This is a genomic window from Priestia koreensis (assembly GCF_001274935.1).
Classification (GTDB): domain Bacteria; phylum Bacillota; class Bacilli; order Bacillales; family Bacillaceae_H; genus Bacillus_AG; species Bacillus_AG koreensis.
The window spans coordinates 518,209-575,879 of sequence record NZ_LILC01000002.1; the positions used below are offsets into that span (position 1 = coordinate 518,209).

Consider the following 57,671-nt stretch of genomic DNA (forward strand, 5'->3'; position numbering starts at 1 on the left):
TTTCATTAGCGTTTTATTTTGGATGAATGATCAGCCTGTTCCTGGGATTGTCCATTTGAATGAGCATATTCCGACACTAACTTATAAACCAATTAATGTGTGGGAACGTCTTGCGTTCGTGCTGCAACGTCCGAATCTGCATCACAGCTATAGTCAGCTTTCAGAACTGTACACTGAAATTGAAAAAATCTATTATAAAAAGTCAATTATGAACATAAAAAAATGAACCGTGCGCATCGCACGGTTCATTTTTTTTATGGTGTTGGAGAACTTTCAGGTTGATCTGTTGAGTCTCCATTACCTGGGTTTTTGCCTGGATTACTTGGTTGACCTTGACCAGGAGGCGTTGTTCCTGGAGTTGTTGGCTGTCCTGGCTGGCTTTGACCAGGAGGTGTTGTTCCCGGATTTGTTGGTTGAGTAGGCTGCTGGTTATTGCCACCGCCTGTATCACCATTTCCACCGTTGTCTCCACCTGTATTACCGCCATTATTTCCACCATTATTACCGCCGCTGTTTCCATTGTCATTTCCGGATCCGTTTCCGTTTCCATTTCCGTTATTGTCTCCCGGTTTCTGGCCGTTATCTTGACCGTTGTTTCCGTTATTGTCTCCCGGGTTTGTCTGCCCGTTATCCTCACTACCTTGATCTTCATTCGGATCAGGGGCATTTGGATCTGTTCCTGGATCTTGATTTTCATCTGTTTGACCCGGATCCTCTGCCGGCTGTTCTTCTTCGCCACCAGGAATGCTTACACTTGCATAGGATGGGGCGCTACGAACGCCGTCGTTTACGGCTACGACTTTAAACTTATAGCGAGATCCTGGGTTTGGGTTCGGCAGCGCAACGTTTAACTGATTGGTTGTTGTGAGCTGCTGAGCACCACTACCATCTACTGAAACGCTCACTTCAAAGGATGTTTTACTCATATCCTCATCTGGATACGACCAGTTTAGGTAAATGTGATTTGTTACAGAATCATAATTAGCAGAAAGACCCTGAGGTTTTTTTGCACTAGTTGCTTTGAATTTTTTCGATACTTTTGTTGGCTCAGTACCTTTTACAAAGTATTCATAACCAATTTTATCTTTTGGTGTATAAGCACTTGGCTTACGTGTAGGGAACGAATCTTTTTCAATCGCTACTTTTTCTACACTATCAGGCTGCTTAAACTCACCCGTTTTCTTACCTTCTGAAACATGACCTACGACCTTTTTAAAGATTTCTTTTGCGAAGTTTTTCTCAGTCGGACTTAAAATATAGTTTTTACTGTTTGTTTTTTCATACCCTGTCCAAACAGCTGCCGTATATTTAGGGGTATAACCTGCAAACCAAATATCTGGTACCCCATTAGAAGGAATATCATAGCGATCTCGAACTTCTTTCGGGAAGTTTGTTGTTCCTGTTTTACCAGCTACAGGAAGACCTGCAATTGCGGCCTTTTTACCTGTTCCATCTTCAACAACGGAGCGCATCATTTCTGTCAAAATGAATGATGTATAGTCTTTCATCGCTACTTTTGGTTTTGGACTTAAGTCCATCTCTGTTCCGTCAGGGAAGACAACCTTTGTCACAGTATGAGGTTTGTTATAAATCCCTTCGTTACCGAAGGCACTATAAGCACCTGCAAGTTGCATTGGCGTAATCCCATGCTCAAATCCTCCAATAGAGTAGGATTCTGGAATGCTTTTTTCAAGTGGAATGCCAAGACCTGTTGCAAATTCACGCGCTTTATCCGCTCCAGCTGCTTGGAATGCTTTAAGAGCTGGGATGTTACGAGAGTCTGCTAGAGCCTGACGGATGGTCATCCATCCTTTGTACCCACCCTCAAAGTTTTTAATTGGTGTACCGTTCGTATACGAATAGCCTTCTTCATCGTTAATTGGTTCAGCTGTAGACCACTTTAATTTATCTACAGCAGGGCCGTAGTCTAAAATTGGTTTGATCGTCGAACCCGGCTGTCTAGGGAAGTCTGTTGCAAAGTTGAGCCCGCGGGCTACGCGATTTCTTCCTCCGCCAATGGCCTGAACTTCGCCTGTTTTTGTGTCTAATAACACCATTCCGACTTGGAAGTCTTTATTCGGGTATTGAACAATCTCATCCGTATTCATGGCACGGTCCATATAATCCTGTGCATCTGGATCAAGCGTTGTATGAATTTCTAAACCAGCTGAGAAAATGTCAGCACCGGTTTTTTCTTTGATTTCCTTAATCACTTGGTCTACAAATACCGTGTACTTGTCTTCTGTTTTGTCTTGTTTCACAAGACCTTCTGTAATCGGCACCTGTTGGGCCTTTTTAGAATCTTCTTTCGAAATAAATCCGTGTTTCGCCATTAGCATTAACACCGTATCACGGCGATTCTTCGCACGATCTGGGTTAACGTAAGGGTTATACGTTGTTGGTGCTTTTGGCAATCCAGCAAGCATTGCCGCTTGCTCAATTTTTAAGTCTTTCAAATCTTTCACGCCATAGAAGTGATCGGCGGCTTCTTTAATTCCGTAAACTGGTGCAGAGCCTGATGCAAAATAAATTTTGTTTAAGTACATTTCCAAAATTTTATTTTTGGAGTACTTTTGCTCCAGTTTGAACGATAGCCACATTTCTTGTACTTTACGCTTAACGGTTTTCTCAGGTGATAACACCGAGTTTTTCACAACCTGCTGCGTAATGGTACTTGCTCCTTCAGAACCAAACCCGTCTTTAAAGTTTGCTAGTACAGCGCCTCCTAGACGATAGAAGTCTACGCCGTGATGCTTGTAAAAGCGAGCATCTTCCGTCGCAAGAAATGCGTTTTTTACAGATTCAGGAATTTCATCATAATTCGCATATGTACGTCTATTAATTCCAAGTTCTGCAATCTTGTTGCCATTTTTGTCATAAATTTTAGAAGAAAGGGGATCTTTCAGCATTGCATCATCAATTTTCGGTGCATCACTAATCATTGCAAAGAAAGTTGCTGCTCCTGCAATGACGCCGATAATACCGAGTAAAAGGATCGCGACAATGATTTTGCGAAAAATACCTCCACGCTTCTTTTTATTAGGTTTTCCACTGCCGGATGGTTTTTGTTTTCCTTTTCCTTCAGTAGATTTCTTTCTTCGTTCTTCACGAGAAGTATAATTCTCAGACATAAATACTCCTGCCTTTCAAGAAGTGATAAGAGAATGATAAAAACAAAACATATATATCATACTCTTAAAAATACAATTTATCTATTATTTTTATATAATCAATCCGTGGATGAAAGCCGTATCGAATGAGGAATCCCTTTTCTTCAACGTCTTTTTTGGGAATTGATTTTCGTCCGTCTTGTTTCATTTTTTCCCAATATGGAAACAAGTCTTCAGCTTTTAATAGATAAATTTCTTCTGCAGCAGTGAACATAAGGATGACAAATGCAATGCCTTGTTGTTTCACTACCTGTTTCATATGGTGGATTTGATGCTCATGAAAATTTTGCAACGGAAAAGAGGTTTTATTCTTCGTTTCCTTTGCTTCAAAATCAAGATATTTCCCTCGATATACTCCGTTGTAATCGGTTGTAGAAGCTTGTTTAAAGTAGGCTTCTTTGATAACTGCCGCACTTCGTTTTGGGTAATCCACGTTAACAATTTGAACGGGAGTTGGTTTTTTATGTACAACGGCAATATCATGTGATAAATAATATTGATTTGATTCGTTCAAATCTTCTTCAAGCGTCATTCCACGGTTGCTATAGGTTGATTCCTTAACGGTTCGCGCTTTTTCCTTAGGCGAAGCAGGTGTATAAACCTTCCCATTAGGATACCTGATCATCCACAGTCAACCTCCTTCATAAGTGCATCAGAAACATATACTATATCATAACAAAAAACGGACGACTATGGATAATTTAATTATAGCATTCGTACGGTGAGCCGTTTTCTGACCGCTCTGAGACAACATCATTGTTTAAAATATGACCGCTCTCTTCTCATATTTTAAACAAAATGGAAAACAATATAAGCAACTCCCTATAGCTTTTGAAACAAAAGCCATGCTTATTCTAATACGGTGTTTTAATGAAAGCAATAGTATCTATAAAACTCACCTCTATAGAAGGGCGGAGGAAGGTCTTTAATTAGTTATATACGCCTATTCCTTAGCAAGAAATCCTAACGTGGCACTTCAATAGCAACATTATGTTGTATATCACACCCAATAGAAGGATGTGAAGACTTATCGATCGGTTACTTTCATCTATCAAGCAACAAACGTCTTTCTTTAATATGGACAATATTTCCCGGACAGAAGCATATGCAAACTACTATAACAAGCACCGAGAAATTAAGTGGTCGTTTTTAGCCAGTATGGTGTCTCGAAATGCTGGATGGAACATGTGCGATTTGGAAGGGGAATGGATGAGTCAAGCGATTAACCAGAAACAACGAGGCATTCTGTTTCAAACATATGAGCGTGCAAATTGGCTTATCTTTCAAGATGCCTATCCGCAGCTTTTATTGTATGAAGCATCTCTGCAACATCAAACGCCGCTTTTTCATCTTCTTTCACATTTCGGTGTTTCTAGGTTCATGCAGGAACAATGGGAGGAGTTCTGGGAAACAAGGAATGAGAAGATGCTGATGCATGCGTTAATTGTGAACGAACAGAACATCATTCAAAAGCCTGTCATGAAACATCCTTTCTATCAAAAGAAAGTATTCAAATCGTTTGTGTTTCAATTTCAAGACTGGTTGCATTTTAGTTCGGTTCTTTTCCCTACTCTAGAAGGTGAGTTATACGGGTGCTCCGTTCATCATTTTTGGAACGTATCTAAGCGCATTGAGCTCGGGAAAAAGCTAGCACAGCTTCTCTTTGATCCTATGCTATATCCTTTATTTTGGAAGTTTTCACAAAAGACTGCTCATACGGGATCTAGACATGATTATGAGCAGTATTTTCACTCATGGAAAAGACCAACGACGCCAATCCTTCGCATAACGTATCCCATTGTCCATCATCATCAGTCTGAAACAAATGAATGGCTCGTGCGGAAATCGAAAGTGACCCGTTGGATGACGGCTCCAGTGGTATTGAAACAAACCCATTTGACGAGCTGGTATCAGAAAAAAGAGATTGAGCTTCATATGTTAATCTTGGCCGAGCAGTGGTGGAGGAAGAGATAACGAAAAACCTCAACGCGATAAAGTTGAGGTTTTTTAATGTGTGATTTTGTTGCTTAATGGTTACGTAGATGGACGGTTAGGGCCGTTTAACTTCTTGTCCACAAAACCTTTACTCCCTGGTTCAACTTGTGATGTTGTTTTATTTTGCTGATTTTTTTGGTTTGTTTGAGATTGTTTTGACATGTTCAACACCTCCTGATGTTAGTTTTTGCATAGCCGTTCTTTTCATGCACGAAAGTGAAAAATGCTGTCGAAATCTCTTATAGAATAGAGAAAACCACTTTCTTTGCCGAAATAGTTCTAGTTTTGTCAGATGCGAAGGTGTTTGAATTTGAAAAGAGAATATACTTAAAACAAAATCATTTGTGAAATTGAAGGACATGGAGGGATCAAGATGAAAAAGAAATTTGTGAAGAAAGATGAGGTTCTCTCATTATTAGATGATCTATTCCAGCAAATTGAAGCCGTTGAACGTCATATTCCACTTCAAATAAATGAACATCGATATGCAACAGAGCAGCATTTTCAGGAGAAAGCAAATCACATTTCTCACTGTTTGTACGACCTTAATAAAGTGACAGACGAAACGAGTGAACCTGAAGGGTATGTGTGGGAAGCTAAGCGTCTGCTGCTTCGCACCGTGTAATGTTCAATTTCTTTTATTCATGGTACACTGTCATCTAGAGGTGAAGGAACAGATGGCAGATGTAATTCAAACGTTAACAAGCTATTTGCATAAAGAAAACGAAAAGGCACTGCGAAGACTCGAGGAACGGCTTCAAGAAGAAGGGTACGAACCTAATTTTTTCGGAGAAGTAAAACCATACGTGGATGAATTTTATCCGAAGAAAGACGAGTGGCAGGAGCTGTGCAAAGAGTGGATCAAAGAAGAGAAGCCGAAATATATTGCTCCAAATCAAATTGATTCCACCGAAGAAAACTTGAACAATGTGGTGTTACAATCGTTTTATACCGATACAAAAGTGAAGCGCTTTAAGCAAATGTATCAAGCGAATAAATACGTGCTAGAATCCATTTTAACATACAAGGAAAAAGGCAATGAGTCCATTTAATGGTTCATTGCCTTTTTGACGTTATTTTTTCGTTTTTTTGACGGATACCGGGCGATCTCCTTCAGCTGCTACGGGTTCAATCGCAAATTCAACCGTTTCGTGTGTTTTTGCTTCAACCGCTTTTCCAGACTCCGGAAGTTGATGGTCGTGCCCTTTTGTTTTGTGATTAAAATGTTTTCCTCGGCTCATAAGGGTTCCTCCTTTGATTGAATAAGTACCCTTATAATATGAGAAAAGCGAGAAGAAAATATGGCTGGGAAATAAAAAAAGAGAACGTGCCAAAGCTGGAAAAGGTTGGGCCGTTCTCAAAAAAAGTTAATTTTCAAATAAAAAATCAGGTTTTTGAGCACCATGATGCTCAAGTTCGCGAGAAAGTTCCTTGTACTCAGTAATCGTAATTTCTCCTTTTAAGTACTTTTGTTGGGCAAAATCCAGTAATTCATTATGCTGTGGTTCATACTGTTTATGGTTTTTAAAGTGTTCACGAAGTGCTGTAACTTCCATGACAATCCCTCCTAGTACCTTTTTTCCATCGTAACATGAATTTTAAAAATAGACCGAATTCCAAAAATTTAAACTTTCGACAGAATTCAACAACTTTTTTGAGTAGGCGTTTATACACCTTCTTTTTATTTTCTCATACACTAGGAGTAAAATGGACTGAAAAAGGAAAGGAGGTTACGGTAATGAATGGCCCTTATTATTCATCAGAATCAGCGCATCCACGCTTTGATTTATCCACGGCTTTTCCTCATTCACCGTATATGCAGCCGACCTACAATAACCAGCCTATGCCGATGATGGGGTTTCCTACTTACATGGGTATGGGGATGCCCCCAATGGGAAACGGTATGAATCCAGGTGCTCCAATCATGCAAAGTCCACCTGCCAACGGAGGAGCTAATAATCAATCGTTTCCGGTCATGTATCCAACACCTTATCCAAAGTACAATACGCAAAATAAAGCCCAGCCTTCCATTATGTCACAGTTTAAAACGGCAGACGGGAATTATGACATTAATAAAGTAATGAGTACAGCAGGTCAGATGGTTGGAGCGATGAATCAATTGACATCTGTAGTGAAGGGAATTTCAGGAGTGTTTAAAATATAAAAATCATGCAAGAGGGCACCGTTTATGGGGGTGTCCTTTTGCATGTTATATAGAATAAATAGCCGCATTTAAAAGGATAATGTCGTGGTGAATCGATTTTTTTAGGTATGGTTCACTACAGCTTTTGTATTCGCGCATTAAACGATCTCGCTCTTTAATGAACAGCAAAATTTCATCTATGTGAATCATATGGAAAACTCCTCAGTGAAGTATTTTGTTACCTTATAGTACTTTAGACGTATTTCCCCTTTTTGAAACATCTTTTTTCCTCCAAAACGTGTTTTATTTTCTTTTTTCATCTACTAACAGCGTTCAGTAGATGGAATTTTCCGAATGTGTCCAAGCTAATTGATAAATTGTATGAATTTTTTTGTAAAACATTCCGTTTTTGACTGTATTTAAACGTAAGATGAATAAATTTATATATGTGCCAAATTAAAAGTTAAGTGGGAAAAATATGTTTAGTTAGCACAAGGGAAGGGAAAGTAAATTTAAGGAAAGATACGTTTAGATGCGCATTTTTTTTACGAGAAGGAGTCAAACACTTACTATGTATAGGTCATAAGCTAGCCGTTGAACTACTTGGTGTGTTCAATAAACAAGTGTTTTATACGAAGGGCGAAAGAATCTCCACAGTAAAAAATAGAGAACAGGAAGTGAAGTATGTGATTAGTTTTGTAAATGTCGAAAAAGTATATCCCGACGGAACAAGAGCAGTTAAAAGTCTTGACATGACCATTAACGAAGGCGAGTTTTTTGTTTTGATCGGGCCGAGCGGATGTGGAAAGACGACCACTTTGAAAATGATTAATCGTCTGAACGAAACCTCAGATGGAAAAATTTTAATTAGGGATAAAAGCATCCATGATTATAATATCCATGAATTACGCCGCAATATTGGGTACGTCCTCCAACAAATCGCTTTATTTCCGCACATGACGATTGAAGAAAACATCTCAATTGTTCCCGAGTTAAAAGGCTGGGATAAGAAAAAAGTAAAAGCACGTGTTACGGAACTATTAGAACTAGTAGGTCTAGATCCAGAGCAATATCGAAACAGAAAGCCCTCAGAGTTATCAGGAGGTCAACAGCAGCGTATCGGTGTGGCAAGGGCCCTTGCTGCCGATCCACCGGTTATTTTAATGGATGAGCCATTTAGTGCACTGGATCCCATTAGCCGTGAACAGCTCCAAAAGGATATCGTGGCGCTTCAAGCAAAGATTAAAAAAACGATCGTATTCGTCACCCACGATATGAACGAAGCGCTAACGCTTGGTGACCGCGTCTGTTTGATGAAAGACGGGCATGTGGTGCAAATTGGTACACCGGAAGAGTTAGTAAATGATCCAGCAAATGATTTTGTGGAATCATTTTTAGGAAACCGCCAAAACGTATGGGCAACGAATGTCATAGAAGTAGTGAAAAAGTTCCGTGATCGTATGCAAACAATACCTGAAGCTACGACAGCTGAAATAAAATCCAATGCAACCATTGAAGAAGCCTATGAGCTTTTACACCATCATTCGGCTCTTCGCGTACTGCGTCGAAATGAAGAAATTGGTATCGTGACAAGCAGTATGATCCTCGAATTTTTATATGATCATTCAAAAGAGGGAGGGTTTATTGGATCGTGAATACATTTGTGAATTACTTTAACGAACGAGGTCCTGACTTAGGAAAGGCCCTATTAGAACATATTCAAATTTCACTTGTGGCTTTGTTTTTCGCTGTTATCATTTCGGTACCGCTAGGGATTTATTTAACAAGACATAAAAGAATTGCGGAACCCATTATTGGGATTACGGCCATTATGCAAACGATTCCGTCACTTGCTTTACTGGGATTACTCATACCACTTGTAGGAATTGGGAAAGGGAACGCTATTATTGCCCTAACGCTTTATGCGCTTCTACCCATCTTACGTAATACATATACAGGCATTACAGAGGTAGATCCATCGCTATGTGAAGCCTCACGAGCACTGGGAATGACGACGAGACAGCAGCTGACAAAGGTTGAGCTTCCGCTCGCGTTACCGATTATTATGGCGGGTATCCGCACAGCGATGGTTCTTATTATTGGAACCGCTACTCTTGCAGCACTTATTGGTGCGGGGGGACTCGGAGATCTTATTCTATTAGGAATTGATCGAAATGATAATTACCTCATCGTGTTTGGAGCCGTTCCTGCTGCACTACTTGCGTTACTCTTTGATTTTCTACTCCGCTTGATCGAGAAATCAACAAAAAATCGATCACCAAAGCGCGCACTCATTTCGGTTATTGTTGCCGCTCTGGTGCTAGGTACACCGTTTGCCTTTTCACAGGCTGCCAAGTCAGATCTTGTGTTCGCAGGTAAGACAGGGTCTGAAGCAGATATCTTGATTAATATGTACAAGCTACTCATTGAGGATGAGACGGACTTAAAAGTAGATTTGAAGCCAGGCTTCGGAGCTACTACGTTTGTATACAGCGCGCTTAAAAGCAAAGAGATCGACTTGTATCCAGAATACTCTGGAACAGTGATTACGAATCTGATTAAGGAAAAACCGACGAGTCATGATCGAAAAGAGGTATTTGAACAAGCTCGTAAGGGTCTCGATAAAAAAGAAGATTTAGCTCTTTTACAACCAATGAATTTCAATAATACGTATGCTCTTGCTGTACCTGAACAATTTGCAAAAGAGAATAATTTAAAGACGATCTCTGATTTGCAACGAGTAAGATCACAGCTAAAGCCTGGCTTTACGCTTGAATTCTCTGATCGAGAAGATGGGTACAAAGGTATTCAAAAAACGTATGGCTTGCAGTTCTCGAATCTAAAAACGATGCAAGCTAAATTACGCTACCGTGCTATTCATAAAGGCGATATTAATCTAGTGGATGCGTATGCGACGGATGGGGAAATGAAGCAATTTAATTTAAAGATTTTAGAAGATGATAAAAGCATGTTTCCACCCTACCAATGTGCACCCCTGTTACGAAAAGAAACGTTGAAAAAATACCCAGAGTTGAAAAAAATCTTAAATAAACTAGGTGGAAAAATTTCAGATGCTGAAATGCAGGAGATGAACTATGCCGTAAATGCAAAAGGCGAATCTCCGAAAAAAGTGGCAGAAGACTTTTTGAAACAAAAAGGTTTGTTAAAATAAGGACGAAAAGAAGAGGTACTCTCATAGTGAGAGCACCTCTTTTTTTGTAGGTTTTTACGATTAGAAACGTAAATAAGTTTGGTTTCCACGACAGTAGTGACGGGCAGAATCACTGTTGCTTGTTCTATAGTAGCATCCGCGATCAGAGCGGCGAGAACGACGATCAGAGCGGCGGTTAGAACGGCGAGAGCGACGATTAGAACGACGGCGAGAACGGCGAGAACGGCGAGAACGGCGATTAGAACGTTGGTTGGAACGACGAGAACGGCGATTAGAACGTTGGCGGGAACGGCGCGTAGAGCGATTAGAACGACGGCTAGAGCGGCGTGTAGAGCGGTTAGAACGGCGCATAGAACGAACATCTGAACAAACAGAACGCTGTACTTGACGACGGCGGCGTCTGCGAGGACGTTGTTGCTCAATAGGTTCTACTTGCGGCTCTTCAGATCTAGATCTACGTCCGCCGCAAAGGCCTCCGCAGAAGTTGAAACAGCCACAAGGGCGTCTTCTAGGTCTAGGCTCTTGACACATAAAGTCGCCTAATCCATTGGAATGTGCATCGTCTGCAGCATTTCTTAAATATTCGTCATGATAACTCACGATAAAAGCTCCTCCTTTTAAAACTTGGCTCAATTTAGAGGATATAGGTGTTTCCTCTACTAGTAATGTACGTAGGTGATGTCCAAGACGATATGGTTGAATGTACTATTTTCAGAAAAATAGATGAACCGCCTGTAGGTTTTTGACATAGGATTTAATATCGTTGAGATGGAGGGTTCATTTATGAGTATGGAAGTTTGTCAGTTGTACATTAACCCCCGAGACATCCGTCTATTAAAGCAAAACGTCTGGTCGGATGATTTGGTCCCAGGGCAGCTGAAATGGAGAAATAAAAAGGTTGAAGTAGACGCCGTGTATAGGGGAGCTCACATAAGAAAGCTAACGAAAAAGTCATATTATATCGCTTACTATAAGCCAAAGCGTTTATTTGGAGAACAAGAGTGGCACTTAAACGCTGAATATGAAGATCCGTCCTTAATGAGAAATAAGTTGTCACTCGATTTTTTTTCATCTATTGGTGTGCTATCGCCTCGTTCAGAGCACGTAGATTTAACGTTGAATGCAAGAAAGCAAGGGGTGTATTTAAGGCTAGAATCGGTAAATGAAGACTTTCTTCTTGCACGAAACTTACCACACGGTTCCATATTTTATGCCGTCGACGCGGACGCTAATTTTTCTTTAATGAGTGAGCTCGATGACGACGTGAAAAAGTCGCTTGACCTTGGGTATGAGACAAAAGTGGAAGTAGAAGGTGATATGGAACGTCTTCAGGAGTTTATCTACAAAACGAACACGCTCAAGCGTGATGAGTTTGAGAATGAGGTAGAAAATTATTTGGATGTGGATCAATACTTAAGATGGCTCACAGGAATCGTCTGTACGCAAAATTATGATGGCTTTGTCCAGAACTATGCTCTCTACTGTCATGGTGAGAGCAAGCGGTTTTACATGATTCCGTGGGACTATGATGCCACGTGGGGACGCGATTTGACCGGAAAAGAAATGGACCCCGATTATGTAAGGGTTGAGGGCTTTAATACGTTGACAGCACGCCTTCTAGACGTCGAGCGATTTCGTAAACAATATGCAGCTATTTTGACAGAGGTGCTACATCATCAGTTCACCGTTCCATATATGGAGGAGAAAGTGCGTTCACTCTATACGAAAATCAAACCGTCCGTTATGAATGACCCATTTTTGAAAGAGCGATTAGATCAGTTTCATAAGGAACCCGATTTTATCCTAGATTTTATTGAGAAAAGACGTCAAGTGCTGCTAAACGAAGTGGGAAATTTACTCTAGCTGTTGCGCGTATGGGCAAGCGCTGAATTTAAAAGAAATAGGCAGATTAATAGAGTCAAAGCTAGTTTGTGATACGTATATATACAGTATAAACAACCTATATGGATGAATATCAAGGAGGAACAAATATGACGTATCATATTACTGGTATTAGCAGCAAAAAAGCGGATAACACCGCTGGTTGTAGTGGGTTTTCTGGATGTGTCAAACCGTTAGTAGGCAAGCAAGTAAAGGTTAACCGTGGGGGTCCTGAATCAAAAGAAGGAACATTAATTGAAGTGAAAAATGATTTCTTTACCCTTGCTCAGGCTGCTAAAAAACCCAATGAAGCACCACAGTTTGTTTATTTCAACAGTGCACACGTGAAAAGCGTGACCGAAGATTCTAAGGAAAATTCAATGCAAGGAATGATTATGGGTCAAAGCGCTTGTTCAAAAGTCGCTAGCTTCAAAGGCGTACTCGCTTCTCTTAAAGGGCAAAACGTACAGCTGAACTATGGACCTGAGTCAAGCAAAGGATTATTAGTGGACGTAGTAGACAATTACGTTGTGCTTTGTACAAAAGAAGATGGCATTGTGTATCTTGAAGTAGAACACATTAAAAGCGTAACACCAATTATCCCGAAACAGCAAGATGGCAATCGCTCTCAACAAGCATCATTCTGTGACAACCCATCTTATATCAAAACGAGCAGCTTTAAAAACCTATTCAAAATTTTGAGTAATCGCTGGGTAGCTCTAAACGTTGGTGGACCAGAAGCAATTGAAGGTGTACTTGTCATCTCTTCTAAGTGCATTGAAATTGTGAATAATACGCAAATCATTCGCATCAACCCTTCTCATGTTCGTAGTATTAGTGAAGGACCACGTAAAGGACTTAAGCAAGCTGAAAAACAAAATCAACAAGAGAATGGCCAAGAAAACCAACAAGCAGAAGGTGCACAGCAACAGCCGCAACAGCCGCAACAGCCGCAACAACAGCAACAGCCGCAACAACAGCAGCGCAGCAATCGCTCTAGAGGGACACAACAAGAGACAGTTGTAAGAACAAGAAGCTATAAATGGAGAGGTTAATCTTTTCCTAAAGGCAAAAAAGGGTGCATTTTTTGCACCCTTATTTTCAACGAAGGAAAGGAGGCAACGCGATGACAAACCCATTAAAAAGCTATATTGATAAAAATGTAAACATTGAAATTACAGGGAAGACATTTTTTATTGGAAAAGTAGTAGACGTAGGACTAGATATCATCGTTCTAAATGATGGTGAAAAATACCTATATATTCCACTTGTACACCTTCATAATATTAATGAAGAAACTAGTGAAGAATTAACAATTTCCGAGCAAGAATCACCTCTTGATGATACGGACACGATTTCATACCGAAAAACGTTGCAGCAGGCAAAAGGGAAGTTTGTTGAAATATTTGTAACAGGAAACAAATCCATTCATGGATATATTACAAGTGTGCTAAACGACTATTTTGTCTTTTACTCCCCAATCTATAAGACACTCTTTATTTCTCTACACCATTTAAAATGGCTTACTCCGTACAATCATAATTTAACACCTTATACACTTAGTAACGAGGAGCTTCCGGTTAACCCTTCTAATATTCCGCTCGCCCGTACGTTTGAAGAACAGCTGAAAAAGATGGAAGGAAAACTTGTTGTATTCGATTTAGGGGATCAATTCAATAAAAGTGGCCTATTAAAAGGGATTTCAAACAATATTATCGAACTTGTGCAGGCAAATGGAAAAACGATTCATTGGAAGAGCTATCATGTAAAAACCATTCATCTACCATAACCAATGAGAGTGATCTCATTGGTTTGTTTAATGCCAGTTTAAATCCTTTACTGGCTAAATGAATGGGAAAATTAAGATTTTTATAAAAATTCATTGACATTATTCTAATTATTCATTAAAGTAAGTATCAACATCTAAATAATATGAAACTGGTAATACTCTTATCCAGAGTGGCGGAGGGACTGGCCCTGTGAAGCCCGGCAACCATCAGATCAGCGTAAACTGATTTGAACGGTGCTAATTCCTGTAGAACAAAGGTATTTGTTCTCACAGATGAGAGTGGTGGGTTTTTAACCGACACTCTTCATCGTGAAGAGTGTCTTTTTATTTAGAGAAAAACGAGAACACGTAAAAGGAGCGATATGTATGCATATTCATACGAAACTAGTGCAAGCCGGAATTCGAAAAGACCCTTCTACTGGGTCACTGACAACCCCGATTTATCAAGCATCAACCTTTCAACATCCTCGCCTAGGAGAAAGCACGGGATACGACTATTCACGAACGGCTAACCCAACTCGCACAGCGCTTGAAGAAGCCATTGCCGTGTTAGAGGAAGGAGAAGTAGGGCTCGCTTTTTCATCAGGAATGGCTGCGATTACGTCACTTCTTTATTTATTTAAAAATGGTGATCACCTTGTGGTTTCAGAAGACTTATACGGCGGAACATATCGCGTATTAAGCGACATTGTTTCGGAGCATGGCATTACCGTTACATATGTGAATACGGCTCATGCTGAAGAGATTGAAGGAGCGGTGCAACCGAACACGAAAGCGTTGTTCATTGAGACGCCGACAAATCCTCTTACGCACGTAACAGATTTAGAGAAAGCGATTGATATTGCAAAGAAATATGATTTATGGACGATTGTAGATAATACGTTCATGTCTCCTTATTTTCAGCGCCCACTCGCATTAGGTGCAGATCTTGTTGTGCATAGTGCAAGCAAATATATTGGTGGTCATAATGACGTGATTGGTGGATTGGTCGTTGCGAGATCGAAGGAATTAGGGGAGAACGTACGATTTTATCAAAATGCAGTAGGAGCTATTTTAGGACCACAGGATTGTTGGCTCTTAATCCGTGGGTTAAAAACATTAGGTCTACGCATGGAACGACATCAAGAAAATGCGCTCAAAATTGCTCAGTGGCTCACAGAGTGCGAGCAGGTCGAAACAGTTTACTATCCGGGACTAGCGGATCACCCTGGTCATGACATTATGAAGCGTCAGGCAACAGGATTCGGTGGCATGATTTCTTTCACCGTAAAGGAAGAGGAACTCGTCCCGTTTCTACTGGAGCATTTAAAAGTCATTACGTTTGCTGAAAGTCTTGGTGGAGTAGAAAGCTTAATTACGTTTCCAGCTCGTCAAACGCACGCCGATATTCCAGAAGAGATCCGTAATAGCATCGGTGTAACCAATTCGTTACTACGACTATCGGTTGGAATTGAACATGTTGATGATTTAATTGAAGATCTAAAGGAGGTATTCCATGAGTTTGCAAAAACAGCCGTCAACCATTGAGTTTGGAACAAAATTGATTCATGCGAAAACAGGAATTGGAGAACATTACGGTGCAGTAAGCGTCCCAATTTACCAAGTTTCTACCTTTAATCAAGAAGCATCAGACAACGATGGGAAATACGATTATTCTCGTTCAGGAAATCCGACTCGTGAAGCGCTTGAAAATACGATTGCACAACTAGAAAATGGCTATGCAGGCTTTGCTTTTTCATCAGGGATGGCCGCTATTTCTTCCGTCTTGTGTCTGTTTAAATCTGGAGATGAGATTGTCGTCTCGGATGATACATACGGGGGGACCTACCGTGTATTAACACAGCTTTTTAATCGTTTTGGTATTAAAGCTGTATTTGCGGATACGACTAATGTAGCAGCTGTTAAGGAAGCCATTACCCCGCAGACAAAAGCCATTTACCTCGAAACACCGTCAAATCCATTTCTCAGCGTAACGGATATTAAAGAAGTAGCCACTGTCGCAGGGGAACAGGAGATTTTAACGATTGTGGATAATACGTTCTTAACGCCCTACCTACAGCAACCACTAGAGCTCGGAGCAGATATTGTCATTCATAGCGCCACAAAATATATTAGCGGTCATAGCGACGTAGTAGGAGGCCTAGTTGTAACAGCAACAGAGCCTTTGGCAAATGAAATTAAATTTATTCAAAATGCATTCGGAGCGATATTAGGACCTCAAGACTGTTGGCTTTTATTAAGAGGGTTAAAAACGCTAAAAGTGCGTCTAGAGCAACAGCAGAAAACCGCTCATCAGCTTGCACAGTGGCTACAAGAGCATGAAGAGGTGGAAGAAACCTTTTATCCAGGCTTAACATCTCATCCTGACTACGAGTTATCCAAACAGCAAACAAGCGGAGCAGGGGGAATGATTTCGTTTAAGCTTAAAACTCCAGAGCATGCGAAGCAATTTTTACAAGACGTTCAGTTTGCTTCTGTCGGAGTTAGTTTAGGTGGGGTGGAAACGATTTTAACGCAGCCAGCGACGATGTCTCATGCAAGCATACCAGAGGCGAAGCGTCTTGAGCGTGGCATTACCGAATCACTCATCCGTATTTCAGTGGGACTTGAGGAATTTACAGATTTGAAGCAGGACTTTGAACAAGCGCTAGAAAAACATCCCCAAACGGCAAAATGATAAAAAGGAAGCAACGGATGCGTTGCTTCCTTTTTAACGATGTAACAGTTCTTCATATAGTGTGTGATGAAGGCGAATTAACGCTAACTGATCTCCCTCTGGAAGGGAAGATTCTAAAATGCGTGTGAGAGCAAAATGGTACTTCATGTGTAGAGGCTTTCGTACACGAGGGTGTGTCATTTCATCCCCTAATTCTTTTTGAATGGCCTCTTTTAGAGTAAACTCAGCTGTTTCAAGTGTAGGAAGAGCGCGGCTACTCCAAAGCGTGCGGTAAGCTGATAGTAGTTGTTCGTAGTTCATTTCCTTCTCCTTCTAGGTTACGGCCTGTCTAAGAAGGTGGAAAACCTTCTCACGTGATCTAGTACATTTTCTCATGAGAAGGTAGTCGTCGTCCATTAGGAATAGTGAAACCAAGCGCGCACAGCAGCACTTATTTTGAGTGTTTGTGGTTGAATAGGAGTAGAAGAAGCGGCAAATCCTTTATAGGAAGCTTGAAAATCCTGCGTATACTGAGAGGATTCTTCAATGATTTTAAATGGAATTCGCTGAAGAGGAACCTGCATCGTCTGTGCCAAGGTAGCTGCTTTTTCCTGGGCGTTTAATAATGCATCCGTTAAGGCTTGCTGGTAGTATTGCTCAGGTTTTTTAACGCTGAATTGAATGTCCTGAGCTAAATTTGCGCCGCCTGTAAGTGCTGTATCATAGACCTGCCCAGCTTGTTTCACATCGCTAACCGTAATTTCAAATAAATGAAGAACTTCATAGCCAATTAGCGTCGAGTGTCCATCGTGGTAATCATAACGTGGATGAACCGAAAAGGATTTCGTTTCAATTTGGCCATTTTGAATGCCAATTTGATGAAGAGCTTGAATCATATCGTTCGATAATTGAGCATTTTTTTTCAGCGCTTCTTGAACAGTTAATTCTTCCGTGCGAACTCCAATCGTTAACGAAATTTGATCTGGCATGACTTCAATCTCTGATTTTCCGTTTACCGTGAGCGCATTGAGATGATCGTGCTCAAGATAATGATCCTGATGGTAGAGCCCATTCATACAATAAACCTCCGTTCGAAATAATCGTATCCCTCATATATATGTTTCAGTTACCGTTCTTAAAACGAAAAAAGAGTAGAGAATGACTCTCTACTCTAAAAATCATTACATAGCTTTGAGTTCTCTTTCTAACGTCGTTTCCATTTCGTCAAACGTGTCTTGTACGTCGGCAGAAGGTTTTTTGGTGAACAAGCTAACTACAATGACAGCGAGGAGGCTTAAGAAGAATCCAGGAATCATTTCATATAGTTTTGGACTTAATCCTGCATTCACCCATATGAGGACGGTCGCAGCGCCAACAATCATTCCTGATAGCGCTCCCCACTTCGTCATACGTTTCCAAAAGAGACTTAGCAAGACAGCGGGTCCAAATGCAGATCCAAATCCAGCCCATGCGTAGCCAACTAAATCTAAAATCGTTTTGCTCGGAGTGAGGGACATTAAAATGCCGATCACAGCGACTACTAAAACAGATAGGCGTCCAAAAAATACAAGTTCTTTATCTGTAGCTTGTCGTCTAAAGAACGTTTTGTAAATATCCTCAGTCAGTCCACTTGAGGTTACGAGTAACTGCGAAGAAATGGTACTCATGATCGCTGCTAAAATAGCAGATAAGAGGAAACCTGTAATTAATGGATGGAATAAAATATGTGAAAACTCAATAAAAATCGTCTCTGGATCTTTTAGTGACATCCCGTTCTGCTTGTAATACGAAATGCCGACAAGCCCGGTTAACATAGCTCCAACGATGGAAACCGCCATCCAACCGATTCCGATACGCCTCGCAGAGCGAATTTCTTTAATGGACGTAATGGCCATAAAGCGCACGATAATGTGAGGCTGACCAAAATACCCAAGTCCCCATGCTAACAGAGAAACAATGCCGATTACGGTCGTGCCTTCAAAGAAGTTTAGCAGCGCTGGGTTGACATCTTTAATGATAGTAAAAGAGGTCTTAACCCCACCAACATCCGTAAACGCGACGATTGGTACAAGGACAAGGGCGACGAACATAATAACTCCTTGCACAAAATCTGTTAAGCTGACGGCTAAAAACCCCCCAAACAAGGTGTAAGCAATAACGACACCGGCCGTTAGTATCATGCCCCATTTATAATCAAGCCCAAAGGAGGACTGAAACAGTCGCCCACCTGATACAAGTCCTGATGAGATATAAAGCGTGAAGAATACGATGATAACAACTGCTGATACAGTACGAAGGATTCGCGAGGTATCATGAAATCGATTTTCGAAATAGTCTGGAATTGTAATCGAGTCATTTGCTACTTCTGTATATGTTCGTAGTCGAGGCGCAATAAGTAAATAATTTAAGTAGGCTCCAATTAGTAACCCAACGGCAATCCACAAACTTGATACACCGTCTTTGAACATGGCGCCTGGTAATCCCATGAGCATCCATCCACTCATATCTGCTGCCCCAGCGGATAATGCTGTAACAGCAGGACCTAATCCGCGTCCCCCGAGCATATAACCTGATACATCGTCTGTGCTTTTTTTATACGCATAAATCCCAATTCCGATCATCCCTAAAAAATAAATGGCTAATGAAATATAAACTCCTATGTCCACCTAATCGCTCCCTTTTTTCTCTTTTTTTAAATTCGAAATAATTTTCAAATTTTTCTGCTTATGGTTATTTAACCTATCAAACAATGAATATCAATTCAACCCAACTAGATGTTCAAAAAGAACAAGCAGGAATTGACAAATGCTATAACCTTGCATATGTAAGCGTTTACTAAAATAAATTAAAGTAAAAATATTTTGAATATTAAAATTATTAATTTCGCCAAATTTTTCTGTTGGTTTTAAATAAAAAGGAGCAGATCACCAGCGTACAAACGGAATAAATTAGGTGTAAGAAAATTGTGTGCGGTTTCATTATGTGGTATATTAGAGGGTGCTTTCACAAAAATTAGACCCTCTCAAACACCCTCATATGACATCTTTTAAGCATGAAAAGTGAAAGGAGAAAATCATGACTATCCAGAAACATCCGGATTATTCCAAAGAAACGGAGCGTCTTTCCTACACAAAAGGATACATGCAGGCCATTATCCAACTAGCAGAACTCAACCAAGGACAGCACAAAACTAATTTAAAAGAAGCAATGGAAGGCATTGGAGACTCTGACAGCAGCTTGAACTACACGAGCTTACTTGCGACGAGCAACTTTTTGAACATTGCTGAAGGAGAGCTGAAGCATTTAAAAGAAGTACTTCCAAGACCTTATTTTGCGCGCATTAATTTCAAAGCAGCCGATAAGCAGGAGGAAGAGATTCTTTATATTGGAAAGATTTCGCTTCATGAGCCTGAAACGCAAGAGCCGATCGTCATTGATTGGCGGTCACCGATTGCCAATGTTTACTACGATGGTCGTATTGGGGATGTATCGTATGAGGCTTACGGAGAAGAGTACGAAGGAAACTTATCGAAGAAGCGCCAATATAAAATCGAAGACGGAAAGCTGCTGGATTTTCGTGATGTGGACTTAACGACAACAGATGAACTGTTACAGGAATCATTAGCAGGAAAAGCTGATCACCGTTTGACAGAGATCGTGTCGACGATTCAAGCGGAACAGAACCAAATTATTCGTGCTGACTTGAACCGTCCGATTATCGTGCAGGGCGCTGCGGGAAGCGGAAAAACGACTATTGCGTTGCATCGTATTTCCTATTTCTTGTATCACTACGCCGATTCGTTCCGACCAGAAGAATTAATGATTATTGCTCCGAACCGAATGTTTATTGATTACATAGGGGACGTACTTCCAGAGCTTGGAGTAAACCGTATTCGCCAAACGACGTATATTGATTATATGCAAGAAGCCATTGGCGAAAAAATGAAGGTTCGTTCTCCACAGGCGAAGTTGATTAAGCTAGTGAACGGTGAATGGGAAGATCCGACCTTTGAAAAATGGGTATCCGGTTTTAAAGGGAGCTTAAAATATAAGAAGTTGCTGGACCGTTACATTAGCAGAATACGCTTAGAGCTTTGTCCGAAAGACGATTTTATGCTTGAAAAATACCGTCTTGTGAACGGGACAAAGCTAAAGCGTTTGTATTTAACGGATTATAATTATCTATCCTTCCAAAAACGCAATGATAAAATTAAGGAAGTATTAAAATCTCACTTACGTCAAAAAAAGAAGATGATTTTAGACAATATCCAAAAAAAATACGATACGATGCTTGAGCAAGCACTATTTCATGTTCAGAACAAAGAAAAGCGAAAACAGCGAGTTGTCGATGTGATGGAATGGAAGGAAGAGCGATTTAATACGCTTCAAAAAGAAGCAAAGACTGCTGTTTCGCGTTATATGAAGCCACTCACGCCGAAGAAAATGTTGACCTATTACAAAGAACTGTTCAATGATGCCAATCTGTTTGCAGAGGTAAGTGAAGACATTTTGTCAACGCAGCAGTCGGAACGATTTAGGCTATATCAGCAGGATCTTCTAGCAGGAAAAGAATTTGAAGTCGAGGATCTAGCGCCTCTTTTCTATATTAAGCATAAAATTAACGGCATACCAAAGGAAAAACGTGCTCGAAATGTGGTAATTGACGAAGCGCAAGATTATAGCCACTTTCAACTTTACGCTCTAAAAGCGGGACTTGAAACAGACATGTTTACTGTCGTGGGTGATTTAGCACAAGGAATTCATTCCTATAGAGGATTAAAAAGCTGGAAGACGGTTACTGAAAAAATTCTTCCGCGGTCTAATTTTATGACCCTTAAAAAAAGCTATCGAACAACCATTGAAATTATGGATTTGGCAAATGCGACATTGCAACTTTTAAAACAGGATTTCCCAACGGTTGAGCCTGTCGTTCGGCATGGACAAAAGCCGTCATTTCAATCATTTGAAGGGGAGGAAGAGTTTGCTGCTTCTGTTTTAAAAAGCGTAGAAGAAAGCAGAGAAAAGGGCTGTGATTTGATCGCGGTGATTGGAAAGAATGACCGCGAGTGTGCCGTGATTTATGAGCTTATGAAAAAGCATAGCACAGAACCTGTACAGCTCCTTTTAGAGCATGAACCGATGAACAAAGGACACCTTTTGATCATGCCATCATATGTTTCAAAGGGATTAGAGTTTGATTCGGTTATTATCGCCTGCTACAACGATTTGTATGAACAAACTGAATTAGATGTGAAGCTTTTATATGTCGCGATGACACGGGCCATGCATGAGCTACATTTAATCAGCCCCGATCGTGAGAAGTTGTTGTTGCATCAATTAAAAGAAGGTATTCTTCGCCCATGAACGAATGCAGGAGGTTTTCCTGCGTTCGTTTTTTTACACTTATAAAATAGTGCTTGTTATTTCATTGTTTATTTGGAATAATTTACTTTTGTAAAAGACGAAATCAAAACAGTGTGAGGAATATTGAATGAAACAATTTTGGGATTTTGGTATGGAGCAAGCCAAATCGTGTATCTTTCCTGTCGTCATCTTTTTATCATTGGCCATTACAAAAGTCATCCACTTGTCTCTTATCGCTCGGTATGACCTTATTTTAATCATCTGCCTTGTTACACAGGTGCTGATGGTCGTAACGAAGCGAGAGACGTGGGATGAAGTCAAGGTTATTTGCGTCTTTCATCTCATTGGATTGGCGCTTGAACTGTACAAAACACACATGGGATCATGGGCATATCCTGAAGAAGCGTGGACAAAAATTTCCGGTGTTCCTTTATATAGCGGCTTTATGTATGCGAGCGTGGCGAGTTACATGTGCCAAGCGTGGCGAAGGTTTGATATAACGCTTGGGAATTGGCCATCTACGTGGGTTGTCTGTGCATTGAGCGCAGGGATTTATTTTAACTTCTATACGGATCACTTTATTTACGATTTTCGCTGGGTATTAAAAGTAGCAACGTTAATCATTTTTCATCGAACGGTTGTGTATTTTACGGTTAATGACCGAACATATAAGATGCCCGTTGCGCTTTCATTTGTCTTAATTGGTTTCTTTATTTGGGTAGCGGAAAACATTGCGACCTTTTTTAGCGCCTGGCAATATCCAAATCAAGAGCAAGGTTGGCACCTCGTTGGGATCGGGAAGATGAGTTCTTGGCTCCTTCTGGTCATTGTAAGCTTCATGATTGTGGCGACACTAAAGCATGTAAAGGGAAAAATGAAACAAGCACCGAAGCTCAAAACAGAAAAAACCTCCTTTTAAAGGGAGGTTTTTTCTGTTCGTGATTAATTATTTGTCGGGAATGAACGTTGGAAGAATTCTGAGATTTCTTTTCCTAAACCAGATACAGGGTTGCCTTTTTCAAGCTGTTTTCCGTAACCTTGCATACGGTCAAACACATCAGGATTAGTTGAAACAAACACATCATTGATGCTGTTGTCTGATTTACGCACTTCTTTGGCAATTTTCTTTTTCACTTCTTTTGTACGATCTTCGTTTACATTGTCTTCTAAAATAGCTGCTACGTATGCATTATGATTGGTTGTAATCACGTTTGCATCTTTAACATCTTTTAATTTTGTAATACGATTTGCTGCCTCATCTGCAACGTCCATGCGATCAGCACGGTTGTTGTTATCATCATTGATATTTGCGTCGTTGTCGACATTACCACTCATATCATTGTCATTATTTTTGTAGCTGACGTTACGCGTGCCGTTATCGTTCATTCCATCGTCTTGACCTTCATTTTTAGATGAACATCCAGTAATTAATGATACAGCTAATGCTCCATATAAAGTTGCTGTTAGTAGCTTTTTCATGTAAACCACACTCCTTTTTATTTTTATAATGCGTTTTATCGTTTGTTTTATTCAAAAACAGCGTGAGTTTTTTGAACCCATTTATAGGAAGGTCAAAAAAGGAATGAAAAATTTTCTTTTTGTATAGAAGGATTGCGCTACTAGCGTAAACATTCTATAATAAGAACAAATGTTCTGTTTGTGGAGGAGCGTATATGAACAATGAAATGAATTTACCAAAACGCATCATTATGTGCATTGATGCACGGAGCTTTTTTGCAACCGTCACGTGTTTGATGAATGATTTGGATCCTCGTCTGACAAAGCTAGCGGTAGTGTCGAATAAAGAGGAGCGGGGCTCTGTCGTTTTATCCGCCACCCCCTTGCTGAAAAAAGTTCACGGCATCCAAACGGGAAGAAGACTATTTGAAATTCCGCACGAGAAAAATATTCATGTTATGAATCCCTCAATGTCAACGTATATACGCGTGTCTAATCACATTACCTCGATTTTACTAAGGTACGTATCTCCTGAAGATTTACATACATATTCAATAGATGAAGCGTTCATTGACTGCACGGCTTCTTTGCATTTATTTGCAAAAGACGCCACTCAATTAGCGTTCATTATTCAGCGAGCGGTGTTCGCTGAGACAGGTGTTGATGTGACCTTTGGAATTGGTCCAAATCCACTTATGGCAAAGCTTGCATTGGATTTTGAAGGGAAAAAGGCACTCAGTGGTATCGCGTCTTGGGATTATGGTGATCTGCCTCAAAAACTATGGCCGATGCGCTCACTGAAAAAAATGTGGGGGATTGGAGAGAGAACGGAGGTAAAGCTTAAGCGCCTTGGCGTCTATACAATTGGAGCCATTGCAGTGTACCCGTTGGCATCGCTTATTCAGCACTTTGGCAAAGAAAAGGGCAGAATGCTTCATGAACATGCAAATGGAATTGATTTTAGTCGAATTAGTGAAACATATCGAGCTGTTCAACCGTCTATTCATAAAAGCCAAATTCTACCTCATGCCTATCAAAGGGTAGAGGACTTGAAAATTTTATTGTTAGAGCAAATTGAAGAGCTTTGCTTTAGGCTTCGAAAACAGCGGAAATGTGTTCGTACCATTCATCTCACGGTTGTGTATCAGCATACATATTCAGAAAAAGGATTTTCCAAGCAACAAACGCTTTCTTTTGATACAAACTTGACGCTTGAAGTGTACGAAGGATTTTTAACGTTGTTTAATCGTTACTATAAGGGAGGACCTGTTAAAAAGTTAGGGACGGCCTTAACTCAGCTAGTAGACGATGATGAAAGACAAATGCATTTATTTTGTGATGAAGGAAAGAGAGAAAATCAAATCAAGCTCGCGCATGCGATGGATGACATTCGGGGGCGCTTCGGAAAAAATAGTTTATTATGGGCCGTAAGCTATATGCCTCATGCTACAGGACGATCTCGAAATGAAAAAATAAGCGGCCACCAATCTTAGTACACATAACGAAACAGTAAGGGGAACGAATAATGAAAAAATGGCAACCTTTTGCATCCATACCAGAACAGTTTCAAGGCATTCGCTCATTAGTTAGTGCACAGTCCAAAATCATAAAGCCCGTGCTAGAACAAGATCAGGAAGACCGGATGAATTATTTATTGAAGACTGCTCTACATAACGATCAGCTTGTATACTTAACATATTATCACGACGGAGAATTACGAACGGAGATGGGGAGAATTAAAAAGGTCATGTTGTATGGGACAACATTACAATTTGTGGATACGTTTAACGAACAACATGAACGACTGCTCACAGACGTCGTGGATGTACAATTAATTTAAGGGAAAAGCAAGAAGGCTTTCCCTTAAATAGAATAGTCGTCGTAATCGTAGCGAAATCCGTCTTGCTTTGCGCTCGTAACAGAAGAGGACATTTTCTTTAACACTTCCTGATATTGTGTAATTTCCTGATAATCCGTTGTTTGGGCAGCGGCAACTTTTAATGCTTGCTCAATAATGGCTTGATCATTTGAAGTAATGTTCATCGTCATCCTCCTTTTTTCGATAGTATTCCAAGATCGATCTCAATTATGAGTGAAACGGTCGATCATCAGTGTGGGTGCCCATAGTAGGACTTTTTCTTTTTTTATGGAAAAAGGTTTTCATTTTCAAAAATATGTGATACTTTAGGGGAGCAATAACGAATTTTATTACGAAACACCATTCTACTAGGGGAGTCTAATAGTGCTTAGACTGAGAGAAGAACGCCCAAAGTTCTTTGACCCTCCGAACCTGATCTGGGTCATACCAGCGTAGGGAAGTAGAGAGTGCAGGCTTTTCTGTGCTTTTTACATAACCAGTCAGGTTCCATGATTTCATGGAACCTTTTTTATTTCGCTGGCTGACCTCCATTTACTAAAAGGAGGAAGCTATTTATGAGTACGCCTGACGTATTTGAGTGGAGTAAGTCATTTTCCAACAGTAAAAAAGTTTATGTTGAAGGGTCATCCCCGACGATTCGGGTGCCGATGCGAGAGATTAAGCTCAGCCCAACTGTAACAACAGAAGGAGAGGTTTCAAATGATCCACTGCGCGTCTATGACACAAGCGGTGCTTATACGGATCCGAATCACAGTATCAATGTGAAGAAGGGACTACCGCCTCTTCGCGAGACGTGGATCACCGAACGGCAGGATACAGAAGCGTATGAAGGTCGTGAAGTAAAACCAGAAGATAATGGATTTAGTAAACGTAGCCATCCTCTTCCTTCTTATGGACGTAAGCCGAAAAAAGCGCTGCAAGGACAAAACGTTACACAAATGCATTATGCCAAAAAAGGGATTGTCACACCTGAAATGGAGTTCGTTGCTATTCGAGAGAATTTGTCTGCTGAATTTGTTCGAGAAGAAATTGCAATGGGTCGCGCCATTTTGCCAGCGAACATTAATCATCCAGAAAGCGAGCCGATGATTATTGGACGAAATTTTCACGTAAAGATTAATGCGAACATTGGAAACTCGGCTGTGACTTCCTCGATTGAAGAAGAGGTAGAGAAAATGGTATGGGCAACGCATTGGGGAGCTGATACGCTCATGGATCTGTCGACGGGGAAGGATATCCATACAACGAGAGAATGGATTATTCGCAACTGCCCCGTTCCGGTTGGAACCGTGCCTATCTATCAAGCGCTTGAAAAAGTAAACGGCATTGCAGAAAATCTAACATGGGAAATTTTTCGCGATACCCTTATTGAACAAGCTGAACAGGGAGTCGACTATTTCACCATTCATGCTGGCGTGTTGCTACGGTACATCCCTCTCACTGTTAAGCGTCTAACGGGAATCGTCTCTCGAGGTGGCTCTATTATGGCACAGTGGTGCTTGGGACATCATGAGGAAAGTTTTCTTTATACACACTTCGAAGAGATTTGCGAGATCCTAAAAGCGTACGATATTTCCATTTCACTTGGAGATGGGCTGCGCCCCGGCTCAATTGCAGATGCGAATGATGAAGCCCAGTTTGCTGAATTAGAAACGCTCGGTGAGCTAACAACGATTGCTTGGAAACATGATGTACAGGTCATGATAGAAGGGCCAGGGCACGTTCCGATGCATAAGATTAAAGAGAACATGGAGAAGCAGCTAGACATTTGTCGGGAAGCCCCATTTTATACGCTTGGACCGCTTACAACTGATATTGCTCCCGGATATGATCATATTACATCAGCTATCGGTGCTGCGATGATTGGCTGGTTCGGTACAGCCATGCTTTGCTATGTAACTCCGAAAGAGCATTTAGGTCTTCCAAATAAAAATGATGTTCGAGAGGGCGTTATTACGTATAAAATCGCGGCCCACGCGGCGGATTTAGCGAAAGGCCATCCAGGAGCACAGTTGCGTGATGATGCGCTGTCTAAAGCACGCTTTGAGTTTCGTTGGCACGATCAGTTTAATTTATCGCTTGATCCGGACCGAGCAAGAAGCTATCATGACGAAACGCTTCCGGCAGAGGGAGCCAAAGTCGCGCATTTTTGCTCTATGTGTGGACCAAAGTTTTGCTCGATGCGGATTTCACATGATTTGCGAAAGAAAGTACAAGAAGAAAAAAGTGAAGATATAGCAGAAGGGTTGAAGCAAAAAGCGGAGGAGTTTGTCGCCAATGGATCAACAATTTATCGATAAAACGATGTCTGTACAAATTCAGCTGCATCAACAGCAAATTCTTCGCCTAAAAAAGGAGGTGATGGAACTACATCATCAGATTGCTAGTATTCAAGCAAATTGTCAGCACGTCTTTCTAGAAACCGATTGTACAAGAAAGTGTTTAAAGTGTGACTATACAGAGTCACTTCATTATTAAAAAAAGTTGGATTGTCCATCCATAGATCGATTTACCAAGAGAGAGCTAATCCGTTAGCTCTCTCTTTTTTGCACATCTTCTTAAGAAGGAGTTTTCGATATAAAAGAAGAACTATAGGTTAAAAAAAGCTATTTAGAAAACAGGGAGAGCTTAAATTCTTTTCTTTTTCCGTAAATCTCTATATAATGCGATCATATTATTTATCCTTTAAAAGTTAGATTGATGTAAATACGGAGTTGGTATGAAATGCAGAAGAGTTTAGATGATTTTATTTATAAAGTTGAACATAAATTACTTCCTTCATTGGATATGAAGAGTCCTCATCCTTACGATCCGATTCAGGTCATTTCCGTTGCGAAAGGATGGAAGTGCCTAGGTGTCGGAAACTATGCGGCCGTGTTCATGAACAATCAGTATCCGGATTGGGTCGTAAAAGTATACGCTAGGGAAGAAGAAGCAGCGGAGTTAGAAGCAGATGTGTACAAGCAAATTGGTCCTCATCCTGCCTACTCAGAGCTTATTTATCAGAGTAAGCACTATCTCATTTTAAAGAGACTAAGAGGAATTACGCTGTATGATGCGCTGCACCGAGCCGTTCGAATTCCGAAGCAAGTGATTGAAGACGTAGAGGAAGCGCTCCAGTATGCAAGGAAAAAGGGCTTAACGCCTTGTGATGTACACGGTAAAAACGTCATGATGGAAAATGGCAGAGGATATGTAGTAGACGTCTCTGATTTTTACCTAGAAAAGGAAGATCGGAAATGGAGAGATTTATCTAAGGCTTATTACAAGCTGTATGTTCCGACGCTCCTCAAGCTTCCAATCCCCATTCCTCATTTTGTTTTGAATCTATCAAGATACGGGTACCGCATCTATCGCAAATGGAAAAAATAACGCTCAATCACCAATGTGGCTGATTGGGCGCTTTGTTTGGAATGAATGATTCTTAAGTCAATATATTTAATTAAGATATCTTGAATTTGTGACATTTATTTGACCAACCGAAATCTGTACTAGCCAAAAAGGCTTGAGAACACGTATTATGGAAGTAACGTATTCTAATAAATTGTCAATTTGAAAAATGAGGTGAACGCATGGCTAAATCGAATAAAAAATCAAACAATCGGCCAAAGCAAACGACAAATGTGAAAACGCCATCGCCAAATACTAAAAAAGGGTCCAAGCAGTCTGATACGTCTTCAACAACCAAAATGATGTTTTGGACGATCGGGATCATTGCCGCGTGTGTACTGATTTTTATCCTGGTTTACAATGGTATGCAAAATAATAATGGTAAGAACGAAGCAACTCCTCAAAAAGCGAACTTCAATTATAGCAATCAACCTTTTGAGGGGAAAGAAACGGCTCCTGTTAGCATTGTAGAGTTCGGCGATTATAAATGCCCAATTTGTAAGCAGGTAAATAGCCAGATTGTGCCAAAGATCAAAAAAGATTTGGTTGATACGGGTAAAGCAAAGCTTTATTTCATGAACTACGCGTTTATTCGCGAAGATTCTGAAACAGCAGCGAAGTTCGCGGAGGGTGTGTACCAAGAGTTAGGAAACGAAAAGTTCTGGAAGTTTCATAACCTTCTATATGAAAAGCAACCTGAAGATACGGCATATGAACAAAAAGAGTTCTTCAGTGATTCCTTTTTAGCGAAAACGTTAGCTACAATCGCAACACCTGACGAAGTAAAAAAAGTTCAAGAAGCAGCGAAAAGTGAGAAAGTAAAAAATGCCTTTGACGAAGACATGGCCTATGTCCAAAAGCTTGGTATTCAAGGAACACCAACTTTCTTTGTGAACGGAAAACCTGTATCTGATTTGAATGATTTGAACAAAATGGTTGAAGATGCGGCAAAGGAGAAAAAATAAGCGATGAATAAGTCATTAGCGTTAGCGTGGCTTACGGCTCTTATTGCCATGCTAGGGAGCTTATTTTTTAGCGAGGTTCGCCACTTTATCCCTTGTACCCTGTGCTGGTATCAGCGAATTCTTATGTACCCACTTGCGTTTATTTTAGGGATTGCCTTTTATAAAAATGATACGCATATTTACCGATATGTCCTGCCCTTATCTGGAATTGGGATTGTGTTATCGAGCTATCATTATGCGTTGCAGAAAATCCCTGCTATGCAGCACGTTCAGATGTGTCAGAGCGGCGTACCGTGTACGGGTGAATACATTAACTGGCTCGGATTTATCACAATTCCGTTCCTAGCTCTTATAGCGTTTGTTATCATCACCATCTGCATGGTGATTCTACGTAAGAAAGCATAAAAAAGCGATGAGTTTTCATCGCTTTTTTATTTTGGAAAGCATGAAATAAGGGGAACATGGAAAAATAAAAAGATTAAAAATTCAGGCTGACAATTTGCTGATTTCTGTTATAGTTAGTAAGGAAGAATGATCGTTATTGATCAGGATACATAAGAAAGTAGGGTATATGATGACAACTTCTAATGGAAACTATCGCACCGAGAGAGACTTTTTAGGAGAAAAAGAAATTCCGTCTGATGTATATTATGGCGTTCAGACGCTACGTGCCGTAGAAAATTTTCCGATTACCGGCTATAAAATTCATGAAGAAATGATTAAAGCACTGGCTATTGTAAAAAAAGCAGCAGCGCTTGCAAATATGGACGTTACGCGCTTATACGATGGGCTCGGAAAGGCTATTGTTCAAGCAGCAGAAGAGATTATTGATGGGAAGTGGCACGATTACTTTATCGTTGATCCGATTCAAGGCGGAGCAGGAACTTCGATGAATATGAATGCGAATGAAGTCATTGCCAACCGAGCATTAGAAATACTGGGTTACAGCAAAGGTGATTACAGCAAGCTCAGCCCAAATAGCCACGTGAACATGTCACAGTCGACAAATGACGTGTTTCCAACGGCAATTCATCTTTCAACGTTGAGTTTGCTAGAAAAGCTTCTTGTGACGATGAAAACGATGCACGGCGTGTTTAAAGAAAAAGCAAAGCAGTTTGACCACGTGATTAAAATGGGACGTACGCACTTACAAGATGCTGTACCAATCCGTCTTGGCCAGGAATTTGAGGCATACAGCCGTGTACTAGAGCGTGATATGAAACGTATTTCGAATACACGCGATCATTTGTATGAAGTGAATATGGGCGCAACGGCCGTTGGAACAGGATTGAACGCAGATCCTCGCTATATTGAAAATGTTGTGAAGCATTTGGCAACGATTAGTGGATTCCCGCTTGTTGGAGCGGAGCACTTAGTTGATGCCACGCAAAACACAGACGCTTATACAGAAGTGTCAGCTGCGTTAAAAGTATGCATGATGAACATGTCTAAGATTGCCAATGACCTTCGTCTAATGGCGTCAGGCCCACGTGCAGGATTAGGTGAAATTAGTCTGCCGGCTCGTCAACCAGGATCATCGATTATGCCAGGAAAAGTAAATCCGGTTATGCCAGAGCTTATTAACCAAGTGGCTTTCCAAGTAATCGGAAACGACCATACGATTTGTCTAGCTTCTGAAGCGGGGCAGCTTGAGCTGAACGTGATGGAGCCTGTCCTTGTATTTAACCTTTTACAATCTATTAGTATTATGAACAATGCATTTGGCGTGTTTACGCATCATTGTTTAGCTGGAATTGAAGCGAATGAACAGCGCTTGAAAGAATATGTAGAAAAAAGCGTGGGAATCATTACAGCTGTGAATCCGCACTTAGGATATGAAGTAGTATCCCGCATTGCGCGTGAAGCGATCTTAAAAGGAAAATCAGTCCGTGAGCTATGTTTACAGTATGATGTGTTAACAGAAGAAGAGCTGGACTTAATTTTAAATCCGTATGAAATGACGAACCCAGGAATTGCGGGGAGCTCATTGTTTGATCGTCAATAAGTGAAAAAAGCATGAAGACTCGATGTCTTCATGCTTTTTTTATTTAGTTGTTAATAAAAAGGTAATTTTGGGTAAAATAATAATATAATAGTATTAGGTATATTGACCTAATTATTATTGTTATATATAATTGTATCATAAAATAACATTTTTTAACAATAAAATAACAAAGCGATAAAGGCAAATTCATCGAAAGGTGAAGACGCAAAGCTACAGGGACTAAAGTCGAAAGATTATGTCAGCCAGTTACCGATTTATCTAATGAAGTAGACAAATTGGTATTTGTCTACTTTTTTTATCGCTGCTGAGCATGTTATTCAATAAGACGACAACTAAAACGATCATGCTAGAGTAGGGGAAATTTTTATGAATGTACTATTTTTTATGCTAGGTATTATTTTTGGAGTTGGGATGCTACAAGCCTATATAAGCGTTACACGAGTGAAAAGAAGGCAAATATTTGCACACAAAAATAAAGTGTTTCAGCTCGTGGAAACATCAAAGGACATCATTTATTCGTATCAGATCAAGCCTATTCTTCAACATCAATATACGAGTCCTTCAGTAGAATATTTTTTAGGAGAGGGCGTTCTGCAAAAGCTACACCAAAATTCACAAACGCCGTATGATTTGATTCATCCTGATGATTACGAAATCATGCAAAAAAAGATGAGTGGCACGATTGATTATAGTCGTCCCATTGTCCAGCGCCTAAAAGACATGGATGGAAATTATAAATGGTTTGAAGAATACGCAACGCCTATTTATGAAAAAGGGGAGCTCGTTGCCGTTCAAGGAATTATGAGAAACATTGATGAAAAAATGCGTCTGCAAAAAAAATTAGAATACCGTCTTACTCACGATCCGTTGACAGACGTGTATAACCGAGATTATTTTGAAGAACGAGTAAGTCACTATAACCATCATTGTGACGAGTCATTGGCGATCATTTTATGTGACCTTGATGATCTGAAATACGTGAACGATTATTATGGTCATAAAAAAGGCGATGACCTTATTAAAAAATTCGCCACTCTCCTAAACGATTATTTCAAAGGATACGGAAGCGTCGCACGAATAGGTGGCGATGAATTTGCCATCGTCATTCCGAACGTTGAGTATGTAACGGTGAAGCGTCTATGTGAGAATATCTACGGTGACATCACCTCCCACAATCAAACGTGTGATGGCCTGCCTATTCACATGTCCGTCGGCTACGCTTACAGCCACAGTTCTTTAGGGAAGATGGATAGCTTATTTATTGAAGCGGATCAAAATATGTATCGTGATAAGAATCGGAAGAAAGAGATGGGGTCTGTGTAGGCGGTTAATTACCAATTTAGCAATATAACCAAATAATTTCAGTAATTATAAAATAAGACGAAAGAAGAGCAGCAACTCACTGCCCTTCTTTCGTTTTACTCTTAGTGCGTACTATTAATTACCTAAAAAAATTTTAGCAATAGGATTATTTATATCTGATTTTTGTAGTGATGATGTTGGTAAAACGGCAGCAGTAGGAATTCTGGGAGTGTCTATTTTAGATGTAGTGGATGTGATTGATGTAAACGGAAATGAAGGAGGGATAGATGCAAATCATTCATCGGAAAATATGGCTGCAGAAACGGATAACGAATACATACAAGAAGATAACCCTAATAGTCACAATGTTCATCCCTATGAACGAACGCTTGCAAGTGGAGAAACAATATGGGTAGACGGAGATGGGAATACGAGTGTAGATCTTACTTCGAAAGAAGGCGGCGGGTGGACTCAATACAATCCGGACTATCGTACCTTAGTGGATAAAGGGTAAACAATTACCTGAGTGTCAGAAATACATAGTTCCACAGAAACAAATGCTTTTTTTCATGAAATCCCATCTTATAATAGTTAGACTTACAGAGAACGAAGTAAAAAGTAGTGAGCGAAATGTGCTCACTACTTTTTGTCATTCTAGGCAAAGCTAGTACTAAAAATGTATTTCCGCATATGGCTAATAGCAATGAGTTCGTAAACTTATTGCTACTAATATACCTGGGACATTTTTTATGTACTGCATAACGTCATTGATCTTTGTTTAATCATCCCAGCGCTTACTACTAATCTTCTCAATAATCTCATGAAGCTCATCTGGCTTATGAAACTCAATCGGTGAAGCGCCTTTTTCAAATAGAATGGATTCTGCTTCAATAACGGCTACGTAGCGACCGTTTACTTTGGCAAGGTGGATATTTTCCCCGAAGTCAGCGAGTAGACCTTTAATTTCCGTTTCGCCAAGCTTCATTTTTAACTCGGCTTCAGGCGTATGTTCGACGATATGAGCGGCTGCTTCAATGACCTGGTGCGTGTCTAATCGCTCCTGAAGCTCACGTTTTTCGCTCGTTGCCCACAGCTCCATATCCGATTCAAACTGCTCAAGCTCGGTGCTTTCTGGCTCAAATACTTCTGCGACGTGTTCTCGTACCATGTCCATTACTTGTGTTTTCATAATTTCTGTCATCGGCTCGTTGTAGTCGACAAATTTTAAGAAGTCCTCAAAGTAGCGAGCGTGTGATGACTGATGAATTTTCAGCTCGCCTTCTTCGACAATGCCTTCTTCAGGCATGTAGGGGTATTGAATGGATTTCATATTTTTCGTCGTAATCGCCATCTCGACGTTGCGAATTAAGCTCGATTCATCCGAAATGGATGCGACCTTTGGTTCGAAATCACACTTCATAATGAATACAAAGGGATCATCAAAGTACTTGCGTAGCTTTGCGGAGGCAACTAAAAAAACGCCGCCACGAACTGCACTAGCATCTAAGTATGTACCAACAAATTGCTCAGAAAGCTCTTCGAATTCGTCTTTCGTTTCCGCATAACGCGCTTTATGAAACAAGTTGTAGTTCGGGTTTGAACCGAGGTCATAGCCTTCCTCTACGACAAAATAGCCAATCTTCGTTGGAACTTGTTCGGCCTTTGGATGACGTTCAACTTTTCGCTTTGATATTTTAGAAAGCTCTCCGTCTAAAAAATCCTTCAAGGCACTGTCTTCATAATCCTCTTGGTCTAACGTTTGAAAGTGCTTGTATTGTTTGCTTGTTTGTTCACCTTTTCCTTCTACTTGAATCACATAGAAGGAGAGGAAATTAAATTCAAAATCCATTTTATCACCCGTTTCTTTATATGCGCTTCCTACAGTATAAAAAGTAGAGGAGTTTTCGTCAATTTCACTCCGTTTAAAAATGAAAAATTTTACAAAGTGCGAACATGATTTTGCGAAGTTAAGGCACACTATAAAAAGCATAAAGGAGTGAGCGTATAGTGGATCTCAAACATTCAAAAAATATGGCTGGATTATCAATTGTCAGCAACACTGTTGTAGTGACATTGAAACTTGTCGTTGGTATTATGACTGGCTCTGTTGCGATTGTCTCAGAAGCCATTCATTCATCACTAGACTTGGTTGCTTCGGTCATCGCATTTATTTCTGTTCGCTTATCGAACAATCCACCAGATGAAAAGCATCCGTACGGCCATGGTAAAATTGAAAATATCTCAGGAACCATTGAGACCATTCTTATTATGGTGGCAGGTATTTGGATTATTCAGGAGTCGATCGCAAAACTTAAGCATCCTGAACCGATTGAGCTACCGATGCTCGGAATAGGAGTTATGCTTTTAGGCGCACTAATTAATTTTATTGTCGGAAAGAAAATTCAAAAGGTAGGAGAAGCCACCAATTCTGTCGCAATGAAATCAAACGGTCTTCATCTATTAACAGACGTATATTCGTCACTTGGTGTGGCCGTCAGCTTACTGCTTGTGACGTTAACGGATTGGCTCATTTTAGATCCATTAATCGGGATTGCAATTGCCATTTATATTATTTGGGAAGCAATCGGTCTTGGAAAAGAATCGTTTCTTCCGCTCGTTGATATTCGCTTATCGGATGAGGAAGAAGAGGGGATCAAGAAGATTATTGAGAAGTATGGAAATCAGTTTATTGAATATCATCACTTTCGCACGAGACGATCAGGTGCGGATGAGCACGTAGACTTTCACCTTGTTTTTCCCATTCAAACATCTTTAGACGAGGCTCATCGTGTTTCGCATGCGATTAAAAATGACATTCAAGAACAGTTTCCAAAATCAGAGGTGCTCATTCATTTAGAGCCTGAAACATCGGCCAAAACTTCTGAAGGATACGTAGTCGAATAGAAAAAAGCTGCTCGGAATACTCCGAGCAGCTTTTTCGTTATGCTTGTGTTAATTGTTCTTCTTGTTTTCGAAGCTCAATGCGGCGAATTTTACCGGATTCAGTCTTCGGTAGGGCCTCGACAAACGATACTTTACGCGGATATTTGTAAGGAGCAGTGACCGCTTTTACATGATCCTGTAATTCCTTTACAAGCTCATCGCTTTCCTTTACATCGTCGCGCAGTACGACAAAGGCTTTTACGACATGTCCACGAATTGGATCAGGGCTTGCTACGACCGCACATTCACGAACAGCAGCGTGCTTGATTAGCGCATCCTCAACTTCGAATGGCCCAATCGTATATCCAGAGCTAATGATAATGTCATCACCGCGGCCTTCAAACCAGTAGTAGCCGTCCGCGTCTTTTGATGCTTTGTCACCAGTCAGGTAGTAGTTTCCGCGAAGCGCTGATTGTGTACGTTCAGGCTCTTTGTAGTACGTTTTGAAAAGTGCAGGGAAATCTTTACGTACTGCGATATCACCCACTTCACCAGCTTTCACAGGCTGTCCATCTTCATCAATAATATCAATGAACGCGTCAATGATTGGTTTCCCCATTGATCCAGGACGCATCGTTGTACCATCAAGGGTACCGATGAGAAGCGTATTTTCTGTTTGACCGTATCCATCACGTACTTGAATGTTAAAGTTGCGTTGAAAGACGTCAATCATTTCGCGATTAAGCGGTTCACCGGCAGATACGGCGCTGCGAAGGTGAGACAGATCGAATGAAGCAAGATCATCAAGCTTCGCGATCAGGCGATATTCTGTTGGTGTACAGCATAGAACGTTAATTTGATGGTCTTGTAAAAGCTGCATGTATTGCTTCGCATCAAAGCGTCCGTTATAGACAAATCCAGTTGAGCCAGTACCTAATACAGAAAGGAATGGACTCCAAATCCATTTTTGCCAGCCAGGACCTGCTGTTGCCCATACCGTATCGTTTTCTTTTATGTTTAGCCATTTTGTTGGGGCGATGCGTAAGTGAGCATATGCCCAACCGTGGCTATGAACAACACCTTTTGGATTTCCTGTTGTACCAGATGTATAGGAAAGAAGAGCCATATCATCTTTATGAGTAATCGGCGCTTCAAATGTCACAGAATGCTGGTCAAGAATCGGTTCTAGACGATCCCATCCCGCTACGTCTTCCCCAAATGTTAGCTTATGCTGTACTGATGGAGTCGGCTCTTTAATAAGGTCTACTTCCTCACAGTAATCATAATAGCTAATGACTGCTTTCGCTTCTGATTGATTTAAGCGGTAGGCGATATCTTTGGCACGCAGCATTTGCGAACCTGGGATAATGACTAACCCTGATTTAAAGGCAGCCAAATAGATCACGTACGATTGAACTAATCGAGGGACAATGACCATCATGCGATCCCCTTTTTTTAGCCCGAGCGCTTTTAATCCGTTTGCTAATTTATTTGCACGATCAATTAGCTCGCGGTAAGTTACTTCTTCGTGATTTCCTTCGTCATCATGCCACTTTAAGGCAATTTTGTCCGAATAGTGTTTCTCTATTTCTTGTGTTAAATTGTATTGCTCTGGGGCAATTAAATCTGTTAACTTCATCGTATTTCCTCCTCAAATTTACGCTGAATTATCTTTTACAAACCGATGAATACGGCTCATCTGAATTCAGTCGTTCATCCTAACCCCACTGTATGACGCTTTCTCTTTTGTTAAAAATCCCACGTAGCTTATCTTACTTCTCTTCTATTATATAACTAAACATTATTACCTGCTACTAATATGTGTTATAAATTATTTTTAATTTTCTATCAATTTCTAATGAAAATAATTTTTATGCAAAAAAGTTTTAAAAACATGTCTAACTTTCTGAAAGTGGGGAAATACACTATCAATAAACCATTTAGAATGAAAAGGGAGAGAATAAAAATGATGGTACTGGACGGATATGAACAAGTGGAGAAGGAACCGTTAGCAGCGATCGACGCTAAGCAGTTAAATATGGAGGCCATGATGTCTGACCTGACAAACCTAGCGCTTTCTGATTTAAAAAATGAGTATGCAAACCATATCGCTTGCTGTGAGCAACGTATTGCACAGACAAAGGAAATGGCAAAGAACGTCTTCTCACCGAGCATCTGCAATCCGCTTATTGAAGAAGCCGAATTTCAAATTAAAAAGTTCCGAAAAAAGATGGCGCTTATTGAATTATTATTAAAATGATTACATAACTAAACAAATGAAGAAGCCTTTTTTACCACTATTTGGTCAAGGAGGCTTCTTTTCGTATGAGTAAAATAAGAAATTACTGAGCAAGTGATGCCTTAGGAGGGAGGTGAGCCTCTAAGTCCTTTTCCAAATCTTTATCCATAATGAATACTTCTATTCGCTCACCTATTTTTGTGCTTGTATCGCTATGGCTTGAAAGCACTTTACAGCCTGTATGCTCTTCGATGACGTCTTCGAAATGCTTGCTGTACATTTCTCGAAGTAGCTGTCTCATCTGCTTGACGAGCTTTCGTCCGTTGTCGTTTTCAACCAAATGTTTTTCTTCCACGGTTAGTACACCCTTAAATCGAGTAATAACCATATCCTGAATAATGTATGTTTTCGCTTCCTGTGGACCACGGCCCATGAGCTCACGCTGTACTTTAATCAAAGATTCACTAATTTCAGCTTCTAATTTTCGTTTTGTTAACGGCACGATCTGTACCCTCCTAAGTTTTGACGATCCATCTGTTTTTGACTTGCAGTGAAGTTGAACTAATAGTAATAGGCGTTTTTAGGATTGTCAATGCCTATTTTTTTGTGTGCGTTTGGAAATGGGTGGAATAAACGAGTAGCAAAAGAAAAAAGAAAAAAATTTCAAAAAGGGTATTTACAAGTTTTGGTCCACGGCGTAAAATAAACCTCGTAATCAATCAATTACATATCGGCCTAGTCTCCTGAGGGAGAACGGAGGAACCAATTTTTTGGGGTTAATTCTACGATTTTGTAGAAGGGATGAGATACTCTTTCGCCATCCTACCCGTCAGCTAACTTCGTCGGCTAAAGCGAAGGAGGTCGTAGACCACCTTGTTCAGGTGTTTTTTTTGTGCGTTTTTTTCGTGCTTAGAAAATACTTGATGTAATTGAGGTCTTTTTATTTTGCCTACAAACCAATCATAACTGAAAAAGTATGGGAGACAGAACGTAGAGGAAGCGTGTGCTTGCTAGACGTTACGTAGACCGATGAGTACTTTTTCTCCACAGAATGATCATGAAGCGTGATCTTGGATGTTTTTATTCAAGTATCTTTCTTTATGGTCTTATGGGGGGAAAGTAAGCATCGGTCTATTTTTTTGTTTTCGGCTTGTTCTATTCATATAGAGAACGGAGAGCGCAGGCAGGACGCATATTCGCTTTTTTGGGAGGCGCAATGAGAAAGGGAGGAAGAAACAATGGATTTTGTAGCACTAGCCATGACGGGGGTCATTTTTCTAGCATTCTACGGATTTATCGCATTTTGTGACAACATCATTAAAGAATAAGGAGGGGACGAAGTGATCGTTCTCATCGTACTAGTCATTGGAGTGGCTGTTTATCTACTTGATGCACTCATTCATCCTGAAAAATATTAACTGACACGTTTCGGAGGAGAAAAATATGGACGTTTTACAAATGGGGATCGTGCTCGTCATCGTTCTATTCCTAGCCATTATAATGGGGCGATATATTTCACAAGCATTTTCACTTGAAGGAACAAGGCTTGATTCCATTTTTGGTGGTGTTGAAAAAGGAGTTTATAAGCTTGGTGGTATTTCAACGGCTGACATGACGTGGAAGCAATATGCGAAAGCATTGCTTTTAAGTAATATCGTCATGTTCGGAATTGGATATCTCATTGTCAGAATGCAAGGGTTCCTACCAGGCAACCCAAGCAATATTGCCGGCATGGACCCACTCTTGTCCTTTAACACAATTTCAAGCTTTTTGACAAATACGAACTTACAGCACTACAGCGGTGAGTCAGGGCTTTCATACTTTTCACAAATGAGCGTCATTATGTATTTGATGTTCACGACGCCAGCAACAGGGCTAGCACTTTGTATCGCATTTTTCCGTGGTTTAACAGGAAAACGCACCATTGGGAATTTTTACGTTGATTTAGTACGTGCGCATACGCGTATTTTAATTCCGCTTTCGGTTATCGTAGGTATTCTACTAATTGCACAAGGAGTGCCACAAACGCTTCATGCGACTGTTCAAGCAACAACGATCGAAGGCATTCAGCAGCAAATTGCTAGAGGACCTGTTGCAGCACTAGAGTCCATCAAACATTTAGGAACGAATGGAGGAGGATTCTTTGGGGTTAACTCGGCTCATCCATTTGAAAATCCGACACCACTAACAAACGTTCTTGAAATCATCTCGATGTTTTTAATTCCAGCGTCGTTGCCATTTGCCTTTGGACATATGGCGAAAAGCCGCAAGCAAGGATGGATTTTCTTTTCAGCTATGGCACTTATGTTTGTTGCCTTTTTAAGTCTAGCGTATATTGCAGAAAGCAACGGCAACCCAGCGCTAGAAAAAATCGGTCTTTCTCAATCAGAAGGTAGCATGGAAGGTAAGGAAGTGCGGTTTGGCATTGCTCAAAGCGCATTGTTTACAACCGTTACAACCGCTGCCACAACAGGAACAGTTAATAATATGCATGATACTCTCACACCGCTTGGTGGCATTGTTCCTCTTGGATTAATGATGCTTAACTGCGTATTTGGCGGTGATGGTGTAGGAACAATTAACATGTTGATGTATGCCATTTTAGCCGTCTTCTTAGCAGGTCTTATGGTAGGGCGCACACCTGAATTTTTAGGAAGAAAAATTGAAGGAAAAGAAATGAAGCTTATTGCGATTACGATTTTGGTTCATCCCATCATTACCTTATTGCCAACAGCATGGGCACTCGTAACAAGTATGGGGTCATCAGCCATTTCAAATGCCGGATTCCACGGTATTTCACAAGTTTTATATGAATTTACATCATCCGCTGCCAATAACGGCTCTGGATTTGAAGGATTAGGGGATAATACACCGTTTTGGAATGTGTCGACGGGAATTGTCATGCTTCTCGGAAGGTATTTATCTATGATCGCGATGATTGCAGTAGCAGGATCATTATTAGCGAAAAAACCAGTTCCAGAAACGCTTGGGACATTTAAAACAGATAATAGCACGTTCATGGTCATTTTGTTATCTACCGTATTAATTGTGGGAGCGTTAACGTTCTTCCCAGTTATTGCCCTTGGTCCTATTGCAGAGTGGCTCACGATTCGCTAGAGAGTGCATGTTTAAGAGTGATATAAAAAAGGAGTCTTTTCGATGAATAGCAATCGCAAAACGCTTAATAATCAAATTATGAAACAGGCAGCTAGTGATGCCTTTAAAAAATTTCATCCACGCATCATGGCTAAAAACCCGGTGATGTTTGTTGTAGAAATTGGGTTTGTCATTACGCTCGTACTCAGTATTTTTCCTACCTTATTCGGTAAGGGAGAAAGTGCCCTCTACAATGCTGGGGTGAGCTTCATTCTGTTTTTAACGATTTTATTTGCCAACTTTGCTGAGGCGCTTGCAGAAGGGCGTGGAAAAGCACAGGCAGATAGTTTAAAGAAAACGAAGCAGGACACAAAAGCAACGCTTCTTTTACCAACCGGGACGACGAAGCTCGTAAGCTCAACGGATCTTCGAAAAGGAGACGTCGTCATTGTAGAAGCCAATGAGTTAATCCCAAGTGATGGGGAAGTGATTCAAGGGGTAGCATCTGTCGATGAATCGGCGATAACAGGTGAATCTGCACCTGTTATTAAAGAATCGGGTGGAGACTTCAGCTCAGTTACTGGTGGAACAAGGGTTGTGAGTGACAGAATTAAGGTGAAGATCACAACGAACTCTGGAGAGTCATTTCTAGACCGAATGATTGGACTAGTGGAAGGAGCAAAACGTCAAAAAACGCCAAATGAAATTGCGTTAAACACGCTTCTTGTTAGCTTAACCCTTATCTTTTTAATCGTCTGTACGACACTTGTTCCGATTTCTTCATATGTAAACGCGACTGTACCGATTGCGACGCTAATTGCGCTGTTAGTCTGTTTGATTCCGACTACGATCGGAGGATTACTATCTGCAATTGGAATCGCAGGGATGGACCGGGTCACACAGTTTAATGTTATTGCGATGTCAGGAAAAGCGGTCGAAGCTGCAGGTGATATTAATACGATTATTCTTGATAAGACCGGAACAATCACGCATGGAAATCGTATGGCAGCTTCTTTTATTATGATAAACAAAGTATCAAAAGAAGAGTTAAATTCCATCGCTCTTCACACGTCTCTTCATGATGAGACGCCTGAAGGTCGATCCATCGTTGAACTTGCGAAAAAGCTTGGGGTACCAAGGGAAGAATTTAAAATAGAAGGATCTCATGGAGTAGAATTTAAAGCAGAAACACGCATGAGCGGAACTGATTTTAACACAGGACGAGTGGTGAGAAAAGGCGCAGTTGAGGCGATTAAGCAGTTTGTATTAGAACAAGGTGGAAGCATACCGAGTGACTTGGATATGCGTACGAAGCAAATTGCGATAGAAGGGGGAACACCACTAGCTGTTTCAGAAGGAAATCGTATCGTCGGGCTCATCTATTTAAAGGATACGGTGAAGCCTGGCATGAAAGAACGTTTTGAAGAGCTACGAAGAATGGGCATTAAGACCGTTATGTGTACAGGTGATAATCCATTAACAGCTGCGACGATCGCAAAAGAAGCTGGGGTGGATGAGTTTATCGCCGAAGCGAAGCCGGAAGATAAGATCGCTGTTATCAAAAAAGAACAGTCTGAAGGAAAGCTAGTAGCGATGACGGGAGATGGAACAAATGATGCACCGGCACTTGCTCAAGCTGACGTCGGAATTGCGATGAACAGTGGAACAATTGCGGCGAAAGAAGCCGCAAACATGGTCGATCTGGATTCAAATCCAACAAAAATCATTGAAGTTGTTTCGATTGGAAAGCAGTTGCTTATGACGCGCGGAGCTCTTACGACCTTTAGTATCGCAAATGACGTAGCAAAATATTTTGCGATCATCCCTGCGATGTTTATGCTCGCAATTCCGCAGATGCAGTCACTGAACATCATGCGTCTTGCGACACCGGAAAGTGCTATTTTGTCCGCGCTCATTTTTAATGCGGTAATCATCCCACTCCTTATTCCTCTCGCTATGAAAGGGGTAAAGTATGTACCAATGAGCGCAACAAAGCTATTAAATCGAAATCTCTTTATCTATGGATTAGGTGGCATCATTGCACCGTTCTTTGGGATTAAAGTAATCGATTTACTTCTAACGTTACTACATGTAGCATGAGAAAACTATAGAGAATAAAGGTGAGGAAAATGTTGAAAAATTTGCGACTAGCGGTTGTGCTACTACTTATATGTGGAATTGTTTACCCATTAGGAATGACGGGAATTGCTCAGATCATTATGCCTGAAAAAGCAGAGGGAAGCCTTCTGAAAAATGAGCAAGGAAAGGTTATCGGCTCGAAGCTAATTGGACAGCAATTTAAAGATCCGCGTTATTTTACGGGACGTGTTTCTTCTATTAATTATGATGCTGCTGGATCAGGGTCAGGAAACTATGCCCCGTCAAATCAAGACATGATTGATCGAACGAAAAAGGACTTGGCGATGTTTTTAAAAGAAAATCCGAGCATAAAGAAGAGTGAGGTACCTGCTGATCTGCTCACAAACTCTGGATCTGGACTTGATCCACATATTTCACCCATGGCGGCAAAGGTTCAGGTTCCACGCATCTCAAAAGAACGTAACATTGATGAACAGAAGCTGTACGAACTCATTAAAAAACATACAGATGGTCGTCAATTAGGTGTGTTTGGAGATCAACGAGTGAACGTATTGGAACTTAACGTAGCGCTAGATCAGTTAAAATAAGCCTTTGGCATTTCAGTGTGAGCTGGAATGCCCTTTTTCATAGAGAGGAGGACAGCTAGTTTGACAGAGCTATTTCGACGTAAAACACAGGAAGAGGTCGAACAATCCATTTTAAATGTTCAAAAAGGACGGTTTAAAATTATCCTTGGGGCAGTAAGTGGCTCAGGAAAAACGTATCACCTGCTTTTAGAAGGAAATGACCTAAAAAAGAAAGGCATTGATGTGGTGGTTGGCTGCATGAGTCGATCTGCTGGACCGAAAGTACAAAATCAAGCGAATCAATTAGAACAGATGCCTGTGATTGGGTGGAAGAAAGGAGAGGTGGAGCAGTGTGATTTAGATATTGAATCTATTTTAGAGCGAAATCCTGAAGTGGTGTTAGTTGACCACCTCGCACATCGAAATCGGCCAGAAGCCGCTTATGTGACAAGGCTAGAAGAGGTCATGATGCTGATTAATAAGCAAATAAGTGTCATTGCGACCATCAACATCTATGAACTAGAAGATATTCATAAGCTTGCCAATGAATTTACATCCATGCATTTTACGAATGACGAATGTGTACCGAAACATACCCTTTCGTTAGCAGATGATATTAAGCTTTTGGACGTAACCCCAGAAGTAATGTTAAAGCGATTAGAAGAAGAGACGATGGATCAGCACATCAAGAGCTCTCTTTTTCAGAAAGATAACTTAGCTGTGCTACGAGAGTTGTCACTTCGGGTATTAGCTGGAGAGGTAAACGAACACCTGGATGAATATCGTCAAAAGTATGGTCTTCTCGGTGCATCAGGTGCAACGGAGAGAATACTGGTCTCGGCACAATATTATTGGAATGGTTCGCTTTTAATAAGGCGCGGGGATCAAATTGCGAAGCGGTTAGGCGGGGAGCTTAACGTTGTCTGCTTCCGAAATACTGGGCATCGTCTATCCGAGGAAAAAGAAACGTTCAAACGATCGATGGTCCAGCTAGTAGAGAAGTTAGGTGGCACATTTGAAGAAAAAGTACTTAAAAAAGACGATGTAGCAGATGAAATTGTGGAATATGCAATCCAAAATAATACGACTCGCATCGTCATGGGGCAATCCAAAAGAAGTAGGTGGGAAGAGTTTTGGCACGGATCAATTCTTCATAAAATTCTTCGGGCAACGCGAAATATTGATCTTTTTATTGTCGCAGATCGAGCTGAAAAGGAAGGAGAGCGCGTACTTCCCGCTAGGCAAAGGAAAATAGATGAAAATCCGTATCGACGACCGTCTGATCAAGAGGTAGAAAATCGAATTGATCACATTAAGCGCGGTACGTTAAAAGTATACATTGGCGCCGCCCCTGGTGTAGGGAAGACCTACACGATGTTGAGAGAGGCAAATGAACTTCGGGAAAAAGGAATTGATGTGGTCATTGGGCTTTTGGAAACGCACGGTCGGAGTGAAACCCTTGAGCAGGTTGGCGTACTAGAAATCATTCCACGTAAACAAATTCCGTATAAAGGCGTGACTCTCGAGGAGATGGATACGAAAGCTATTTTAATGAGAAATCCAGAAGTGGTCTTAATTGATGAGCTTGCTCACACGAATGTCCCGGGGAGTATTCGGATGAAGCGGTATGAAGATGTTGAAAAAGTTTTAAAGGCAGGTATTTCGGTTATCTCCACGTTAAATATTCAGCATATTGAAAGTCTTAATGATAGCGTAAAGCAAATTACGGGAATCCGCGTTCGAGAGACCGTTCCTGACCGGGTGCTGCGCATGGCAGATGAAATCGAGCTAATTGATATTTCACCTAAAGCGCTTAGGCAACGGATGAAGGAAGGGAACATTTACCGAGCAGATAAGATTGAGCAGTCACTATCTCATTTTTTTAAAACGGGAAATTTGATTGCGCTACGGGAGATGGCACTTCGGGAGGTAGCGGATGATGTAGATGAACGATTGGAATCGTGGGAGCATACAAAAGCATTGAGGGGACCGTGGCGAACGGAAGAAGTCATTTGTGTATGTATACATCTCGGATCAAACAGTGAGCTGTTAATTCGGCGAGGCTTTCGGATTGCCTATCGCCTTAAGGCAGATTGGTATGTTGTGTACGTTCAAGATCATCCTCTAAACGATCAGGAGGAAAAAGCAAAAGAGCACGTGAAAAAGATGACGAAACGGTTAGGGGGACATTTTCATACGTCTACCGTTAGTGACCGCCGCAAGGTTGTTGGTGTCTTACAGCAGTATTTTTATGAAAATCGGGCCACCCAAATAATTATTGGTCATTCAGCAAAATCACGTATAGAAGAAATTTGGAGAGGGTCCATTGTTCAAAAACTGTTGAAAGAAACGCGACATCTAGACGTCCTAGTTGTCGCACATCTGCATCAATAACCGAGTTTCTTCATTAATATATGTATACATTAATTTTAATCTCGAAAACAATGAATAAAAGGAAAACAGAGGGTTGCAAATGTGCAATCCTTTTTTGTTTTTCCGAGCACATTAAGAGTTGTCCTGTGTAAAAAGTTGTAATAGAATAGTAATGCTATAATAGGTAGATTCTTTACCCCTTTCTAAACGAAGATGTTGTTAAAAATAGTTGCCCCTTTTTGTACATCTATCCAAGACATTATAAATTAATGATTGAGTAAGTAAAATTGAATAGTGAAAGTAGGAGAACAAAATGAGCTTTCGAAAAAAGCAGATTTTAGGGTTTGGCCTTATCATGCTTTTTATCACTGTCATGCTAGTTGGCATTATTGTGATGATCAACAACATGAAAAGCAACATGCTTGAAATAGTTGAAGATCGATACGGAAAAGTAAGTCAGGCGACCGAAATTCAGCAACTATTTTCACAGTCTGATCGTGAATTACTGTATTTAATGAATGAAGAGAACAAGCAGAGTCGCGAGGAAAGTATCAAACGCTTAGAAAATAACCGAGTGACGATACAAAAAGATATTACCACATTGTCAAGCATTTTAAACCGTGCTCAGGCAAGAGACTTATTAACACAAATTCAAATTCAATATGAAAATTACATTGAAACAGAGACTCAAATTGTTCAAAAGACAGAAGGAAACATTAATGAGAAGGCGTTTTCATCGCTTTTTAAAGAGCACCAACAGAAGCGTGAGATGCTTACAGAAAACTTGGGTAAATTTAAAAAAGTTCAGGAAGACCTAATGAACCAAGCCTTAAAAGATTCAAATGATACGTACAATCAGATTTTAACGGTGGTTATTTTAGGTATTCTATGTTGCCTGCTTTTAATTATGGGTGCGTCTATGTGGGTCATTAAGAGCACATCTAAGACGTTAAAAAATATTTCAGATGTGATGGGAAATATTGATTATACGGATTTAAGCACGCTTCCACGAGTGGAAGTAGGAATCAAAGATGAGATTGGTCAAATCGGTCTCGCCTTTAATGAAATGGCGTCATCACTAGAACGATATAATGAAAAAGAACAGCGATTTAACGAGCAAATTTCAGATCAAAACTGGATTCAAACAGGAATTGCGGACGTAACGACGATGTACCAAAATATTGTGGATGTAGAACTGCTAGCAGATAAATTTATGGCCAAATTAACGCCGCTAATCGGTGCATCTATGGGAGCTTTTTACTTGCGAAAAGGAGAGGAGAACAATCCTCATTTTCTAAAGGTAGCAAGCTTTGCAGGACGCGCCGATGATGTAGGCAGGAAATCATTCTTGTTCGGTGAAGGAATTATTGGTCAGTGTGCAATTGAGAAAAAGATGAGAGTAATTGAAGAAATTCCAACTGACTACACATTTATCGCTTCTGGATTAGGAGAAGTGAAGCCAACGAGTATTCTGATCGCACCTGTTTTATATGAAGGAAACGTTGTGGCTGTGATTGAATTGGCGAGCATTCGCCCATACACAGATCTTCAACAACGCCTTCTTGTACAGCTTTTAGATACGTTAGGTATTACCGTTAATAACGTATTAGGGCGTATGGAAATTGAGCGTCTGTTAGCGGAATCACAGATGATGACGGAAGAATTACAGGCTCAGTCAGAGGAGCTTCAAACGCAGTCCGAAGAGCTTCAGGCACAATCAGAAGAGCTACAGTCACAGTCAGAAGAGCTGCGTATGATTAACGAGCAGCTTGAAGAACGAACGAGAGACGCAGAGCAAAAATCAATGGATTTACAAATGGCTAAAAATGATTTAGAAGAAAAAGCGGAACAGCTGCAGTTAAGTTCAAAATATAAATCGGAGTTTCTTGCGAATATGTCGCATGAGCTTCGTACACCGTTGAACAGCATTTTAATTTTATCTGAAATGCTTTCAGACACGGCTGCCGAAGGATCACTTGAAGATCAAAAAGAATTTGCGACGGTTATTCACTCTTCAGGAAAAGATTTATTGAATTTGATTAATGATATTTTGGATTTATCAAAAGTGGAAGCCGGAAAATTAGATATTACGTTCTCTGAAACGAACTTAAGTGAACTTCCTTCCTATATCGATCAACAGTTCCGTCACGTGAGCCAGAAAAAAGGGTTATCATTTGTCATTAATAAGGATAAAAATGTTCCTGACATACTTTACTCAGATGAGCAGCGCATTCAGCAAATCTTAAAAAATCTATTATCAAACAGCTTTAAGTTTACAGAAGAAGGCTCTGTTTCCATCTCGATCCGCAAAGTGGAAGAAAAAGTTGCGCACAGATGGGTGGACACAAAGGGTGCTGACTTCTGGATTGAAATAAAAGTAGTGGATACGGGCATTGGAATTGCTAAAGACAAGCAACAGCTAATCTTTGAAGCGTTCCAGCAGGCTGAAGGAGCGACCGCAAGAAAGTATGGCGGTACAGGCCTTGGTTTATCAATCTGCCGAGAGTTTATTAAGCTGCTTGGTGGCTGGATTATGGTTGACAGTCAAGAAGGTCAAGGAAGCGTCTTTACGTTATACATTCCGAGCTTGCCAAATGGACTTGCAGCCATTCATGAAGTTGAGCAAGCGCCGCTTGAAGTGGCAGCAACGATTGATGCGCCTCTCATTCAAGCAGTAGAGATAGAAGAAGAGAAGAACCCAGTTCCTTCCGACGCGTCATCAAGTATTTATCAAGGAAAGACCGTATTGATTTGTGATGATGACAATCGGAACATCTACGCATTAAAAACAGCATTAGAAGCAGAGGGAATGAATATTATTGCTGCTCAAAACGGTATCGAATGCCTCGAGCTAATGGAGAAAAACTTAGACATTGATATTGTGTTAATGGACATCATGATGCCAGGCATGGATGGCTATGAAACGATGCAACGCATTCGATCTATTCCGTTTTTCAATGAGCTTCCTATTATTGCGCTAACGGCAAAAGCAATGAAAGGCGACCGCCAAAAATGTCTAGAGGCAGGAGCGTCCGATTATATCAGCAAGCCGCTAAAACTGGATCAGCTGTTTTCAGTTATGAGCGTTTGGCTTACTAAATCATCAAAGTAAGGTTGAAACGGAGTACGCAATCCGCAGAAGGAGAGAATAAGAAGTGAAGCAATATCTATCGACAATTGAAGAACGAGAGCAGCTTGAGATTGAATTGCTTCTAGAGACGATGTATCGTATATCGGGCTTCGATTTTCGTGAATATATGCGCTCGTCAATAGAAAGACGAATTCAACATCGAATGCGCTTGGAGCAAATTCCGACGATAAGTCGAGTAATAGAAAAGGTTATTCATGAGCCTGGGTATATTGAAAAGCTATTGAGTGATTTTTCGATTAACGTCACAGAGATGTTTCGGGATCCTAGTTTCTTCTTAACCTTTCGAAAGCAAGTAGTGCCTCTTTTGCGTCATTATCCAGAAATTCGGATTTGGCATGCTGGCTGTGCGACAGGCGAGGAGGCTTACTCCATGGCGATTTTAATGGAAGAGGAAGGGCTAGGGGATAAAACAAAAATTTATGCAACGGATATGAATGAAAAAGTATTGAAGAAAGCGGAAAGCGGCATTTTTTCATTAAAAAAAATGCAAACCTATACGAGAAACTATCTGCAAGCAGGTGGCAAGCAGGAGTTCTCAGAGTACTACACGACGGATTATGCCGCCGCTTACTTTCATCCGTCTTTAACACGAAATATTATCTTTGCTCAGCATAATCTTGTTACCGATGGCTCGTTTAATGAGTTTCACGTTATCATTTGTCGCAACGTCATGATTTATTTCAATCAAACGTTGCAAGATAGCGTACACGATTTATTTTACGAGAGCCTTAGTCATGGAGGATTTTTAGGGCTAGGAAACAAAGAAGCGCTTCGTATCGATTATGACCGGAAGCTGTACCGAGATTTTAATCCCATTGAGCGAATCTATCAAAAGTGCTAATAAAAAACGACCTACGCATATGTAGGTCGTTTTTTCATGATTGTACGCAGATCATTACCGTACACATATCATCAGGCTGATTGTACTGCAAATCTTTTGACAAAATCATGTCGATAGGCGAATTAGAAGCTAATGGATTCCAGTATTGAGACGTGGCGTTTTGGAGGTAAGCGATAGGGTCACGTCCAGTACGCTCCAATGCTTCTTCCACACCATCTGTATACAAGAGGAGCTGAATGCTATTTTCATAGTGAAGAGTTGTAGCATTTACTTTTATGTGCTCCGTAAAGCCAACTGCTAGGCTACCACGCTCTAATGTAATAAAGTCTTTTCCATCAACACAAGCAAAGCCCGGTGGATGCCCTGCGTTCACGTATGTCACGGTCTTTTTATTAGTGTCTACAACGAGGTAAATTGCTGTAAAGTAATAGTGCAGGTAGCTGTCATCTTTTGCGATGTAAGCCATCCAGCGGTTTAATTCTGTAATAACCGATTCGGGATCGGTATGTTTTCGAATCGCATCCCGGAGGACAGAAGAGATGAACATACACACAAGCGATGCTGAAATTCCGTGCCCCATCATGTCGAGAAGAATGACTGCGTAACGATCCTCATCGATTTTGTGCCAGTAGTATAAGTCACCGGCAAGCTTGTAAGCAGGAATGTAGGATGCAGCAATGTGAATATGATCTGTAAAGATCGGTTCACTTAGCAATGTTCGCTGTACCTGTGTGGCGAGATCGAGCTCATTGCGAATTTTTAGATCTTGTTCGGTATGCCAATCTTTTTCTTCTTTTAGTCGTAGCGCAACACGAAGTCGTGCGAGAAGTTCTATTTTATTAATCGGTTTTGTAATGTAGTCAACGCCTCCGACATCTAACGCCTCTGCGACTTTCTGTGAATCTTCAAGAGCCGTAACAAAAATGACCGGAATATCTTTTAAATGCGCTATTTTTTGAAGGTATTTACATGCTTCAATTCCATCCATTTCTGGCATCATAATATCCATTAGAATAACATCTGCTGGAGGAAGCTGAGCGTGTTCATCGGACACTTTTAAATATTTAAATAGTTCACGAGCAGATGTAAAAGAATGATAATCGGTATACCCTGCACCCTTTAAAATCTTCTCAATAACAAATAAATTTACTTGATTATCATCAACAATTAAGATGGCCATTACTGATCTCCTTTTGGCACATAAGAGGACTGAAAAAGTAGAATCGAAGTCTTCTTGAATTTACGATAAAAATTGCTATCTATTATTATAACGTAAATTTTCCAGTAGATAAAAAATAAAGTGCAAGAGCACATCGAAAAAGACACCTTAGAAGGCGTCTTTTGACTCATTTCCATTCTAGAATTCCACGTAAATCTGAATAGATTGCATCAGGTGGTACTTGAAGTTGTTCCGTCGGTTTGTGAAGTCGATTGATCCACGCGGTACGGAATCCGAAGCTTTTCGCACCGGATATATCCCATCCATTGGATGACATAAACAGTACTTCATGTCGTTCGACTCCTAATACGTTTAGAGCATGAAGGTAGCTAGCAGGCGTTGGTTTGTATTGTTTCACATCGTCTACGCTAATGATTTTATCGAATAAAGAAGTAAGACCAGCGTTCTTTATAAGAGGATCTAACATGTCATGTGAACCATTTGAGAAAACAGCCCGCTTGCAGTTGGTGAATTCCTTTAACACGGCTTCAACTTCATCATAATGCTGTAGATGTAAGTAAGCATTCATTAAGGTTTGCTCTTGATTATGTAACAATTCGTAACCGTGTTCATGAACAGCGTAACGAAGAGCGTCTGCCGTTACGTGTGAGAATGGCGTATAGTTTCCCATAAGCTGACGTAAAAATGAGTATTCAATTTGCTTTTGGCGCCATGTTTGACTGATTTGTTTGCCCTTTTCGGGATAGAGCTCTTCACACTTTTCAATAACAGAATGAACGTCAAGTAACGTTCCATACACGTCAAAGATGAGAGCTTTTATTGAAGAAGACATAGCAAAACTCCTTTTCTGTGAACCACTACCTGTATTATAGCCTTCTTCTAACCTTTCAAAACCTGATCGATAATAGTCGGAAAAATTAGATAGACAAATAAAAAGGGATGTGGTACATTCAACTTAATCGTTTAAGTGAAGAGGTTATGAAGAATGAAAAAAGTAACGATGAAAGATATCGCGCAGGAAGCGAAGGTTTCTGTCGCAACTGTAAGCTACATTATTAACAACGTAAAAAATCAAACGATTCCATTAGAAACACGAAATCGTGTGTTAGAGATCGCTCATCGTTTAAATTATGCACCGAATTTAGCTGCTCGTTCATTAGTCAAACAAAAGACGGGTCTTGTTGGTATTTTGTTGAATAGGACGCCAAACGAAATGGTGTGGAAACAGCTATATCATGCCCATTTTGTCAGTCAGTTAGAAAAACGATTAACAGAAGATGGTTATCATGTGCTGTTTTCAACGATTGATGAAAAAGCGCCTAATCACCATATTATTACGGAGCGAAAGCTTGATGGCGTATTTTTAATTGATGTGAAGGAGTCGAACTTCTATCGTATTTCCAATCAGTTCACGATGGTTCCTATTGTTTTAATTGATAGTTATATAGAGGATGAGCTATTTTTTAAAGTACTGCCAGATTTTGAACGTGCCGTGCAACGTGCCAAGCAATATATAACGCGAGACTACGTAATCATCATGGAAGAGTTCCAAAACGAGCAAATTCTCCAGCGTGTAAAAGCGGCAAGCGGCATACCTGAGGAGCATATTCATGTTGCCAGATCAGAAGAAGATCTTGCTTATTTTCTAGAAAAAAACAAAGGGAAACAAGTGATTGTCTTTAATGAGTTTTTGGCAGCCGCTGTTAAAAATCAGCACGTAAACGATAACATAATTTGTGTCTGTACAGCTGGATGCGACGAGCTAGTTCCACGTACAGTGGAAAAGGTTACGTTTAAGTTGTCTAAGGATGAAATAGCCTTTCATATCATGAAGCTATTATTAGATGAGGAAGACTGTTCTGATATGTTCAAATACAAGATGCAAGAAGCAGAGTAATTCTGCTTTCCTTTTTTCACTTAACTTAAACGATTAAGTCAAACTATTAGGGGTGTATATTATGTTACAAGAAGCTGTTTACCATCGTCCAAAAGGAAATTTCGCGTATGCATACGATGCAGAAACGTTACATATTCGTCTAAGAACGAAAAAGGAAGACTGTAGTGCGGTGACCATTTTATGGGGAGATCCTTTTTCATGGGAGAAAAATGAGAATGATGTATGGGAATGGCATCGTGATCAGTCTGTTTCAATGAAAAAAGAAAAAAGCACGAGTCTATTTGATTATTGGTTTGGTGAAATCAAAACAGAAACAAAGCGTGTGAAATATGCATTCCAACTAGAACAGAAAAATGAAACCGCTATCTATACAGAAAAAGGTTTTTTCGTTGATTTAAATACACGAACAAATAATTCATTTTTTACCTTTCCATACTTAAATGAAGAAGACGTCTTTTCGGCTCCTTCTTGGGTGAAAGACACGGTATGGTATCAAATTTTCCCTGAACGTTTTGGAAATGGAGATGAGTCGATTAATCCAAAAGGAGCGCTACCATGGGGAAGTGCGGAACCAAAGCCTAATAATTTCTTTGGCGGAGATCTGAAGGGAATTATGGACCACTTGGATCATTTAGTAGAGCTTGGTATTACAGGGCTGTATTTAACGCCTATTTTCAAAGCTTACTCAAATCATAAATATGACACGATCGATTATATGGAGATTGATCCACAGTTTGGGGATAAAGAAACGTTTAAGAAATTTGTGGATACGTGTCATAAAAAAGGCATCAAAGTAATGCTTGATGCGGTATTTAATCATTCCGGTTTTTATTTCCCACCTTTCCAGGATGTACTGAAGAATGGAGAGAAATCGCGTTATAAAAACTGGTTTTATATTAAGGATTTTCCTGTTAAAACAAAACCAAAGCCTAATTATGCAACGTTTGCTTTTACAGAAGAGATGCCAAAGCTTAACACGTCCAATGCGGAGCTTCGCGAATATTTACTAGAAGTTGGTCGATATTGGGTAAGGGAATTTAATATTGACGGTTGGCGATTAGATGTAGCAAACGAGGTATCACATGACTTTTGGAGGGAATTTCGTAAAGAAGTTCGTGCTATTAAGTCGGATGTATATATCTTAGGCGAGATCTGGCATGATGCAATGCCGTGGCTGCAAGGAGATCAATTTGACGCCGTCATGAACTACCCGTATACAAGCGGAGCCATTGACTTTTTTGCAAAGCAAGAAATAACGGCGGAAGAATTTGTGAACCAAACGGTGGAAACGCTCGTGATGTATCCAAAAAATGTAATGGAAGCAGCGTTTAATTTATTAGGAAGTCATGATACGCCACGCATTTTAACAACTTGTGAGGGGAATAAGGAAAAGGTGAAGCAGTTGTTCACATTCCTACTATCAGCACCAGGGACACCATGTATTTATTACGGTGATGAAATTGGGATGTCAGGTGACATGGACCCAGGATGTCGAAAGTGCATGGAATGGGCAGAAGAGAAGCAAGATCGTGAGCTGTTGCAGTATATTACAAAGCTAATTGCGCTTCGTCGGGATAATGGCGTGTTTGGAAACGATGGGGAGCTTGATTTTATTCAGTACAGCAACACAACAAATCATGTGATGTATACGAAAACGAATGGAGACGATACGCTTTTGTTTGTCTTTAACAACAGTTCAGAAGCTATTTCCATTACAAAGCCTCATTCACTAAAAGGAAAGAAACTTCTTCCGGTCATTGATACGAATATGAAACTAGATGAAAAAGAACTTAAGCTTGCTGGGCACGAGGTATTAATTGTTGCCGTTGTTTAATTCAATATAGGGTGGAGAAAGAGGGGAAATAAAAGATGATTGAGACGTTTAAGGTGACGATTACACCTTTGCAAAGGGAGAGAACGGTGCGGGTCTATCTTCCACCAAGCTATCATTCTAGTGACAAAAGCTATCCTGTTTTGTACATGCACGACGGACAAAACTTATTCTTCGATGAAGAGGCAGGGTACGGAATGGCGTGGAAGATGGGTGAATTTTTGGATTCGTCCTCTTATGAACTCATTGTGGTAGGGATTGATTGTAATACGGAAAACGAAGGAAATAAGCGTTTGGACGAATATGGTCCTTGGGAAAACAAAGACATTGGAAAATTGATGAGAAATTTAGATGAGACGTTTGGTGGAGAAGGAAAGCAATACGTAGAGTATATCGTCAACGAGCTGAAGCCATTTATTGATGACAACTATCGTACCATTCCGAACGATACAGCGATGGCTGGAAGTTCTATGGGTGGATTAATTTCCACTTACGCAGCTTTTCAATATCCGAATGTATTTAATCGTATTGCTTCTCTATCTTCTGCATATTGGTTTAACCAAAAGGAAATTGAAGAACTAGTCGCGCAAAGTGAACCAACGGTGATTCAAAAATTTTATTTAGATGTCGGGACCCAAGAAGCGTCTGGTGATGTTGATGCAGCAATGTACGTTGATTCAAGTGAACGCTTGTATAAGCTAATTAAGGGAAAAGTGATTGAGTGTAAGTTTGAAATTATAGAAGGTGCCGAGCATAACGAGATTGCTTGGAACAAGCGCCTTCCAGAGATTTTTGCATTTTTATATGAATAATAACAAGTAGAGTTACCTAGCCTCTCCATTCTCCGCGTTTGTGCGGAAAAGGGAGAGGCTTTTCGTTTTGTAAAAAAATCTACGCTGAAAATCAACGGGGGTGTTAGTCATCAATTCCTTATATTTTAAACGTCAAGTAGGGGCTTGTATTGCAGCTATGCTAATGAGGAAGTTAAAGGGACACATAAAACGGTGAAAAAATCCTATTTGTGGATATTGACTTCCAATTTTAAAGTTGGTATTATATCACTATACGATATATCGCATGTCGATATAAAAGGCGGGAGAGAAGAGCAATGAAAAAGAAACGAACGGTTGATGACCATCTTCCTTTGACGCACACAACGTACTACATTTTGCTCGCTCTGGGGTCTTCCCTTCACGGATACGGCATTATGCAAAAGGTAGAAGAAATGAGTAAGGGAACGGTAAGACTTGGACCTGGTACGCTTTACGGGGCCCTTAGTAAGCTAGAAAAGGATGGGTTGATCGTAAAAGTGGATGTTCAAGAGCGCAAGAAAAATTATCAGCTGACCGTTCTTGGAAATCGTGTTATCCAAGCAGAGTATGAGCGCCTGCATGAACTTGTAGAAAGAAGTAAGCCATACGTGGAGAAACTAGGGGAGGATTTGACATGAAAAAAGAAAAGAGTTGTTTTCGCGTATTTTTTGCCTGGCAAGATGAGAAGGAAGAGCAGTGGTTAAATAGCATGGTTCAAAAAGGATGGTATTTTAAAGGATATCGTAAATTTCGATATCACTTTGAGCAGGGCGAACCAGCAGATGTGATCTATAAACTAGATTACAAAAGCACGTCGAATAAAGATCTAGAAGAGTACAAAGTAATTTTTAAAGAGGCGGGCTGGGAGCACGTCGATTCTTTTTTAGGATGGCACGTTTTTAAAGGAAAAGCTGGAGAACGTTTTTCGGAAACGCTGTATTCTGATCGCGAGTCCAATGCTCAAAAATACAAAGGATTATTGCTAACAACGGGATTAGCTTTTATGAGTGGATTATCAGTTGCAACTTCACTCGTTTTCAATGACAGTTTTCCTCATTCATCAGTAGGTAATTTTTTTAAAGGTTTCTATACGGCTCTTTTAATCCTACTTGGGGTATCACTTACATTGATTTATCGTAAATATCGTCGTCTGTTATCTCGTTAACAAAGCGCTGTCACATACATAAAAAATGGATAAAAACACAACTGCTCACCAAATAATCATCATGAGGGTGAGTTTTTTGTAAAAATATTCAAAAAAACTGTTATAGATCATAAATTAATCATGTCTATTCTGTGACAGATACAGTATAATGGACATAGTCGAGCATCGACAGCGCTTTAAAAAACAAAAAGAAAGCGTTATCAAAAAATGTGGAGGGAGGTTTAATAAGCATAAGAGATATGTAGAATCATTCACGACCACCATTTTGTCACTAACCATCATGAAACGAGAATGACCCATACATAGTTTCTTCCTACATGTAAATTGAGACAACACTTCATGCTGTAACAATGAATTTGAGGGGGATA

The 57,671-nt window shown here is 40.4% G+C and carries 55 protein-coding genes and 4 riboswitches (1 of these 59 running past the window's edge); of the genes, 38 read left to right on the top strand and 17 right to left on the bottom strand.

Annotated elements, in window-relative coordinates; translation table 11 throughout:
* Positions 1 to 226, top strand: partial view of a YpoC family protein gene (locus tag AMD01_RS02535; RefSeq protein WP_053399809.1) — the 3' end only. Its footprint begins 296 nt before the window's first position; 226 of the gene's 522 nt are visible here — the last part of the coding sequence; its start codon lies off the left edge, out of view; the stop codon is at positions 224 to 226.
* 28 nt (positions 227 to 254) lie between these two features.
* Here AMD01_RS02535 and AMD01_RS02540 read toward each other — a convergent pair whose 3' ends face one another.
* Positions 255 to 3,131 carry a penicillin-binding protein 1A gene (locus AMD01_RS02540; RefSeq protein ID WP_083446387.1) on the bottom strand — a complete coding sequence of 959 codons (2,877 nt, stop codon included), beginning with the start codon at positions 3,129 to 3,131 and terminating at the stop codon, positions 255 to 257.
* A gap of 64 nt (positions 3,132 to 3,195) precedes the next feature.
* Positions 3,196 to 3,795: a Holliday junction resolvase RecU gene (recU, locus tag AMD01_RS02545; RefSeq protein ID WP_053399810.1), complete on the bottom strand. Its 600-nt coding sequence runs from the start codon at positions 3,793 to 3,795 to the stop codon at positions 3,196 to 3,198.
* A gap of 452 nt (positions 3,796 to 4,247) precedes the next feature.
* Here recU and AMD01_RS02550 point away from each other — a divergent pair, with 452 nt between their 5' ends.
* Positions 4,248 to 5,144 (top strand): DUF2515 family protein, encoded by an 897-nt coding sequence (locus tag AMD01_RS02550; RefSeq protein ID WP_083446388.1) that lies wholly within the window; start codon positions 4,248 to 4,250, stop codon positions 5,142 to 5,144.
* 60 nt (positions 5,145 to 5,204) lie between these two features.
* On the opposite strand, the gene AMD01_RS24865 is transcribed toward AMD01_RS02550, so the two are convergent.
* Positions 5,205 to 5,327, bottom strand: a complete 123-nt coding sequence (locus AMD01_RS24865) for a hypothetical protein (RefSeq protein ID WP_277933950.1) — start codon at positions 5,325 to 5,327, stop codon at positions 5,205 to 5,207.
* 211 nt (positions 5,328 to 5,538) lie between these two features.
* Between AMD01_RS24865 and AMD01_RS02555 the strand changes: the two genes are divergently transcribed.
* Positions 5,539 to 5,790, top strand: coding sequence for a hypothetical protein (locus AMD01_RS02555; protein ID WP_053399812.1), 252 nt, complete (start codon positions 5,539 to 5,541; stop codon positions 5,788 to 5,790).
* 52 nt (positions 5,791 to 5,842) lie between these two features.
* On the top strand, positions 5,843 to 6,217 hold the full coding sequence (locus AMD01_RS02560; protein WP_053399813.1) for a YppE family protein: 375 nt from the start codon (positions 5,843 to 5,845) through the stop codon (positions 6,215 to 6,217).
* Positions 6,218 to 6,238: 21 nt separating this feature from the next.
* On the opposite strand, the gene AMD01_RS24395 is transcribed toward AMD01_RS02560, so the two are convergent.
* On the bottom strand, positions 6,239 to 6,406 hold the full coding sequence (locus AMD01_RS24395) for a hypothetical protein (RefSeq protein WP_169775921.1): 168 nt from the start codon (positions 6,404 to 6,406) through the stop codon (positions 6,239 to 6,241).
* Between the two features lie 126 nt (positions 6,407 to 6,532).
* Positions 6,533 to 6,721, bottom strand: a complete 189-nt coding sequence (yppF, locus tag AMD01_RS02565; RefSeq protein ID WP_053399814.1) for a YppF family protein — start codon at positions 6,719 to 6,721, stop codon at positions 6,533 to 6,535.
* Between the two features lie 182 nt (positions 6,722 to 6,903).
* Here yppF and AMD01_RS23840 point away from each other — a divergent pair, with 182 nt between their 5' ends.
* Positions 6,904 to 7,329 (top strand): YppG family protein, encoded by a 426-nt coding sequence (locus AMD01_RS23840; RefSeq protein ID WP_053399815.1) that lies wholly within the window; start codon positions 6,904 to 6,906, stop codon positions 7,327 to 7,329.
* 45 nt (positions 7,330 to 7,374) lie between these two features.
* On the opposite strand, the gene AMD01_RS24400 is transcribed toward AMD01_RS23840, so the two are convergent.
* On the bottom strand, positions 7,375 to 7,518 hold the full coding sequence (locus AMD01_RS24400; RefSeq protein WP_169775922.1) for a hypothetical protein: 144 nt from the start codon (positions 7,516 to 7,518) through the stop codon (positions 7,375 to 7,377).
* A 476-nt stretch (positions 7,519 to 7,994) separates the two neighbouring features.
* Here AMD01_RS24400 and AMD01_RS02575 point away from each other — a divergent pair, with 476 nt between their 5' ends.
* Positions 7,995 to 8,963 (top strand): ABC transporter ATP-binding protein, encoded by a 969-nt coding sequence (locus AMD01_RS02575; protein ID WP_053399816.1) that lies wholly within the window; start codon positions 7,995 to 7,997, stop codon positions 8,961 to 8,963.
* Positions 8,960 to 10,480, top strand: coding sequence for an ABC transporter permease/substrate-binding protein (locus tag AMD01_RS02580; protein WP_053399817.1), 1,521 nt, complete (start codon positions 8,960 to 8,962; stop codon positions 10,478 to 10,480). The genes AMD01_RS02575 and AMD01_RS02580 overlap by 4 nt, the downstream gene beginning before the upstream one ends.
* Before the next feature lie 60 nt (positions 10,481 to 10,540).
* Here the strand turns inward: AMD01_RS02580 and AMD01_RS24565 are convergent, their stop codons facing one another.
* On the bottom strand, positions 10,541 to 11,080 hold the full coding sequence (locus AMD01_RS24565) for a hypothetical protein (RefSeq protein WP_211263372.1): 540 nt from the start codon (positions 11,078 to 11,080) through the stop codon (positions 10,541 to 10,543).
* Between the two features lie 183 nt (positions 11,081 to 11,263).
* On the opposite strand from AMD01_RS24565, the gene AMD01_RS02585 reads away from it, so the two are divergent.
* The 5 genes from AMD01_RS02585 to AMD01_RS02605 all read left to right on the top strand — a co-directional run bounded on the left by AMD01_RS02585 (position 11,264) and on the right by AMD01_RS02605 (position 16,827).
* Positions 11,264 to 12,343, top strand: a complete 1,080-nt coding sequence (locus AMD01_RS02585) for a CotH kinase family protein (RefSeq protein ID WP_245638866.1) — start codon at positions 11,264 to 11,266, stop codon at positions 12,341 to 12,343.
* 128 nt (positions 12,344 to 12,471) lie between these two features.
* Positions 12,472 to 13,416, top strand: coding sequence for a hypothetical protein (locus tag AMD01_RS23850; protein WP_053399819.1), 945 nt, complete (start codon positions 12,472 to 12,474; stop codon positions 13,414 to 13,416).
* Between the two features lie 71 nt (positions 13,417 to 13,487).
* Positions 13,488 to 14,150, top strand: a complete 663-nt coding sequence (locus AMD01_RS02595; protein WP_053399820.1) for a DUF6897 domain-containing protein — start codon at positions 13,488 to 13,490, stop codon at positions 14,148 to 14,150.
* Between the two features lie 158 nt (positions 14,151 to 14,308).
* Positions 14,309 to 14,430, top strand: a riboswitch (SAM riboswitch).
* An 86-nt stretch (positions 14,431 to 14,516) separates the two neighbouring features.
* Positions 14,517 to 15,677, top strand: a complete 1,161-nt coding sequence (locus AMD01_RS02600; protein ID WP_053399821.1) for a trans-sulfuration enzyme family protein — start codon at positions 14,517 to 14,519, stop codon at positions 15,675 to 15,677.
* On the top strand, positions 15,646 to 16,827 hold the full coding sequence (locus AMD01_RS02605) for a trans-sulfuration enzyme family protein (protein ID WP_083446389.1): 1,182 nt from the start codon (positions 15,646 to 15,648) through the stop codon (positions 16,825 to 16,827). Before AMD01_RS02600 ends, AMD01_RS02605 begins: the two co-directional genes overlap by 32 nt.
* A 33-nt stretch (positions 16,828 to 16,860) precedes the next feature.
* Here AMD01_RS02605 and AMD01_RS02610 read toward each other — a convergent pair whose 3' ends face one another.
* From AMD01_RS02610 to putP, 3 genes are all read right to left on the bottom strand, one after another.
* Entirely contained in the window at positions 16,861 to 17,127 is a 267-nt protein-coding gene (locus tag AMD01_RS02610) for a hypothetical protein (protein WP_053399822.1), read from the bottom strand.
* Between the two features lie 95 nt (positions 17,128 to 17,222).
* On the bottom strand, positions 17,223 to 17,882 hold the full coding sequence (locus tag AMD01_RS02615) for an SIMPL domain-containing protein (RefSeq protein ID WP_053399823.1): 660 nt from the start codon (positions 17,880 to 17,882) through the stop codon (positions 17,223 to 17,225).
* Positions 17,883 to 17,987: 105 nt separating this feature from the next.
* Complete coding sequence (gene putP / locus AMD01_RS02620; protein ID WP_053399824.1) at positions 17,988 to 19,472, bottom strand: sodium/proline symporter PutP; 1,485 nt, start codon at positions 19,470 to 19,472, stop codon at positions 17,988 to 17,990.
* Between the two features lie 409 nt (positions 19,473 to 19,881).
* Between putP and helD the strand changes: the two genes are divergently transcribed.
* Both helD and AMD01_RS02630 read left to right on the top strand, forming a co-directional pair.
* The gene (helD, locus tag AMD01_RS02625; protein ID WP_053399825.1) at positions 19,882 to 22,170 is read left to right on the top strand and encodes an RNA polymerase recycling motor HelD; all 2,289 of its coding nucleotides are present in this window, start codon (positions 19,882 to 19,884) and stop codon (positions 22,168 to 22,170) included.
* 127 nt (positions 22,171 to 22,297) lie between these two features.
* Positions 22,298 to 23,089: a DUF817 domain-containing protein gene (locus tag AMD01_RS02630; RefSeq protein ID WP_053399826.1), complete on the top strand. Its 792-nt coding sequence runs from the start codon at positions 22,298 to 22,300 to the stop codon at positions 23,087 to 23,089.
* A 23-nt stretch (positions 23,090 to 23,112) separates the two neighbouring features.
* Here the strand turns inward: AMD01_RS02630 and AMD01_RS02635 are convergent, their stop codons facing one another.
* The gene (locus AMD01_RS02635; RefSeq protein ID WP_053399827.1) at positions 23,113 to 23,649 is read right to left on the bottom strand and encodes a YhcN/YlaJ family sporulation lipoprotein; all 537 of its coding nucleotides are present in this window, start codon (positions 23,647 to 23,649) and stop codon (positions 23,113 to 23,115) included.
* Between the two features lie 194 nt (positions 23,650 to 23,843).
* Between AMD01_RS02635 and AMD01_RS02640 the strand changes: the two genes are divergently transcribed.
* On the top strand, positions 23,844 to 25,121 hold the full coding sequence (locus tag AMD01_RS02640) for a Y-family DNA polymerase (protein ID WP_053399828.1): 1,278 nt from the start codon (positions 23,844 to 23,846) through the stop codon (positions 25,119 to 25,121).
* 32 nt (positions 25,122 to 25,153) lie between these two features.
* Positions 25,154 to 25,468, top strand: a complete 315-nt coding sequence (locus AMD01_RS02645) for a YolD-like family protein (protein ID WP_053399829.1) — start codon at positions 25,154 to 25,156, stop codon at positions 25,466 to 25,468.
* A 23-nt stretch (positions 25,469 to 25,491) separates the two neighbouring features.
* Here the strand turns inward: AMD01_RS02645 and AMD01_RS02650 are convergent, their stop codons facing one another.
* Entirely contained in the window at positions 25,492 to 25,671 is a 180-nt protein-coding gene (locus AMD01_RS02650) for a hypothetical protein (protein WP_053399830.1), read from the bottom strand.
* A 175-nt stretch (positions 25,672 to 25,846) separates the two neighbouring features.
* A riboswitch (TPP riboswitch) is annotated at positions 25,847 to 25,962 on the top strand.
* A gap of 99 nt (positions 25,963 to 26,061) precedes the next feature.
* On the opposite strand from AMD01_RS02650, the gene thiC reads away from it, so the two are divergent.
* The 8 genes from thiC (at position 26,062) to AMD01_RS02690 (ending at position 33,683) form a co-directional block, all read left to right on the top strand.
* Positions 26,062 to 27,807: a phosphomethylpyrimidine synthase ThiC gene (gene thiC / locus AMD01_RS02655; protein WP_053399831.1), complete on the top strand. Its 1,746-nt coding sequence runs from the start codon at positions 26,062 to 26,064 to the stop codon at positions 27,805 to 27,807.
* On the top strand, positions 27,785 to 27,985 hold the full coding sequence (locus AMD01_RS02660; protein WP_053399832.1) for a hypothetical protein: 201 nt from the start codon (positions 27,785 to 27,787) through the stop codon (positions 27,983 to 27,985). Before thiC ends, AMD01_RS02660 begins: the two co-directional genes overlap by 23 nt.
* Before the next feature lie 246 nt (positions 27,986 to 28,231).
* Positions 28,232 to 28,879, top strand: a complete 648-nt coding sequence (locus AMD01_RS02665; protein ID WP_053399833.1) for a protein kinase family protein — start codon at positions 28,232 to 28,234, stop codon at positions 28,877 to 28,879.
* A gap of 200 nt (positions 28,880 to 29,079) precedes the next feature.
* Positions 29,080 to 29,862 (top strand): DsbA family protein, encoded by a 783-nt coding sequence (locus AMD01_RS02670; protein WP_083446390.1) that lies wholly within the window; start codon positions 29,080 to 29,082, stop codon positions 29,860 to 29,862.
* Positions 29,863 to 29,865: 3 nt separating this feature from the next.
* Positions 29,866 to 30,267 carry a disulfide oxidoreductase gene (locus tag AMD01_RS02675; protein WP_053399834.1) on the top strand — a complete coding sequence of 134 codons (402 nt, stop codon included), beginning with the start codon at positions 29,866 to 29,868 and terminating at the stop codon, positions 30,265 to 30,267.
* Between the two features lie 169 nt (positions 30,268 to 30,436).
* Positions 30,437 to 31,867, top strand: coding sequence for an aspartate ammonia-lyase (aspA, locus tag AMD01_RS02680; protein WP_053399835.1), 1,431 nt, complete (start codon positions 30,437 to 30,439; stop codon positions 31,865 to 31,867).
* A gap of 169 nt (positions 31,868 to 32,036) precedes the next feature.
* A riboswitch (cyclic di-GMP riboswitch) is annotated at positions 32,037 to 32,121 on the top strand.
* Between the two features lie 112 nt (positions 32,122 to 32,233).
* Positions 32,234 to 33,190 carry a sensor domain-containing diguanylate cyclase gene (locus AMD01_RS02685; protein ID WP_053399836.1) on the top strand — a complete coding sequence of 319 codons (957 nt, stop codon included), beginning with the start codon at positions 32,234 to 32,236 and terminating at the stop codon, positions 33,188 to 33,190.
* 208 nt (positions 33,191 to 33,398) lie between these two features.
* Complete coding sequence (locus tag AMD01_RS02690; protein ID WP_053399837.1) at positions 33,399 to 33,683, top strand: hypothetical protein; 285 nt, start codon at positions 33,399 to 33,401, stop codon at positions 33,681 to 33,683.
* A gap of 264 nt (positions 33,684 to 33,947) precedes the next feature.
* On the opposite strand, the gene AMD01_RS02695 is transcribed toward AMD01_RS02690, so the two are convergent.
* Positions 33,948 to 35,018: a DUF3900 domain-containing protein gene (locus tag AMD01_RS02695; RefSeq protein ID WP_053399838.1), complete on the bottom strand. Its 1,071-nt coding sequence runs from the start codon at positions 35,016 to 35,018 to the stop codon at positions 33,948 to 33,950.
* A gap of 182 nt (positions 35,019 to 35,200) precedes the next feature.
* On the opposite strand from AMD01_RS02695, the gene AMD01_RS02700 reads away from it, so the two are divergent.
* Entirely contained in the window at positions 35,201 to 36,073 is an 873-nt protein-coding gene (locus AMD01_RS02700; RefSeq protein ID WP_053400103.1) for a cation diffusion facilitator family transporter, read from the top strand.
* Positions 36,074 to 36,110: 37 nt separating this feature from the next.
* Here the strand turns inward: AMD01_RS02700 and mbcS are convergent, their stop codons facing one another.
* Positions 36,111 to 37,691 carry an acyl-CoA synthetase MbcS gene (gene mbcS, locus AMD01_RS02705; protein ID WP_053399839.1) on the bottom strand — a complete coding sequence of 527 codons (1,581 nt, stop codon included), beginning with the start codon at positions 37,689 to 37,691 and terminating at the stop codon, positions 36,111 to 36,113.
* 327 nt (positions 37,692 to 38,018) lie between these two features.
* Between mbcS and AMD01_RS02710 the strand changes: the two genes are divergently transcribed.
* Complete coding sequence (locus AMD01_RS02710; RefSeq protein ID WP_053399840.1) at positions 38,019 to 38,312, top strand: hypothetical protein; 294 nt, start codon at positions 38,019 to 38,021, stop codon at positions 38,310 to 38,312.
* Positions 38,313 to 38,394: 82 nt separating this feature from the next.
* Here AMD01_RS02710 and AMD01_RS02715 read toward each other — a convergent pair whose 3' ends face one another.
* Entirely contained in the window at positions 38,395 to 38,793 is a 399-nt protein-coding gene (locus AMD01_RS02715; protein WP_053399841.1) for a Na-translocating system protein MpsC family protein, read from the bottom strand.
* 220 nt (positions 38,794 to 39,013) lie between these two features.
* Positions 39,014 to 39,154, top strand: a riboswitch (cyclic di-AMP (ydaO/yuaA leader).
* A 477-nt stretch (positions 39,155 to 39,631) separates the two neighbouring features.
* Between AMD01_RS02715 and AMD01_RS25050 the strand changes: the two genes are divergently transcribed.
* The 7 genes from AMD01_RS25050 to AMD01_RS02745 all read left to right on the top strand — a co-directional run bounded on the left by AMD01_RS25050 (position 39,632) and on the right by AMD01_RS02745 (position 50,418).
* A complete protein-coding gene (locus AMD01_RS25050) occupies positions 39,632 to 39,709 on the top strand; it encodes a potassium-transporting ATPase subunit F (RefSeq protein WP_083446414.1) in 78 nt (25 codons plus the stop codon).
* 25 nt (positions 39,710 to 39,734) lie between these two features.
* Entirely contained in the window at positions 39,735 to 41,408 is a 1,674-nt protein-coding gene (gene kdpA, locus AMD01_RS02720) for a potassium-transporting ATPase subunit KdpA (RefSeq protein ID WP_053399842.1), read from the top strand.
* A gap of 42 nt (positions 41,409 to 41,450) precedes the next feature.
* Entirely contained in the window at positions 41,451 to 43,487 is a 2,037-nt protein-coding gene (gene kdpB, locus AMD01_RS02725) for a potassium-transporting ATPase subunit KdpB (RefSeq protein WP_053399843.1), read from the top strand.
* Between the two features lie 29 nt (positions 43,488 to 43,516).
* Positions 43,517 to 44,074: a potassium-transporting ATPase subunit KdpC gene (gene kdpC, locus AMD01_RS02730; RefSeq protein WP_053399844.1), complete on the top strand. Its 558-nt coding sequence runs from the start codon at positions 43,517 to 43,519 to the stop codon at positions 44,072 to 44,074.
* 60 nt (positions 44,075 to 44,134) lie between these two features.
* The gene (locus AMD01_RS02735) at positions 44,135 to 46,447 is read left to right on the top strand and encodes a universal stress protein (protein WP_053399845.1); all 2,313 of its coding nucleotides are present in this window, start codon (positions 44,135 to 44,137) and stop codon (positions 46,445 to 46,447) included.
* A gap of 292 nt (positions 46,448 to 46,739) precedes the next feature.
* Positions 46,740 to 49,538, top strand: a complete 2,799-nt coding sequence (locus AMD01_RS02740) for a response regulator (protein ID WP_053399846.1) — start codon at positions 46,740 to 46,742, stop codon at positions 49,536 to 49,538.
* Between the two features lie 43 nt (positions 49,539 to 49,581).
* Positions 49,582 to 50,418, top strand: coding sequence for a CheR family methyltransferase (locus tag AMD01_RS02745; protein WP_053399847.1), 837 nt, complete (start codon positions 49,582 to 49,584; stop codon positions 50,416 to 50,418).
* 34 nt (positions 50,419 to 50,452) lie between these two features.
* On the opposite strand, the gene AMD01_RS02750 is transcribed toward AMD01_RS02745, so the two are convergent.
* Together AMD01_RS02750 and AMD01_RS02755 are read right to left on the bottom strand one after the other, a co-directional pair.
* Entirely contained in the window at positions 50,453 to 51,598 is a 1,146-nt protein-coding gene (locus tag AMD01_RS02750; RefSeq protein ID WP_053399848.1) for a fused response regulator/phosphatase, read from the bottom strand.
* Positions 51,599 to 51,764: 166 nt separating this feature from the next.
* Entirely contained in the window at positions 51,765 to 52,430 is a 666-nt protein-coding gene (locus tag AMD01_RS02755; RefSeq protein WP_053399849.1) for a haloacid dehalogenase type II, read from the bottom strand.
* Positions 52,431 to 52,583: 153 nt separating this feature from the next.
* Between AMD01_RS02755 and AMD01_RS02760 the strand changes: the two genes are divergently transcribed.
* The 5 genes from AMD01_RS02760 to AMD01_RS02780 all read left to right on the top strand — a co-directional run bounded on the left by AMD01_RS02760 (position 52,584) and on the right by AMD01_RS02780 (position 57,303).
* Complete coding sequence (locus tag AMD01_RS02760) at positions 52,584 to 53,495, top strand: LacI family DNA-binding transcriptional regulator (protein WP_053399850.1); 912 nt, start codon at positions 52,584 to 52,586, stop codon at positions 53,493 to 53,495.
* Positions 53,496 to 53,556: 61 nt separating this feature from the next.
* On the top strand, positions 53,557 to 55,329 hold the full coding sequence (locus tag AMD01_RS02765) for a glycoside hydrolase family 13 protein (RefSeq protein WP_053399851.1): 1,773 nt from the start codon (positions 53,557 to 53,559) through the stop codon (positions 55,327 to 55,329).
* Positions 55,330 to 55,364: 35 nt separating this feature from the next.
* Positions 55,365 to 56,138 (top strand): alpha/beta hydrolase, encoded by a 774-nt coding sequence (locus AMD01_RS02770; protein WP_053399852.1) that lies wholly within the window; start codon positions 55,365 to 55,367, stop codon positions 56,136 to 56,138.
* A 296-nt stretch (positions 56,139 to 56,434) separates the two neighbouring features.
* Positions 56,435 to 56,776 carry a PadR family transcriptional regulator gene (locus AMD01_RS02775; protein WP_053399853.1) on the top strand — a complete coding sequence of 114 codons (342 nt, stop codon included), beginning with the start codon at positions 56,435 to 56,437 and terminating at the stop codon, positions 56,774 to 56,776.
* Positions 56,773 to 57,303, top strand: coding sequence for a DUF2812 domain-containing protein (locus AMD01_RS02780; RefSeq protein WP_053399854.1), 531 nt, complete (start codon positions 56,773 to 56,775; stop codon positions 57,301 to 57,303). Before AMD01_RS02775 ends, AMD01_RS02780 begins: the two co-directional genes overlap by 4 nt.
* The last annotated feature ends 368 nt before the right edge of the window (positions 57,304 to 57,671 follow it).

Excerpts from the sequence above, each read along its gene's own strand:
- AMD01_RS02760 (WP_053399850.1), top strand. The coding sequence starts at position 52,584 with ATGAAAAAAGTAACGATGAAAGATATCGCGCAGGAAGCGAAGGTTTCT.
- kdpB (WP_053399843.1), top strand. The coding sequence starts at position 41,451 with ATGAATAGCAATCGCAAAACGCTTAATAATCAAATTATGAAACAGGCA.
- AMD01_RS02585 (WP_245638866.1), top strand. The coding sequence starts at position 11,264 with ATGAGTATGGAAGTTTGTCAGTTGTACATTAACCCCCGAGACATCCGT.
- AMD01_RS02640 (WP_053399828.1), top strand. The coding sequence starts at position 23,844 with ATGAACAATGAAATGAATTTACCAAAACGCATCATTATGTGCATTGAT.
- AMD01_RS02755 (WP_053399849.1), bottom strand. The coding sequence starts at position 52,430 with ATGTCTTCTTCAATAAAAGCTCTCATCTTTGACGTGTATGGAACGTTA.
- helD (WP_053399825.1), top strand. The coding sequence starts at position 19,882 with ATGACTATCCAGAAACATCCGGATTATTCCAAAGAAACGGAGCGTCTT.
- kdpC (WP_053399844.1), top strand. The coding sequence starts at position 43,517 with ATGTTGAAAAATTTGCGACTAGCGGTTGTGCTACTACTTATATGTGGA.
- AMD01_RS02665 (WP_053399833.1), top strand. The coding sequence starts at position 28,232 with ATGCAGAAGAGTTTAGATGATTTTATTTATAAAGTTGAACATAAATTA.
- AMD01_RS02770 (WP_053399852.1), top strand. The coding sequence starts at position 55,365 with ATGATTGAGACGTTTAAGGTGACGATTACACCTTTGCAAAGGGAGAGA.
- AMD01_RS02775 (WP_053399853.1), top strand. The coding sequence starts at position 56,435 with ATGAAAAAGAAACGAACGGTTGATGACCATCTTCCTTTGACGCACACA.
- AMD01_RS02610 (WP_053399822.1), bottom strand. The coding sequence starts at position 17,127 with ATGAACTACGAACAACTACTATCAGCTTACCGCACGCTTTGGAGTAGC.
- AMD01_RS02780 (WP_053399854.1), top strand. The coding sequence starts at position 56,773 with ATGAAAAAAGAAAAGAGTTGTTTTCGCGTATTTTTTGCCTGGCAAGAT.
- AMD01_RS02740 (WP_053399846.1), top strand. The coding sequence starts at position 46,740 with ATGAGCTTTCGAAAAAAGCAGATTTTAGGGTTTGGCCTTATCATGCTT.
- AMD01_RS23840 (WP_053399815.1), top strand. The coding sequence starts at position 6,904 with ATGAATGGCCCTTATTATTCATCAGAATCAGCGCATCCACGCTTTGAT.
- AMD01_RS23850 (WP_053399819.1), top strand. The coding sequence starts at position 12,472 with ATGACGTATCATATTACTGGTATTAGCAGCAAAAAAGCGGATAACACC.
- AMD01_RS02710 (WP_053399840.1), top strand. The coding sequence starts at position 38,019 with ATGATGGTACTGGACGGATATGAACAAGTGGAGAAGGAACCGTTAGCA.
- AMD01_RS02695 (WP_053399838.1), bottom strand. The coding sequence starts at position 35,018 with ATGGATTTTGAATTTAATTTCCTCTCCTTCTATGTGATTCAAGTAGAA.
- AMD01_RS02630 (WP_053399826.1), top strand. The coding sequence starts at position 22,298 with ATGAAACAATTTTGGGATTTTGGTATGGAGCAAGCCAAATCGTGTATC.
- kdpA (WP_053399842.1), top strand. The coding sequence starts at position 39,735 with ATGGACGTTTTACAAATGGGGATCGTGCTCGTCATCGTTCTATTCCTA.
- AMD01_RS02660 (WP_053399832.1), top strand. The coding sequence starts at position 27,785 with ATGGATCAACAATTTATCGATAAAACGATGTCTGTACAAATTCAGCTG.
- AMD01_RS02650 (WP_053399830.1), bottom strand. The coding sequence starts at position 25,671 with ATGAACATTACTTCAAATGATCAAGCCATTATTGAGCAAGCATTAAAA.
- AMD01_RS02595 (WP_053399820.1), top strand. The coding sequence starts at position 13,488 with ATGACAAACCCATTAAAAAGCTATATTGATAAAAATGTAAACATTGAA.
- AMD01_RS02670 (WP_083446390.1), top strand. The coding sequence starts at position 29,080 with ATGGCTAAATCGAATAAAAAATCAAACAATCGGCCAAAGCAAACGACA.
- AMD01_RS02605 (WP_083446389.1), top strand. The coding sequence starts at position 15,646 with ATGAGTTTGCAAAAACAGCCGTCAACCATTGAGTTTGGAACAAAATTG.
- aspA (WP_053399835.1), top strand. The coding sequence starts at position 30,437 with ATGACAACTTCTAATGGAAACTATCGCACCGAGAGAGACTTTTTAGGA.
- AMD01_RS02560 (WP_053399813.1), top strand. The coding sequence starts at position 5,843 with ATGGCAGATGTAATTCAAACGTTAACAAGCTATTTGCATAAAGAAAAC.
- AMD01_RS02600 (WP_053399821.1), top strand. The coding sequence starts at position 14,517 with ATGCATATTCATACGAAACTAGTGCAAGCCGGAATTCGAAAAGACCCT.
- AMD01_RS02555 (WP_053399812.1), top strand. The coding sequence starts at position 5,539 with ATGAAAAAGAAATTTGTGAAGAAAGATGAGGTTCTCTCATTATTAGAT.
- AMD01_RS24395 (WP_169775921.1), bottom strand. The coding sequence starts at position 6,406 with ATGAGCCGAGGAAAACATTTTAATCACAAAACAAAAGGGCACGACCAT.
- AMD01_RS24400 (WP_169775922.1), bottom strand. The coding sequence starts at position 7,518 with ATGATTCACATAGATGAAATTTTGCTGTTCATTAAAGAGCGAGATCGT.
- AMD01_RS02685 (WP_053399836.1), top strand. The coding sequence starts at position 32,234 with ATGAATGTACTATTTTTTATGCTAGGTATTATTTTTGGAGTTGGGATG.
- thiC (WP_053399831.1), top strand. The coding sequence starts at position 26,062 with ATGAGTACGCCTGACGTATTTGAGTGGAGTAAGTCATTTTCCAACAGT.
- AMD01_RS02615 (WP_053399823.1), bottom strand. The coding sequence starts at position 17,882 with ATGAATGGGCTCTACCATCAGGATCATTATCTTGAGCACGATCATCTC.
- mbcS (WP_053399839.1), bottom strand. The coding sequence starts at position 37,691 with ATGAAGTTAACAGATTTAATTGCCCCAGAGCAATACAATTTAACACAA.
- AMD01_RS02700 (WP_053400103.1), top strand. The coding sequence starts at position 35,201 with ATGGCTGGATTATCAATTGTCAGCAACACTGTTGTAGTGACATTGAAA.
- AMD01_RS02550 (WP_083446388.1), top strand. The coding sequence starts at position 4,248 with ATGGACAATATTTCCCGGACAGAAGCATATGCAAACTACTATAACAAG.
- AMD01_RS02645 (WP_053399829.1), top strand. The coding sequence starts at position 25,154 with ATGAAAAAATGGCAACCTTTTGCATCCATACCAGAACAGTTTCAAGGC.
- AMD01_RS02635 (WP_053399827.1), bottom strand. The coding sequence starts at position 23,649 with ATGAAAAAGCTACTAACAGCAACTTTATATGGAGCATTAGCTGTATCA.
- AMD01_RS02675 (WP_053399834.1), top strand. The coding sequence starts at position 29,866 with ATGAATAAGTCATTAGCGTTAGCGTGGCTTACGGCTCTTATTGCCATG.
- AMD01_RS24865 (WP_277933950.1), bottom strand. The coding sequence starts at position 5,327 with ATGTCAAAACAATCTCAAACAAACCAAAAAAATCAGCAAAATAAAACA.
- recU (WP_053399810.1), bottom strand. The coding sequence starts at position 3,795 with ATGATCAGGTATCCTAATGGGAAGGTTTATACACCTGCTTCGCCTAAG.
- AMD01_RS02750 (WP_053399848.1), bottom strand. The coding sequence starts at position 51,598 with ATGGCCATCTTAATTGTTGATGATAATCAAGTAAATTTATTTGTTATT.
- AMD01_RS02540 (WP_083446387.1), bottom strand. The coding sequence starts at position 3,131 with ATGTCTGAGAATTATACTTCTCGTGAAGAACGAAGAAAGAAATCTACT.
- yppF (WP_053399814.1), bottom strand. The coding sequence starts at position 6,721 with ATGGAAGTTACAGCACTTCGTGAACACTTTAAAAACCATAAACAGTAT.
- AMD01_RS02765 (WP_053399851.1), top strand. The coding sequence starts at position 53,557 with ATGTTACAAGAAGCTGTTTACCATCGTCCAAAAGGAAATTTCGCGTAT.